The organism is Mediterraneibacter sp. 210702-DFI.3.120 (genome assembly GCF_020561005.1).
Classification (GTDB): Bacteria; Bacillota; Clostridia; order Lachnospirales; family Lachnospiraceae; genus Mediterraneibacter; species Mediterraneibacter faecis.
This window is the reverse complement of the sequence record NZ_JAJCNG010000009.1, coordinates 57,672-110,429: the sequence shown is the minus strand read 5'-3', so window position 1 is coordinate 110,429 and position 52,758 is coordinate 57,672. Positions and strand designations below refer to the sequence as shown.

General features: G+C 38.2%; 52 protein-coding genes and 1 other RNA gene (1 of these 53 cut by a window edge). 46 read left to right on the top strand and 7 right to left on the bottom strand.

Annotated features, from left to right (window positions below):
- The first annotated feature begins 72 nt into the window (after positions 1-72).
- The 21 genes from LI162_RS06790 (at position 73) to LI162_RS06690 (ending at position 21,123) form a co-directional block, all read left to right on the top strand.
- The gene (locus tag LI162_RS06790; protein WP_020435675.1) at positions 73-636 is read left to right on the top strand and encodes an aP2 domain; all 564 of its coding nucleotides are present in this window, start codon (positions 73-75) and stop codon (positions 634-636) included.
- Positions 637-664: 28 nt separating this feature from the next.
- Positions 665-1,561, top strand: a complete 897-nt coding sequence (gene rfbA, locus LI162_RS06785) for a glucose-1-phosphate thymidylyltransferase RfbA (RefSeq protein ID WP_020435674.1) — start codon at positions 665-667, stop codon at positions 1,559-1,561.
- An 89-nt stretch (positions 1,562-1,650) separates the two neighbouring features.
- A complete protein-coding gene (gene rfbB, locus LI162_RS06780) occupies positions 1,651-2,670 on the top strand; it encodes a dTDP-glucose 4,6-dehydratase (RefSeq protein ID WP_020435673.1) in 1,020 nt (339 codons plus the stop codon).
- A 32-nt stretch (positions 2,671-2,702) separates the two neighbouring features.
- Positions 2,703-3,617 carry a dTDP-4-dehydrorhamnose reductase gene (gene rfbD / locus LI162_RS06775; protein ID WP_020435672.1) on the top strand — a complete coding sequence of 305 codons (915 nt, stop codon included), beginning with the start codon at positions 2,703-2,705 and terminating at the stop codon, positions 3,615-3,617.
- 23 nt (positions 3,618-3,640) lie between these two features.
- Positions 3,641-4,264, top strand: a complete 624-nt coding sequence (rfbC, locus tag LI162_RS06770; protein WP_020435671.1) for a dTDP-4-dehydrorhamnose 3,5-epimerase — start codon at positions 3,641-3,643, stop codon at positions 4,262-4,264.
- 150 nt (positions 4,265-4,414) lie between these two features.
- Complete coding sequence (locus LI162_RS06765) at positions 4,415-5,533, top strand: glycosyltransferase family 4 protein (RefSeq protein WP_020435670.1); 1,119 nt, start codon at positions 4,415-4,417, stop codon at positions 5,531-5,533.
- A gap of 149 nt (positions 5,534-5,682) precedes the next feature.
- On the top strand, positions 5,683-6,945 hold the full coding sequence (locus LI162_RS06760) for a hypothetical protein (RefSeq protein ID WP_020435669.1): 1,263 nt from the start codon (positions 5,683-5,685) through the stop codon (positions 6,943-6,945).
- Complete coding sequence (locus LI162_RS06755) at positions 6,935-7,534, top strand: serine O-acetyltransferase (RefSeq protein WP_227156123.1); 600 nt, start codon at positions 6,935-6,937, stop codon at positions 7,532-7,534. The genes LI162_RS06760 and LI162_RS06755 overlap by 11 nt, the downstream gene beginning before the upstream one ends.
- Positions 7,527-8,531, top strand: coding sequence for a glycosyltransferase (locus LI162_RS06750; RefSeq protein ID WP_020435667.1), 1,005 nt, complete (start codon positions 7,527-7,529; stop codon positions 8,529-8,531). Before LI162_RS06755 ends, LI162_RS06750 begins: the two co-directional genes overlap by 8 nt.
- On the top strand, positions 8,512-9,531 hold the full coding sequence (locus tag LI162_RS06745) for a glycosyltransferase family 2 protein (protein ID WP_020435666.1): 1,020 nt from the start codon (positions 8,512-8,514) through the stop codon (positions 9,529-9,531). The genes LI162_RS06750 and LI162_RS06745 overlap by 20 nt, the downstream gene beginning before the upstream one ends.
- Entirely contained in the window at positions 9,524-10,546 is a 1,023-nt protein-coding gene (locus tag LI162_RS06740) for a glycosyltransferase family 2 protein (RefSeq protein WP_020435665.1), read from the top strand. Before LI162_RS06745 ends, LI162_RS06740 begins: the two co-directional genes overlap by 8 nt.
- A gap of 3 nt (positions 10,547-10,549) precedes the next feature.
- Complete coding sequence (locus LI162_RS06735; RefSeq protein ID WP_020435664.1) at positions 10,550-11,611, top strand: polysaccharide pyruvyl transferase family protein; 1,062 nt, start codon at positions 10,550-10,552, stop codon at positions 11,609-11,611.
- Positions 11,612-13,129, top strand: coding sequence for a lipopolysaccharide biosynthesis protein (locus LI162_RS06730; RefSeq protein ID WP_020435663.1), 1,518 nt, complete (start codon positions 11,612-11,614; stop codon positions 13,127-13,129). It abuts the gene before it with no gap.
- On the top strand, positions 13,080-14,261 hold the full coding sequence (locus LI162_RS06725) for a Coenzyme F420 hydrogenase/dehydrogenase, beta subunit C-terminal domain (RefSeq protein ID WP_319017783.1): 1,182 nt from the start codon (positions 13,080-13,082) through the stop codon (positions 14,259-14,261). The genes LI162_RS06730 and LI162_RS06725 overlap by 50 nt, the downstream gene beginning before the upstream one ends.
- Positions 14,240-15,286: an acyltransferase family protein gene (locus LI162_RS06720; protein ID WP_020435661.1), complete on the top strand. Its 1,047-nt coding sequence runs from the start codon at positions 14,240-14,242 to the stop codon at positions 15,284-15,286. The genes LI162_RS06725 and LI162_RS06720 overlap by 22 nt, the downstream gene beginning before the upstream one ends.
- Positions 15,283-16,254 (top strand): hypothetical protein, encoded by a 972-nt coding sequence (locus LI162_RS06715; RefSeq protein WP_020435660.1) that lies wholly within the window; start codon positions 15,283-15,285, stop codon positions 16,252-16,254. Before LI162_RS06720 ends, LI162_RS06715 begins: the two co-directional genes overlap by 4 nt.
- Positions 16,255-16,263: 9 nt before the next feature.
- Positions 16,264-17,343: an acyltransferase gene (locus tag LI162_RS06710; RefSeq protein ID WP_020435659.1), complete on the top strand. Its 1,080-nt coding sequence runs from the start codon at positions 16,264-16,266 to the stop codon at positions 17,341-17,343.
- Between the two features lie 66 nt (positions 17,344-17,409).
- Positions 17,410-18,504, top strand: a complete 1,095-nt coding sequence (locus tag LI162_RS06705; RefSeq protein WP_020435658.1) for a glycosyltransferase family 1 protein — start codon at positions 17,410-17,412, stop codon at positions 18,502-18,504.
- Positions 18,504-19,544, top strand: coding sequence for a glycosyltransferase (locus LI162_RS06700; protein ID WP_020435657.1), 1,041 nt, complete (start codon positions 18,504-18,506; stop codon positions 19,542-19,544). The genes LI162_RS06705 and LI162_RS06700 overlap by 1 nt, the downstream gene beginning before the upstream one ends.
- Before the next feature lie 30 nt (positions 19,545-19,574).
- Positions 19,575-20,600 carry a glycosyltransferase family 2 protein gene (locus LI162_RS06695; RefSeq protein WP_020435656.1) on the top strand — a complete coding sequence of 342 codons (1,026 nt, stop codon included), beginning with the start codon at positions 19,575-19,577 and terminating at the stop codon, positions 20,598-20,600.
- Positions 20,601-20,871: 271 nt separating this feature from the next.
- Entirely contained in the window at positions 20,872-21,123 is a 252-nt protein-coding gene (locus LI162_RS06690; protein ID WP_226875704.1) for a hypothetical protein, read from the top strand.
- A 193-nt stretch (positions 21,124-21,316) separates the two neighbouring features.
- Here LI162_RS06690 and LI162_RS06685 read toward each other — a convergent pair whose 3' ends face one another.
- From LI162_RS06685 to LI162_RS06675, 3 genes are all read right to left on the bottom strand, one after another.
- On the bottom strand, positions 21,317-22,111 hold the full coding sequence (locus LI162_RS06685; protein WP_181982381.1) for an ABC transporter ATP-binding protein: 795 nt from the start codon (positions 22,109-22,111) through the stop codon (positions 21,317-21,319).
- Between the two features lie 8 nt (positions 22,112-22,119).
- Positions 22,120-23,058 carry an ABC transporter permease gene (locus LI162_RS06680; protein WP_015529762.1) on the bottom strand — a complete coding sequence of 313 codons (939 nt, stop codon included), beginning with the start codon at positions 23,056-23,058 and terminating at the stop codon, positions 22,120-22,122.
- 217 nt (positions 23,059-23,275) lie between these two features.
- Positions 23,276-24,277: an ABC transporter substrate-binding protein gene (locus tag LI162_RS06675; protein WP_015529763.1), complete on the bottom strand. Its 1,002-nt coding sequence runs from the start codon at positions 24,275-24,277 to the stop codon at positions 23,276-23,278.
- 321 nt (positions 24,278-24,598) lie between these two features.
- On the opposite strand from LI162_RS06675, the gene LI162_RS06670 reads away from it, so the two are divergent.
- The 12 genes from LI162_RS06670 to LI162_RS06615 all read left to right on the top strand — a co-directional run bounded on the left by LI162_RS06670 (position 24,599) and on the right by LI162_RS06615 (position 36,213).
- Complete coding sequence (locus LI162_RS06670) at positions 24,599-25,978, top strand: DUF512 domain-containing protein (protein ID WP_196020401.1); 1,380 nt, start codon at positions 24,599-24,601, stop codon at positions 25,976-25,978.
- A gap of 49 nt (positions 25,979-26,027) precedes the next feature.
- Positions 26,028-27,356: a ribosome biogenesis GTPase Der gene (gene der, locus LI162_RS06665; RefSeq protein WP_055148103.1), complete on the top strand. Its 1,329-nt coding sequence runs from the start codon at positions 26,028-26,030 to the stop codon at positions 27,354-27,356.
- A 1-nt stretch (position 27,357) separates the two neighbouring features.
- Positions 27,358-28,008 carry a glycerol-3-phosphate 1-O-acyltransferase PlsY gene (plsY, locus tag LI162_RS06660; RefSeq protein ID WP_015529766.1) on the top strand — a complete coding sequence of 217 codons (651 nt, stop codon included), beginning with the start codon at positions 27,358-27,360 and terminating at the stop codon, positions 28,006-28,008.
- 26 nt (positions 28,009-28,034) lie between these two features.
- Complete coding sequence (locus LI162_RS06655; RefSeq protein ID WP_020435649.1) at positions 28,035-29,048, top strand: NAD(P)H-dependent glycerol-3-phosphate dehydrogenase; 1,014 nt, start codon at positions 28,035-28,037, stop codon at positions 29,046-29,048.
- 85 nt (positions 29,049-29,133) lie between these two features.
- A complete protein-coding gene (gene spoIVA, locus LI162_RS06650; RefSeq protein ID WP_227156121.1) occupies positions 29,134-30,606 on the top strand; it encodes a stage IV sporulation protein A in 1,473 nt (490 codons plus the stop codon).
- 56 nt (positions 30,607-30,662) lie between these two features.
- Positions 30,663-32,585 (top strand): BglG family transcription antiterminator, encoded by a 1,923-nt coding sequence (locus LI162_RS06645; RefSeq protein ID WP_227156119.1) that lies wholly within the window; start codon positions 30,663-30,665, stop codon positions 32,583-32,585.
- A gap of 138 nt (positions 32,586-32,723) precedes the next feature.
- Positions 32,724-33,053: a PTS sugar transporter subunit IIB gene (locus LI162_RS06640; protein WP_227156118.1), complete on the top strand. Its 330-nt coding sequence runs from the start codon at positions 32,724-32,726 to the stop codon at positions 33,051-33,053.
- A 27-nt stretch (positions 33,054-33,080) separates the two neighbouring features.
- Positions 33,081-33,341 (top strand): HPr family phosphocarrier protein, encoded by a 261-nt coding sequence (locus LI162_RS06635; protein ID WP_015529770.1) that lies wholly within the window; start codon positions 33,081-33,083, stop codon positions 33,339-33,341.
- Positions 33,342-33,641: 300 nt separating this feature from the next.
- Positions 33,642-34,109, top strand: a complete 468-nt coding sequence (locus LI162_RS06630) for a molybdopterin-binding protein (protein WP_020435645.1) — start codon at positions 33,642-33,644, stop codon at positions 34,107-34,109.
- A 34-nt stretch (positions 34,110-34,143) separates the two neighbouring features.
- A complete protein-coding gene (rnhA, locus tag LI162_RS06625) occupies positions 34,144-34,617 on the top strand; it encodes a ribonuclease HI (RefSeq protein WP_227156116.1) in 474 nt (157 codons plus the stop codon).
- Positions 34,618-34,713: 96 nt separating this feature from the next.
- Positions 34,714-35,067: RNase P RNA component class A (gene rnpB / locus LI162_RS06620), an RNA gene on the top strand.
- Between the two features lie 114 nt (positions 35,068-35,181).
- Positions 35,182-36,213 (top strand): 3-deoxy-7-phosphoheptulonate synthase, encoded by a 1,032-nt coding sequence (locus tag LI162_RS06615; protein WP_015529773.1) that lies wholly within the window; start codon positions 35,182-35,184, stop codon positions 36,211-36,213.
- A gap of 99 nt (positions 36,214-36,312) precedes the next feature.
- Here LI162_RS06615 and LI162_RS06610 read toward each other — a convergent pair whose 3' ends face one another.
- From LI162_RS06610 to LI162_RS06600, 3 genes are read right to left on the bottom strand one after another with little or no spacing between them, the layout of a single operon-like run.
- Positions 36,313-36,753 carry an aspartate carbamoyltransferase regulatory subunit gene (locus tag LI162_RS06610; protein ID WP_020435642.1) on the bottom strand — a complete coding sequence of 147 codons (441 nt, stop codon included), beginning with the start codon at positions 36,751-36,753 and terminating at the stop codon, positions 36,313-36,315.
- Positions 36,754-36,789: 36 nt separating this feature from the next.
- Positions 36,790-37,710, bottom strand: coding sequence for an aspartate carbamoyltransferase (gene pyrB, locus LI162_RS06605; protein ID WP_117497193.1), 921 nt, complete (start codon positions 37,708-37,710; stop codon positions 36,790-36,792).
- A 29-nt stretch (positions 37,711-37,739) separates the two neighbouring features.
- On the bottom strand, positions 37,740-38,276 hold the full coding sequence (locus LI162_RS06600) for a nitroreductase family protein (RefSeq protein WP_227156114.1): 537 nt from the start codon (positions 38,274-38,276) through the stop codon (positions 37,740-37,742).
- Between the two features lie 257 nt (positions 38,277-38,533).
- On the opposite strand from LI162_RS06600, the gene pheA reads away from it, so the two are divergent.
- From pheA to LI162_RS06585, 3 genes are all read left to right on the top strand, one after another.
- Positions 38,534-39,676, top strand: a complete 1,143-nt coding sequence (pheA, locus tag LI162_RS06595) for a prephenate dehydratase (RefSeq protein WP_015529777.1) — start codon at positions 38,534-38,536, stop codon at positions 39,674-39,676.
- Between the two features lie 84 nt (positions 39,677-39,760).
- Positions 39,761-41,053 (top strand): ATP-binding protein, encoded by a 1,293-nt coding sequence (locus LI162_RS06590; RefSeq protein WP_015529778.1) that lies wholly within the window; start codon positions 39,761-39,763, stop codon positions 41,051-41,053.
- 6 nt (positions 41,054-41,059) lie between these two features.
- Positions 41,060-41,944, top strand: coding sequence for a DUF6612 family protein (locus LI162_RS06585; protein WP_155203168.1), 885 nt, complete (start codon positions 41,060-41,062; stop codon positions 41,942-41,944).
- A gap of 113 nt (positions 41,945-42,057) precedes the next feature.
- On the opposite strand, the gene LI162_RS06580 is transcribed toward LI162_RS06585, so the two are convergent.
- Positions 42,058-43,794, bottom strand: coding sequence for an Rqc2 family fibronectin-binding protein (locus LI162_RS06580; RefSeq protein ID WP_227156108.1), 1,737 nt, complete (start codon positions 43,792-43,794; stop codon positions 42,058-42,060).
- 140 nt (positions 43,795-43,934) lie between these two features.
- Between LI162_RS06580 and LI162_RS06575 the strand changes: the two genes are divergently transcribed.
- From LI162_RS06575 to LI162_RS06530, 10 genes are all read left to right on the top strand, one after another.
- A complete protein-coding gene (locus tag LI162_RS06575; protein ID WP_015529780.1) occupies positions 43,935-44,813 on the top strand; it encodes a YicC/YloC family endoribonuclease in 879 nt (292 codons plus the stop codon).
- Between the two features lie 19 nt (positions 44,814-44,832).
- Positions 44,833-45,468: a guanylate kinase gene (gene gmk, locus LI162_RS06570; protein ID WP_015529781.1), complete on the top strand. Its 636-nt coding sequence runs from the start codon at positions 44,833-44,835 to the stop codon at positions 45,466-45,468.
- 1 nt (position 45,469) lies between these two features.
- Positions 45,470-45,715 carry a DNA-directed RNA polymerase subunit omega gene (gene rpoZ, locus LI162_RS06565; protein ID WP_020435635.1) on the top strand — a complete coding sequence of 82 codons (246 nt, stop codon included), beginning with the start codon at positions 45,470-45,472 and terminating at the stop codon, positions 45,713-45,715.
- Between the two features lie 159 nt (positions 45,716-45,874).
- A complete protein-coding gene (gene rimO / locus LI162_RS06560; protein ID WP_227156106.1) occupies positions 45,875-47,197 on the top strand; it encodes a 30S ribosomal protein S12 methylthiotransferase RimO in 1,323 nt (440 codons plus the stop codon).
- 1 nt (position 47,198) lies between these two features.
- Complete coding sequence (pgsA, locus tag LI162_RS06555) at positions 47,199-47,741, top strand: CDP-diacylglycerol--glycerol-3-phosphate 3-phosphatidyltransferase (RefSeq protein ID WP_015529784.1); 543 nt, start codon at positions 47,199-47,201, stop codon at positions 47,739-47,741.
- Positions 47,742-47,744: 3 nt separating this feature from the next.
- Complete coding sequence (locus LI162_RS06550; RefSeq protein WP_020435633.1) at positions 47,745-48,269, top strand: CinA family protein; 525 nt, start codon at positions 47,745-47,747, stop codon at positions 48,267-48,269.
- Between the two features lie 330 nt (positions 48,270-48,599).
- Positions 48,600-49,292: an iron-sulfur cluster assembly scaffold protein gene (locus tag LI162_RS06545; protein WP_015529786.1), complete on the top strand. Its 693-nt coding sequence runs from the start codon at positions 48,600-48,602 to the stop codon at positions 49,290-49,292.
- A 14-nt stretch (positions 49,293-49,306) separates the two neighbouring features.
- Positions 49,307-50,317, top strand: coding sequence for a GGGtGRT protein (locus tag LI162_RS06540; RefSeq protein ID WP_020435632.1), 1,011 nt, complete (start codon positions 49,307-49,309; stop codon positions 50,315-50,317).
- A 348-nt stretch (positions 50,318-50,665) separates the two neighbouring features.
- Positions 50,666-51,688 (top strand): LacI family DNA-binding transcriptional regulator, encoded by a 1,023-nt coding sequence (locus LI162_RS06535; protein WP_055148071.1) that lies wholly within the window; start codon positions 50,666-50,668, stop codon positions 51,686-51,688.
- 257 nt (positions 51,689-51,945) lie between these two features.
- Positions 51,946-52,758 carry the start of an NAD(P)/FAD-dependent oxidoreductase gene (locus tag LI162_RS06530; RefSeq protein ID WP_227156104.1) on the top strand. Its footprint extends 1,113 nt past the window's final position, so the window shows 813 of its 1,926 coding nt (coding positions 1-813); its start codon is at positions 51,946-51,948; the stop codon falls past the right edge of the window.

Genomic DNA, 52,758 nt, shown 5'->3' with positions numbered 1-52,758 from the left:
TTTTAAACCGTAAATTAACTATAAAGGAATTCGTAGAGTTGTATACTCTACGAAAAAATATAGGGGAGAATAATGGGAAGAAAGCCTCAAGATCTTACAGGAAGGCAGTTCGGCCTTCTTACAGCAATGTATCCAACTGAACAAAGAGATAAACGAGGATCTGTTTATTGGCATTGTGTCTGCAAATGTGGAAATACAATTGACGTGCCGGCAGCAGGGTTGATCCATGCACACAATCGAAGCTGTGGCTGTTTAAAAGACCAGAATCAGAAAGCAATTGCGGATCGCAGACATCTGGTAGATGGAACTTGCGTTGAAGTATTAGAGAAGAGAAAAAAACGCAGAGATAACGAGAGTGGTTTTCGAGGTGTGTTCCGATTAAAAAACAGCAATCGATACCGTGTTGATATCGGTTTCAAGGGAAAGCGTTATTATGTTGGTCTCTTTGATGATTACGACGAAGCAGTCCAGGCCAGACTTAAAGCGGAGAACCTGATACATAATGGTTTTGTTAAAGTATGGAAAGAATGGAACCAAAAGGAACAGGAAGATCCAGAGTGGGGGAAAGAACATCCGCTGGTATTCAATGTCAGCAAAGTAGACGGAGAGTTACAGGTAGAAGCAGGATGCAGATAAGTCAATCTACAAGAAAAGGGAGAAAAGTATGAAAGGTATTATCTTAGCAGGTGGATCAGGCACTCGTCTGTATCCGTTGACCATGGTGACAAGTAAACAGCTTTTGCCGATTTATGACAAACCTATGATCTATTATCCAATGTCAGTTCTTATGAATGCAGGCATTCGAGACATTTTAATTATTTCGACACCACAGGACACCCCAAGATTCAAAAGTTTATTAGGAGGTGGGCATCAGTTCGGAGTCAACTTGACATATGAGGTTCAGCCATCACCGGACGGACTGGCACAGGCATTTATTATCGGAGCGGATTTTATAGGAGATGATTCTGTGGCGATGGTTCTTGGTGATAACATCTTTGCAGGACACGGACTCAAGAAACGTCTGAAAGCAGCAGTGGATAATGCGGAAAATGGAAAAGGTGCGACTGTCTTTGGATATTACGTAGACGATCCGGAACGTTTTGGAATCGTGGAGTTTGATAACGAAGGAAAAGCGATTTCAATCGAAGAAAAACCAGAATACCCAAAGAGTAATTACTGTGTAACAGGATTGTATTTCTATGATAACCGTGTGGTTGAGTATGCAAAGAATTTAAAGCCATCCGCACGTGGAGAACTGGAGATCACAGACCTGAACCGTATTTATTTGGAAGAAGGCAGCCTGAATGTAGAACTTCTCGGACAGGGATTTACCTGGCTGGATACAGGAACACATGAGAGTCTTGTAGATGCTACTAATTTCGTAAAAACAGTTGAGCAGCATCAGCATCGTAAGATTGCATGTCTGGAAGAAATCGCATATCTGAATGGATGGATCAGTAAAGATGAGTTGACGGAAGTTTATGAAGTAATGAGGAAGAATCAGTATGGACAATATCTGAAAGATGTTATGGATGGGAAATATAGAGAGCATCTCTACTGATTTGAACGAATACTGAAAGTGAGATAAAGAAAAGATCGAGGTCATTTCCATAGGAATTGAAAACGAGAGAGACGAGGAGAACCAAGAACATGAACATTATTGTTACCGGAGGAGCTGGATTTATTGGAAGTAACTTTGTATTCCATATGTTAAACAAATATCCAGATTACAGAATCATCTGTCTGGATAAGCTGACTTATGCTGGAAATCTTTCCACACTGGAACCAGTGATGGACAACCCGAATTTCCGCTTTGTAAAAGCAGATATCTGTGACAGGGAAGCAGTAAATAAATTGTTTGAAGAAGAGCATCCAGACGTTGTTGTTAACTTTGCAGCAGAGTCTCATGTAGACCGTTCTATCGAAAACCCTGGAATCTTCCTTGAGACCAATATCATGGGAACACAGACACTGATGGATGCATGCCGTAAATACGGAATCAAGAGATATCATCAGGTATCTACAGATGAAGTATATGGAGATCTTCCACTGGATCGTCCGGATTTGTTCTTCACAGAGGAAACACCGATTCATACAAGTTCACCATACAGCAGTTCTAAGGCAGGAGCTGACCTTCTTGTACTGGCATATCACCGTACATATGGACTGCCTGTAACAATCAGCCGCTGCTCTAATAACTACGGACCATATCACTTCCCGGAGAAGCTGATTCCGCTCATGATTGCAAATGCATTAGCAGATAAGCCACTTCCAGTATATGGAGAAGGTCTGAATGTGCGTGATTGGTTATATGTAGAAGATCACTGCAAAGCAATCGATCTGATTATTCACAATGGTCGTGTTGGAGAAGTATATAACGTTGGTGGACACAATGAGAAACAGAATATCGAGATCGTAAAGATTATCTGTAAAGAGCTTGGAAAACCAGAATCACTGATCACTCATGTCGGAGACCGTAAAGGTCATGATATGCGTTACGCGATCGATCCGACAAAGATTCATAACGAGCTTGGATGGCTTCCTGAGACAAAGTTTGAAGATGGAATCAAGAAGACAATCCAGTGGTATCTCGATAATCGTGACTGGTGGGAGACAATCATCAGTGGCGAGTATCAGAACTATTACGACAAGATGTACAGCAACCGCTAAGTAACAATAGATTAACCGGAGGAAGAAACAGAATGAAGTTTTTTGTAACAGGTGTCGGCGGTCAGCTTGGACATGATGTGATGAATGAACTGTTGGGAAGAGGACATGAAGGTGTTGGTTCTGACATTCAGAAAATCTACAGTGGTGTAGCTGATGGTTCTGAAGTAACGAAAGCACCTTATGTATCTTTAGATATCACAGATAAAGAAGCAGTTGAAAAAACAATTACAGAGATTCATCCGGATGCCGTGATCCACTGTGCGGCATGGACAGCTGTGGATCTGGCAGAGGATGAAGAAAAACAGGAGAAAGTCCGTGCCATTAATGCAGGGGGAACACAGAATATAGCAGAAGTCTGCAAGAAATTGGACTGCAAGATGACATATATCAGTACGGATTATGTATTTGATGGTCAGGGAACAGAGCCTTGGGAACCAGACTGTAAAGCGTATGCTCCTTTGAACGTATATGGAAAGACAAAATTAGAGGGAGAGTTAGCTGTTAGCGAAACATTGGAGAAATACTTCATTGTCCGCATTGCTTGGGTGTTCGGTCTGAATGGAAAGAATTTTATCAAGACGATGCTGAATGTAGGTAAGAACCACGACACAGTTCGTGTGGTAAATGACCAGATTGGTACGCCGACTTATACGTATGATTTGGCAAGGCTGCTGGTTGATATGAACGAATCAGAAAAGTATGGATACTATCATGCAACAAATGAGGGCGGCTATATCAGCTGGTATGACTTTACAAAAGAGATTTACCGTCAGGCAGGATATACAACAGAAGTACTCCCGATAACAACAGCGGAGTACGGATTAAGTAAAGCAGCTCGACCATTCAACAGCCGATTAGAGAAAAACAAACTTGTAGAAGCTGGTTTTAAACCTTTGCCAACCTGGCAGGATGCGCTGAGCCGTTATCTCAAAGAAATAGAAGAATAGAAACAAAGTGGGAGTTAAGTGTAATGGGACAAATTACAGTTGAGAAAAATGTAGGAGGAATCGAAGGACTGTGTGTGATCACTCCGGCAGTACATGGAGATGCACGTGGATACTTCATGGAAACTTACAATGAGAATGACATGAAAGAGGCAGGGATTGGTATCAAGTTTGTGCAGGATAATCAGTCCATGTCTACAAAAGGTGTGCTGAGAGGACTGCATTTTCAGAAACAGTATCCACAGACAAAGCTGGTTCGTGCGATTAAAGGATCTGTATTTGATGTTGCAGTGGATTTGCGTGCAGGAAGTGAAACATATGGCAAATGGTATGGAATCGAACTGACAGAAGAGAATAAAAAGCAGTTTTTAATTCCAAGAGGATTTGCACATGGATTTTTAGTGCTAAGCGAGACAGCAGAGTTCTGCTATAAGTGTGATGACTTCTATCATCCGAACGATGAAGGCGGAATAGCATGGAATGATCCGGGGATTGGAATTAAATGGCCACAGGTGAATGGCGAATATCAAGGAAGTGCAAGTGCTGAAGGGTATAATCTGGCAGATGGTACGAAGTTGAACCTGAGCGAGAAGGATCAGAAATGGACAGGAGTGAACGGAATGATACGTTCAAGTTTTAGCTTTGAGTGAAATACACGTACAAAAGAATTTGAAGCCTCTCCTAAGAGTTAATGTCAAGGAGTAACAAAGGCTTATAGATCTGGAACAAACCATCTGTTAGGTGGGGGATGATTCTCATATTGGATATACAAGAATTTATAGAAGAAGTGGATGCAAAATATGAAAATAGCAATGTTTGGGCATAAAAGGATTCCTTCAAGAGAAGGAGGTGTGGAAATAGTAGTAGAAGAACTAGCATTAAGGTTAGTAGAACTAGGAAATCAAGTTGTATGTTATAATAGAAGAAAGCAATATGATAGGGAATATGATTTCAATGGAATTAAGATAAAAAGTGTTCCAACACTTGATAGAAAAGGGCTTGCAGCAGTTTCATCCTCTTTTTTTGCAGCAATTTTATCAGCTATAGGCGACTATGATATAGTACATATTCATGCAGAAGGACCAGCTTTTTTTGCATGGATTCCTAAATTATTTAATAAAAAAATTATTGTTACAATTCATGGATTGGATTGGCAGCGAGAAAAATGGAGAGGTAGATTTTGTTCATGGTTTATACAAAAAGGTGAAGTTAATGCAGTAAAATATGCGGATGAAATAATTGTATTGAGTGAAAATATGAAAGAATATTTCAAAAAGAAATATAATAGAAATACACATTTTATACCTAATGGAGTGAATTTACCTGAAGTAAGAAAAGCGGATCAGATAGAACAACTATATAGTATAAAAAAAGATGGTTATATTTTGTTTTTAGGGAGACTTGTACCAGAAAAAGGAATTTCATATTTAATAGATAGTTTTTTAGAAGTAAATACAAATATGAAGCTTGTAATAGCTGGGGGAAGCAGTGATACTCCTGAATATGAAAGGGAAATAAAAAACAAAGCAAAAAAAGATTCTAGAATTTTATTTACAGGATTTGTTCAAGGTAGTTTACTGGAAGAATTATATAGCAATGCTTATTTATATGTATTACCTTCCGATTTGGAAGGAATGCCGTTAAGTTTATTAGAAGCAATGAGTTATGGAAATTGTTGTCTTGTTTCGGACATCAAGGAGTTAACAGAAGTAGTTGAAGATAAAGGAGTAATATTTTCAAAAGGAGATATTGCTATGCTTACTAATAAATTACAGAATTTGTGCGACCATCCTGAAGTGGTTAAAAAGTATAAAAAAGATGTTGAAAATTTTATTTGCGAAAAATATAATTGGAATTCTATTACGAATAAAACATTGGAATTATATGAACAGACAAGGAAACCAGCTTTGAAAAATTAAATTGGAATTAAGGAAATAAGGTTTTCGCTGATCAGAAAACGACAATACACGATAGTGAATAGTCATTATCATATAAAATATTTAAAGGTACTAACCTAGAAAAAATGAAAGGAAATATGATGTTGTTTCTAACAACATTATAGAAGTAAATGAAAACTAGATTAATAATACAAATTCCATCTAAAAAACGCATGGTTGTTTTTATGCAAATATTATATATACATTTTATGTTATGGATAAGAGATATATTAGGTTTACCATTTGCAATAACTTATCTTACAGATATTCTTACAATATATATGATTGTATTTCATTTTTTTAGTATAAAAAAGGGATTTTTAAAACGTGATTTAAGACCGCAAAGAAATATTGCTATATCTATTCTTATATGCATGATATTAGGCACGATGATTAATTTAGTAAATCCGCTACTCGTCTTGTGGGGGTTGCGAAACAGTTTCCGCTTTTTCATTTTCTTTTTTATATGTGTGGGTATATTGACAAAAAAAGATATAATAAAATTTGTCGAATTTTTCAAGATATTTTTTTTGATGAATACTTTGATGATTACATATCAATTTTTTATACAAGGATACAGGGATGATTTGCTTGGTGGATTTTTTGGCGTATCAGCAGGATGTAATGCATATGTGTGTGTTATGTTATGCGTGATTACGACAATTGTTTTTGCAGAATTTAATTATTCTAAAATGTCACCAATTAAGTTAGTAGGATATTGTATTATATGTATGTATATTGCAACTTTGTGTGAATTGAAAATTTATTTTGTGGAATTTATAATCATAGCATTTATTCAGAGTATATACACACGTCCTTCAAAGAAAACGATTGGAATTTATATAGCAGCATTTGTTGGTTTGATAATAGGATTTAATCTAATTAGCCGATATAATCCTGAAATTTTGAAAATATTTTTGTACAAGGATGCGATGGATTATTATTTGTCTGGAAACGGATATACGAATTCAGGAGATTTAAATCGTCTAACTGCGATTCAGGAACTTTATAGCAAATTCTTCAAAGGAGATATTATACATACATTATTTGGATTTGGACTAGGAAATTGCGAACAATCCAGCTTTTCGTTTTTACAGAGTGCATTTTATAATCAATATTCATATTTACATTATAGATGGTTTTCACACGCATGGATATTTTTAGAGCAAGGCGCAATTGGGTTGGTATTGACAGGAGCGTTTTTCCTTTCTATTGCACTGTCAATCTTAAAAAACAGAAAGAAAATAAAGGAAGTATATGATTTGGCAGTATTTTCTTTCATACCAACGTGTTTAATTGGATTGATTTATAATTGTGCACTTGAGTTAGAAGTTTCTTATCTTATTGCATTAATTTGTGCATTTCCGTTTATTGCAAGAAAGAATGACAAGTAAAAAGACAGGAAAAATCATGTTAGATACAAAAAATAAATTAAAAGAGTGTCTGAAAAGAGAAAAAAAATATTATATCACAGGGAAAAAAAGACACGATCAGCTAGTAGAATGGTTAGTGAATGATCCGAGTGTAAGAATCTGGAAATATCAGAAAGCTTTGCGCTATACAGAATATTATTTTTGTCAGAAGGGAATTAAAAGACTGCCTTATTTGTGGTACAGAAGCAAACGAAATCGTTTAGGATTAAAAATAGGATTTGAAATGGTAGAAGGAGTATTTGAACCAGGATTGGTAATATATCATTCTGGCAACATTGTTGTGAATGGCTTTGCACGTGTTGGTGAGGATTGTCAGCTTCATGGAGATAATTGTATTGGAAATAATGGCACGACATTGGAGGCACCACGTGTAGGAAATAGAGTAGATATTGGCGTAGGAGCTAAAATTATCGGTAATGTAGAGATTGCTGATGATATTAAAATTGGCGCAGGTGCAGTGGTGACAAAATCGTTTTTAACGCCAGGAGTTACGCTTGTAGGGATTCCGGCAAGAATACTAAAAAAGGGAGAAAGTCAAATAGGTGAATGAGGAAAAGAATCGTGAAGAGGTACTTTTATCAATCATTGTACCAGTATATAATGTTGAAAAATATTTAAAGGAATGTGTGGACAGCTTATTGCATCAAACATTAAGCCAGTATGAAGTAATCTTAGTAGATGATGGGTCGACAGACTCCAGTGGGAAAATATGTGATAGGTATGCGTCAAAGGACACACGCATAAAAGTTGTACATAAAAAAAATGGAGGGCTTTCGTCAGCAAGGAATGCTGGTTTGGATGTTGCAAAAGGACGATATATAGGTTTTGTTGACGGTGATGACTATATTTTGCCGGATATGTATGAAAGGTTGATTACAGAACTAGAATTAAATCATGCAGAAATTGCGGTATGCAGATATTTTACCTTTAGAGAATACAAAGATTTAAAAAAATGTATACGTAGAAAAAAGAAATATAAAAAAAGAGTATATACAACAGAAGAAACATTGAAACACTTTTTTTTACGTAATATTTCGGAAAGTGTATGTGATAAAGTTTATGTCACAGAAGTATGGAAAAAGTGCAGATTTGTTGAAGGTGAAATAAATGAAGACACGAATGTAGTGTATGGGATGTTAAAATGTTCTTCAAAAACAGTGTGTTTAGATTCAAAAATGTATGGATACAGACAAAGAAAAGGAAGTATTACAAAATCAGGTTACTCTGCTAAATTTAAAGTTGTGGAAAAGCATTTGGAAGAGTTGGAGAACTCAGCTACTAGCGAGTATCCGCAACTAGCAAAATATGTTAAACAATTTTTGAGTATACATTATTATTGTCTGCTAAATGCTATAAGGCACAGCGAAGAACCATGGAAATATGAAAAGGAATATTATCAGTATAGGATGAGGTTTCAGGAGAATTTTTCATATTTTCTAAAGCGAAAACAATTCAGTTTAAAGGACTGTATCATTGCAATGATGCTGGTTAGTCCTTTTGATATAATAGGGAAAAGGATTAGCAAAAATGAAAGAAAAAGTAGATGATTTTTTGATTTCAGTTATTATTCCAGCATACAATGCAGAAAAATATATAAATAGATGTATAAGCAGTGTTTTAAAACAAACGTATAAATTTTATGAAATTATTATTGTAAATGACGGATCGACAGATCGCACAAAAGAAATATGTGAGAAATTTGTAGGTGCTTATAAAGGATTCACACTTATTAATTCAGAAAACAGAGGTGTAAGTGGAGCTAGAAATCTTGGATTGCAGAAGGCATCCGGAAGATATGTGTTTTTTTTGGATGCAGATGACATGATTTTCCCAGATGCTTTAGAAACATTGGCTACAAATGTGGCGAATACTGATTGGGTTATCGGAAATTTTGTTTCATATAATCAAAAGATGAGAACTCAAAAGTGTAACTTACAATATTTTCAGGAAAAGATTCATAAAGGTATACCGGATGAACTTCCAGAACTGGTGAAGAGCAGAAATTTTCATTTTGTGTGGGGAAAATTGTATGATAAAAATATTATAAAAGAGAAGGGCTTATTGTTTGATAGATCATATAATTATGGCGAGGATTTATTGTTTAATCTGAATTATTTCATACATATTAATAATTTTGTTGTTACTCAAAAAGTGGTGTATAAGTATTATTACCATTTGGATTCAGGGTTAAGTCATAGCGTGGAAATGGATGAATGGAAAATTCAAAAATGTTTATGCGAAAATGTAGAAGAAACATTAAATATGTGTAGTCATTTGAAAGATGATACAAAAGAAAAAATGAATCATTTTTATTATTCACAATGTATTGCTTCTGTAGAAAGGGCAATTTTGTTGAAAGATAATAAGAAAATATATGAGATTTTATCGTCGCAATATTTTCAGAAGGTTCTGAAACAGGAAAAAAATGCCGGAAGAATAAAAAAAATAGATTATATCTTATTAAAAAATCATTTTGGTAAAGTATATTATACGTTGCATAAGATTTATGTGTTTTTAAAGGAAACGGGGAGTAAGTGTATTGGATAAGATAAGTATTATTGTACCTGTTTACAATAGTGAAAAATATATTAAAAGATGTATCATGTCAGTACTTGATCAAAATCCAGTCCGTTGTCAGTTGGTATTAGTTGATGATGGATCGTCAGATAATTCATTGAAAATAATGCAGCAGTTTGCAGCGCAATATGAGTTTGTCAAACTAATTCATCAAGAAAATCAGGGGGTAAGTGCTGCAAGGAATACTGGAATAAAGGCAGCTACGGGAGAATGGGTATACTTTTTAGATTCTGATGATGAGATGGTTCCAGGTTCTTTGAATAAAATAATCGAATTTACGGAACAAGATGTTCAATGGATTTTGTTTAATTATTATAAGAAAATAGAAGGTAAAGATAAAAAAATCAAAAATAGTATTTCTGCAAATAATATGGAGTATCATCTTGGAAAAGAAGAGTTTCCAAGATTATTAAATGAACAAATATTTATGCTTCAATGCGGAAAGGTTTTCCGCAGAGACATTATAGAAAATAATAACATACATTTTCAGGATAAAGTAGTGTATGGGGAAGATATAAGATTTAATTTAGCATATTTTCAGTATGTAAAGAAGTATATTTTGTCTGACATTCCTGTATTCATATATCATATACGTCTAGGAATGGGTGCAGGAAGTGCTTATTATAAAGACTCTTTCCAAATGCAGATGGATATTGATAAAGAGATTATGTACATGGTAGAGAACCACTATAAGTTAAGTACTTCAGCGAAAAAAGAATTAAACAGGTATTTTTACTATCAGGGAATTAATACGGCAGCGGCATACTGGACTGTATGGAAAGATATTTCCATGAAAGAACGTTTTCATGAAATTAACAAAATAATGAGAGATGATAGATTTGTTGATTTTCTCGAGAAACAAAAGGAATATAATGATATTAATAAATTGGATTATTTTATTTTAAAAAACAGAAAGTTTGTTCTTTACTATTGTATTCACTATATATACACCAAGTTGAAGCAGTTAAAACGAAAAGGAAATTGATATATGAAGGCGGGTATTGTTACCATTACAAATGGATATAATTATGGAAATCGTCTGCAAAATTATGCTGTTCAGGAATCACTGAAAAGTATTGGGATAGAGGCAGAAACAATTTGGAAAAATACGAATGTATTTGATATAGAAAATACGAAATATCTTTTTAAATTATATTTAAAAAAAATTCTACATTATCATTTGACAAAAGAAGAGAACAGAGTACTTAATTTTCATAGATTTAATAGAAAGTATATTTGTAAAAGTAAATTTATAATAGATGAAACAATTCCAGAAGGACTGGATGGGGCGTATGATTATTTTATTGCCGGCAGTGACCAGGTTTGGAATCCGTATTTAGCATACTGTACAGAAGCTAATTTTTTAACCTTTACACAAACTAAAAAGAAAGTGGCAATCTCTCCAAGTATTGCATGTGATGCAATACCAAAGGAAAAAATAGATGAGTTTACAGAATGGATAAAGGATTTTCAATTTCTGTCTGTGCGAGAAGAAAAAGGTGCAGAGATTATAGAACAGTTATGCAAGCGAAAAGCGGAGGTTTTATGTGATCCAACTATGTTTATTTCAGCAGAAAACTGGAGACGAATAGCAAAACGTCCGAAAAAAATAGCATCGAAATATCTTTTGATGTATTTTTTGGGAGAATGTAACAGTGTTTCCCGAGAATGGATTAGAGTGCTGGCAGAAAGAAATCATTTACAAGTTATTGAATTACAAAATGAAAAAAATTTTGGAATTGCACCAGATGAATTTATATATTTAATAGATCATGCTGCATGCGTATGTACAGATTCATTTCATGGAAGCGTATTTTCTTTGATTTTGCATACTCCATTTGTTGTATTTGAGCGAGAAGAAAATTTTGAAAAGATGAATTCCAGACTAGATACATTGTTATCGAAAATGCAATGTTCAGAACGTAAAAAAATGAATATTGATATGAGCAATGCGTTATTTATGAGATTCGATAAGAGCGATGCGGCAATCTACAAGGAACAGAAAAAATATAAGAATTTTTTGAGAAAAATTCTAGAGGAGAATAAATAAATGAATAAAAAAGTAAATCAGCTGAAAATGGGAACGTTGCTCAGTTATGTTACAATTATTATTCAAAATTTGTGCGCAATTATATATACTCCGACTATGTTACGATTATTGGGGCAAAATGAATATGGACTTTACCAGTTGGGGAGTTCTACAGTATCATATCTGGGACTGCTAAGTTTTGGATTTGGAAGTTCTTATATGAAGTTTTATTTTGGATATAAGGTAAAGAATCAGGAAGAAGAAATACGAAAATTAAACAGTATTTTTTTACTTGTATTCTTAGGATTGGCAGCTTTATCATGTGTAGCAGGTAGTGGGATGATAGCCTCTGCAGATAAGATTTTTGGTAGCAGTCTTTCGGCAGCAGACGTGAAACAAGTCCAAAAGTTGATGTTGATTTTAGTGATTTCAATGGCAGTTACATTTCCTAATATTATTTTTGAATGTTATATGACCGCTCACGAGAGATATATATTTCAAAGAATTATGCTAATAGCAGTTACTGTTTTAAATCCATTTATCACATTACCATTACTTTTAATGGGATATCGTTCTACTGTATTAGTTGCAGCAAATTTGATATTAACGTTGTTTAGAACTGGAATGAATATATACTACTGTATGTTTAAATTGCATATGAAGTTTCAATTTCATGGAATGCAATTAAACGTATTAAAAAACGTGGGAACATTTTCACTGTATATATTTTTAAATGAAATTGCCACACAGATTAATTTGAATGTTGATAAGGTGATACTGGGAGCTGTTCAGGGAGCCAGTGTTGTGGCTATATATTCGGTAGGAAGTCAGTTTAATCAATATTTTATTAGTATGTCAACAGCAGTTTCAAATGTTTTTATTCCGCGGGTAAATAAGATGATTGCAGAAAAACAAGGAGATGAGATACTTAATAAATTATTTGTAAGAATTGGGAGAATTCAGTATATTATTTTATCAGCTGTCTTAACCGGATATTTGTTATATGGAAAATTTTTTATACGTAAATGGGCTGGAGAAGGATATGATGCTGCTTATTACGTAGGAGCAATGGTTATGATTCCATACATAGTTCCATTAATTCAAAATATTGGAATTGAAATACAAAGGGCCAAAAATATGCATAAGTTCAGATCAATCATATATTTCATTATAGCTTTTGCAAATCTTGGAATCAGCATTCCGCTTGGAAAGTATTATGGTGCAGTTGGAACTACTTTTGGAACAACACTTTCTACAATTATTGGAAATATTATATTAATGAATTGGTATTATCATAAAAAAGTAGGACTGAATATAATCGAATTTATAAAAAGTATGATTCAACCATCGATTTCGCTTATCATAGCTGTAATAATAGGAGTAAGTGTACGGAGGGTATTCCCAGTGGATTCGTGGGCAGCCTTTTTAAGTCAGGCAGGGCTGTTTCTCGGAATTTATGCAATATTACTTTATTTGATTGGATTGAATAATGATGAGAAAACAATTGTTAAACAAATGTTCAGACAAAAAAATATATAAAATAACAGATAAAAGACACTGTACGGGATGTGGCGCATGTGCCAATGCGTGTCCGATTGGATGTATTGTTATGACAAGAGATGAAGAAGGATTTTTATATCCTTCGATTGATGAAAAATTGTGTATATCTTGCGGTGTATGTAAGAAAATATGTCACTCAAGCGTCAGTGAGCCAACAGAAGAATATGAGGTTTATGCTTTGTACAATAAAGATGAAGAGGCGAGAAAAAAAGCTTCTTCAGGAGGAATCTTTGAGGTAATTGCCAAAGAAATTCTGAAAAATAATGGTATTGTATTTGGTGTGAAAATGGATGGTTTGAAAGCTATTCATACTTATATTGAGAAAGAAGAAGATCTGGATTTATTGATAGGCTCTAAATATATACAGAGTAATGTTGGTAATACATACAAGTTGGTGAAAAGATTTCTTGAACAGGGCAAAACAGTATTATACAGTGGGACACCTTGTCAGATACAAGCACTTTATAAAATATTAGGGAAGGAATATGAGAATTTATATACAGTAGATTTTGTTTGTCATGGTGTGAGTTCTCCAAAAATATTTGAAAAATATATTCAAGAAGTGCTAAAAATAGAGGACACAATAAAGAGTATTCGATTTCGAGATAAGACAGAAGGCTGGTCTGATTTTTCTATGTATATAGAAAGTACAGGGGGAGTGGAATACCGAAAAACTATGCATGACGATGTTTATTTACAGTCATTTTTAAAAAATCTTAATTTGCGTAGATCTTGTTTTTCTTGTACTTGCAGGACCATACACAGAGTCAGCAATATAACATTGGGAGATCTTTGGGGGTGCAGTGAAATTTATTCGGATTGGAGTGAAGAGAAAGGATATTCGATGGCTATCATTCAGGATCTGAAAGGGAAACAGCTTTTTCAAGAAATGAAGGAGCAAGTGATATATAGGATGCTGGAAATCGATAAAGTAATTTCTTATAATCAGAGTATGATTTCTTCTCCATGGGATGAAGTTTCTAGAGACTTGTTCTTTCGATATGTGAAGAAAGAATCATTGGAAAAAAGTATAGAGAAAGCGAAAGAAGAAGGATTAAAGAAAAAAGTATTGAGGAAATGGTGGAAGATATGCAGAAAGATGAAAGTATAGTGAGAAATAATGCAATTGACATAATGAAAATTATTGCTTCATTTTTGGTTGTAGGCGTTCATGCGGGACTTTTAGAAGAAATTTCACCGCAGACAGCATATTTGATAAATAGTGTGTTTGGTAGGATGGCGGTCCCTTTTTTTGCGTGTGTGACAGGATATTTTTTGTCAAATCATGAAAGAAAGAATAACAATGCATGGAAAAGAAATATCAAATCACTATTAAAATATTATGTGATATTTAGTGTTATTTATCTTGCATGGGATTTTATCAATCATAATTTTCAAGGCATGTCGTTTGTAGATTTTTCTATCACAATAATAAAAAGATTTTTTATATATGGCACGTATTATCATCTCTGGTTTTTTCCATGTATGATAGCGGCAGTTACTGTACTTCATTTTTGTATAAAGTGGAAAAAAGAAAAATTATTATGGTTCTTTTCTGCTATCCTATATGTATTCGGGGTGTTTACCTATACCTGGTATGGCGTGATCCAAGGAAGAAGTTGGATTATAGACAGATTGATGGAATCATTTGATTTTATTTATATCAGACGTTTTATTACAGCTATACTGCCTTTTGTATTACTTGGAAATTATATTTCTGAGAGAGAAATAAAAAAGAAAAGGACAACTAGTTTTGCAGAGAAAAGCCCGTGTATTGCTTTATTCTTAGCAATTATATTGAACGGTGTTGAAATAGAAGTTGCAACATGTTTGGGAATGATAAATGGAATGACAGGAAGCTTCGGTTTGATATTCGTCATTTATTTTTTGTTTCTTACACTATTAAACCATCCACTGGACAAAACTGGTGCGTATAAAATCGGAAAATATTGTCGAAATGCTTCCGTTATGATATATGGATTGCATCCAATTATATTAGAAGCAATAAAGAAAAGAACAGCATTTTCAGGAACTGTATTATGGATAATTACCATTATTTTAATCTGTGTTATCACATATATTTTAGATAAAGGATTAAGAAATCAAAGTAAAATCAGAGGAAATAACAAATTATGAAATTAAAAGAACTTTATAAAAATAAAATATATCCTAATTTCTATTTTGCAAAGCAGTATTTTGGAAGAATACCATACTATCATTTTGCAAAGAAAAGCTGTGATAAGAAGAGAGTTGAGTTATCAGATTTAAAAAAAATAGAGGTAATGGAGATACAGGAAGGCGAGTTCGAGTATGAATATTTTAATTTCTGCTATTTACATAATATGCTATCATTGATTATTTATTCATTGTATCATAATAAGTATCCGGAAATATGTGTAAATAGGGGAAAAGAAAATGTTATTCAATGGGAGTGGTACTTTGAACCATTGATAGACAGAAAGAAATCGGTTACTAAAGTGAAAAAAACACTTTGTAATAAAAAAACAAATTCATTTTTACCAGGATTTAAAGACATATATAATCCCAAAGATGTTCACATTTGGTGTCAGTGGTATAAAAAATATATTTGTTTAAATGCCAAAACTCGAGAATATGTTGAAAAAGAATATCAAGAATTGTTTGCAAATAAGAAAAGAGTATTGGGAATTATATGTCGTGGGACAGATTATTTAGCATTGAAGCCTGCCGGTCATCCAGTTCAGCCATCAATACAAGAGATAATCGAATTTTGTAAGAAACATATGAAACATAATAAATATGATGCGATTTATCTTGCGACTGAAGAACGTCAGATAAGAGATCTCTTTGTGAAAGAATTTCCAGGGAAAATTTTGGAAAACAAACGTAAGTATTACGATGATATATATTATAAGGACTCGTCTATATCATATATAAAAGATGTGCATTTTGATCGGGAAAATGACAATTACCTGTCAGGTCTGGAATATTTATCTTCTATAATATTGTTATCACGATGCACATCATTGATTGGTGGAAATTGTGGAGGAACTTTAGGAGCAATATTTTTTAACAATGAAAAATATGAGTTTACACATGTATTTGATTTGGGATTATATTCATAAGAGGAAAAAATGGAACAACAGTATAAAAGGATATATTATCTTGATTTAATGAAGAGCATAGCAATTATAAGTGTTGTATTTTATCATGGTGTATTGCCGCAGATAACAATGACAGGAACAATGAAGTTCTATAGTTATTATTTTTTACAGGCTTTTGCAGCAGTTGCAACACCTTTGTTTTTTTTCGTAAATGGTTTTTTATTATTTAATAAAGAACTTGATTTGCATAAACATATAAGCAAAATAATACGGATGATGGTTTTTACTGTTATATGGGGCAGTATAACAATTATTAGTCTCATGCTTATTCGGAAAGAGATTTTAAGTGTTGGAGAATTTCTAAAAACATTATGGCAATTCAAAGAAAATTGGATTAGTCATCTGTGGTATATGGGAGAGTTGATATGTATTTATCTGTTTTTCCCAGTATTCTATTATGCGTATCAGAAAAAAGCATCGATATTAGTATATTTTGTATGTATTGGCGCTATTATTATTTTTGGAAATACGTTTGTGAATGAAATCATGACAGTGTTGTCTATTTTAGTAAAACATCCGGTTGCGATAGCTAATAAAAATATGTTTAATATGTTTAATCCATTTAAAGATGTAAATAGTTATGCATTAATATATTTCTGTTGTGGAGGAATTGTATATCGTTATCAGGAAAAAATTAAAAATTTTATGAAGAATAAAAAGTGGATATTTGTCACCATAATTATATTGGATACATGTTTTTTATTTATGTGCGGCATAATGTATACGAAATTAAATCATAATCTTTGGGAGATCGGATGGTACGGAAAAGAAACAATATTTACGTTTATAAATGTATTGGCTATTTTTATTTTATGTATGAATTATAATAAATCAAACAAAGTGATTGAATTAATTTCAAAAAACACATTAGGAATTTATTTGATACATATACCAGTTTTAAGATTTATTGAGCAAATAATTGATGTCAAAATAATTACAACAAATATATGTATATCATTCTTATACACAGGAATAGTAGTAATAATTACATTGCTAGTGTCTTTAGGTATAAAAAAACTCCCAATTGTGAATGGGCTTTTGCGTTTTTAGATAGAAGATTTTTAAAAATATTCATAAGATTATTATGAGGGGAAATAAGAAAAGCAGGAAATTGAAATGAGAATATTACAAGTTGTAAATGATATGCATCGTGCAGGCTTAGAAACGATGTTGATGAATTATTATAGAAATATAGATAGAAATGAGATACAGTTTGATTTTCTGACACATAGACCATATAAAAGCGATTATGATGATGAAATAATTTCTATGGGCGGAAAAATGTATTATGCACCACGTTTATATCCTCAAAATTATCTTAAGTATTTTAAATGGATGAAAGATTTTTTTGAAGCACATACAGAGTATCAGATTATTCATTCCCATATTGATTCGATGAGTTATCTGCCATTGCTTGCAGCGAAAAAGGCAAAAATACCGGTAAGGATAGCACATAGTCATAATACGTCTATAGATAAAGATCTAAAGTATCCATTAAAGCAACTTTTTCGCACGAAGATTACAAATGTTGCAAACGAATATTGTGCTTGTGGAAAAGAAGCGGGTAGATTTTTATTCGGAAATTCCAATTTTATGATTATCCCAAATGCAATAGAAACAGAAAAATTTGTTTATCAAGGAGAAATTCGCAATACAATAAGAGAGCGTTTAAATCTTTCTGATAATTTTGTGGTAGGACATGTTGGAAGATTGTCATATCAAAAAAATCATGATTTTTTAATAGAAATATTTGCAGAATTATATAAAATAAATCCGAATGTGAGACTGCTTTTAGTAGGTACCGGTGAAAAAGAAAAAGAATTGCGTCTTAAAGTAGAAAAAAAAGGTCTGCATGAAGTTGTATTATTTTTAGGAAACCGAAACGATGTAAATGAAATCTATCAGGCTATGGATGTATTTGTTATGCCATCTTTTTTTGAGGGTATTCCGGTGACAGGGATTGAAGCACAGTTTTCAGGATTAACGTGTTTATTTTCTGATCAAGTTCCGAAGGAAGTAGACTTTTCTGGAAATTGTAAATTTATACCATTAAGTGAAGGTGCAAAAAAATGGGCAGAGCAGGTGATGAAGGAAGGCAATCTTGAAGAACGATTACAAAAAAGTCAAATGGTAAATGGAAGCAATTATAATATCCAGAATGCGCATACGATTCTTGAAGAGTATTATAGAAAGTTAAAAGAGAAAATATAATGAAAAAGTCTATGAAAACTGAGAATATTTTAATTATTGACAGTGATTATGAAGAAGCAAGCGGATTTATAAAAGGTTTAGAAGAAGTAACTTGTGAATGTTGGAAAGTTGTATTACATGAAAATAATAAAATATATGGAATAAAGCGATATATAAAATTTTTTACAGTGGCATTAGGTACTGTTTTTTCATCATCTCATTATGAAGGAAAGATGGTATTGTGCTGGCAACAGTTTTATGGTATAGCGATTGCCTTTTTTAGTAGACTGTTTCATGTAAAAAAAAGATATAAGCTGATTATTATGACGTTTATTTATAAACCCAAAAAAGGAATAATAGGAAAATTATTTTATAAATTTGTAAAATATGCAATTACATCCAAATATGTGGATAAAATTATATTGACTACGCAAAGTGAGAAAAATATGTACAAAGATATATTTGGTGTAGAAGATCAAATATTTGGCTTTGCGAAATGCGGAGCAATAGAATATATTCCGGAAAAGTTCGATGATTTTTCTTTGAAGAAAAGGAATTATTTATTTTCAACCGGAAGAAGTAATAGGGATTACAATTTTTTGATAAATGCTGTTGAAAATACAGAATATCCTTTGATAATTGCGTGTGATGTTTTAGATGCTGAATCAAAAGGTAATATTGAAGTGAAAAAAGATATATTTGGAAATGATATGTTGCGTTATATGAGAAATGCCAGAGGAGTTGTGATTGCTCTTGATGATGATAAAATTGCTTCTGGGCAACTTGTTTTTTTACATGCAATGAATATGGGGGTACCGGTTATTATTACAAAATCTCATGGAATAACAGACGATTATGTAAAAAATAACTATAATGGGTTAATTATTGAAAAAACAGAAAGTGATTTATTAGAGGCATTAGATAAAATTTATAAAGATGATGAACTATACTACAACTTGTGTGAAAACGAAAAAAGAGAATTTTATGACAATTATACATATTATGCAATGGGGAAAAATATCGGAAAAATTTTAAATTCTATCAAAACGGATAGTATTTAATACTATCTTATTATATGAAGAGGTATAGATATGAAAGAGGAATTAATAAGTATTATTGTGCCAATATATAATGTAGCTAAATATTTGGATAGATGTATGAAGTCATTGTTAGATCAATCATATCAAAATATTGAGATTATTTTGATAGATGATGGATCAACAGATGATAGTGGTGAAAAATGTGAATTTTATTCTTCAAAAGATAATAGAATAAAAGTTATTCATAAAAAAAATGAAGGACTTGGTATGGCAAGGAATTCTGGATTAAAAATTGCACAAGGAAAATATGTATTGTTTGTTGATTCAGATGATTATATTGAATCCCAAATGATTGAAAGATTATATGACAAATTAAAGAAAAATAATGCAGATACTTGTTTTTGCCGATATTATAATACTTCTGTAGATGGAAGAGATACTATAGCCAGAGAATTATATAAGAAAAATAACTATTTAGGGGAAGAAGTAAAAGAAGTATTATTGGGAATGATAGGATCACAGCAGAGTCAACCTGGAGATGTTGAAATCGGAATGTCGGTTTGGAAAGGATTATATTCTTTGGATATTATTAGAAATAATCACATAATTTTTCCTTCTGAAAGAGAATATATATCTGAAGATATCATTTTTCATATACACTATATACCTTTAACAAAGCATATTGCTATTGAAAATACAGCTAACTATCATTATTGTGATAATGGTTCTTCATTGACTAAAAAATACAATCCGAATCGTTTTATAATGGAAAAACGGTTAATGAAAAAAGAAATTAGCGAGTTAGAGAAAATTTTTGAAAAAGATGAATTTATTCAAAGATTGTATAAAGCCTTTTTAGGAAGAGTGCGCTATTGTATAAAGCAAGAAGTATTGTTAAATTCAAAAAAAATCAAAATTAGAAAAAATATTAAAGCTATTTGCAGTGATGAAACTGTTCAAGATATTATATTGAATTTTGATGACAAAAAAATTCAAATTACTAAACGTATAGTGAATTTTTTCATAAAGAAGAAATTAGTTTTTGCACTTATGATAGTATTCCGTATAAAAAAGTAGGAACAAGGAAACATTTAGTGAAGAAAATATTTGTATTATTAAACTTACCACGGACGGGAATAATATATTTCTTTATTTTGCATTGCAAAAATAAAAGAGACATATTGGAAGATTTGCATATGATAATAAAAAACACGCAAATAGATACTTGACATTTTCAGAGGTGATTTTATTTGATAAATGTTTCAGGAACGTTTTAGATTTTCGATTAAAGAAGAATTGTATTTTATATTCAATAATTTTAAGATTTCTTTTTCCGCTAAAAAAAGATATGGAAATCGGAAGATGTGAAATAAAAGGTGGGTTAGTTTGTTATCATGGACATGGTATTGTAATTAATGCAGAGAAAATAGGAAAAAATTTGTCTATATGGCAAGGTGTAACGATTGGAAAAAATATAAATAGTGAACAATTACCTATAATTGGTGATAATGTGAAAATAGGAGCAGGCGCAGTTGTTATGAAAGATGTTCCAAGTGATAGTGTTGTTATTGGTAATCCTTGTGTTATCAAAAAGCGATGAGTCTGAGAATTAAGTTTCGAGGGTACACCAGACTAACAGAGTCCCTTTTTTGCTTATTAAGTTACGAGCATAGGTGTGTATTTATACAGAGTATAAAGAAAATATATGTAATAGAGACCGGGACTCAGAAAGACCCGGTCTCTATTACATATAAAAGTTTATTATGAAGATGGCATAATTATAACGCAGACGATTAACTTAACATCATACGGTCATTTGCGAATTCTCCGCCGCTGACTTCTTCGAATTTTGCAAGAAGGTCAGATACCTTAAGGTTTTTCTTTTCTTCACCGGATATATCGTAGATGACTCTTCCTTCGTGCATCATGATCAGGCGGTTGCCGTGTGCAATGGCGTCTTTCATGTTATGTGTTACCATCATGGCTGTCAGGTTATTTTCACTGATGATCTTGTCGGAGAGTGCAAGTACTTTTGCAGCAGTCTTTGGATCAAGAGCGGCCGTATGCTCATCAAGGAGCAGAAGTTTCGGCTTTTTAAGGGAAGCCATCAGAAGTGTGATCGCCTGACGCTGTCCGCCGGAGAGGAGACCAACCTTACTGCTTAAGCGGTCTTCAAGTCCAAGATCAAGTTCTTTTAACGCTTCTCTATAGTGTTCACGTTCTTTCTTTGTAACGCCCCAGCCAAGGCCTCTTTTCTGACCGCGGCGTGCAGCAATGGCCATATTTTCTTCAATAGACATTGTTGCTGCAGTTCCTGTCATAGGATCCTGGAACACACGGCCAAGGAAGAGTGCACGTTTATGTTCAGAAAGTTTTGTGATGTCAGTACCGTCGATGATGATATTTCCTTTATCGATTCCCCATACACCTGCAATCGCATTCAGTGTTGTTGATTTTCCAGCACCATTTCCACCGATGATCGTAACGAAATCTCCGGGATTTAAGTTGAGGTTAACTCCGTTGAGGGCACGTTTTTCATTGATCGTACCGGCGTTAAATGTTTTATAAATATCTTTGATTTCTAACATGTATCCCATTATTTTGCCCGTCCTTTCTTGAAGTAAGTATCTTTCATATAAGGAACTGCAAGGAAGCATGCAACAACTACAGCTGAGAACAGTTTCATATAATCAGATGGCATCTTCAGCCAGAGTACTAATGCGATTACAAGGTAGTAAAGGATTGCTCCGATGAAGACTGCACCGAGTGTGAAGGCAAAAGCTGCTTTTCTGTGTGCACAGAATTTTCCGAAGATCACTTCGCTGATGATGACGGCTGCAAGTCCGATAACGATCGCGCCACGTCCCATATTGACATCAGCTGCGCCCTGGTACTGTGCGTAGATTCCACCGCAAAGTCCTACAAGACCGTTGGAGATCATAAGTGCAAGAACTTTGTTGAATCCTGTGTTGATGCCCTGAGCACGAGCCATCTGTTCGTTACATCCTGTCGCACGGATGGATGCACCGAGTTCTGTTCCGAAGAACCAGTAGCAGAGTGCGATCAGGATCAGTGCTGCAAGGATTAATTTCAGGAAGAAGATCCAGTTGCCTTCTCCGGTTACATAACGAAGAGAAGCAACCAGTTTGTACTGCATGACATTGACCGCCTGGTTGGATTTTCCCATAATGCCAAGGTTTACAGAGTAAAGTCCGATCTGTGTCAGAATACTTGCCAGAATTCCCGGAATTCCGAAAAATGTATGTAAAACTCCTGTTACAAATCCTGCTGCCATACCTGCAAGAAATGCAAAGACAAGTGCAAGTGCAGGATTCACACCTGCGCGGATGAGCATAACTGCGACTGCACCGCCGGTTGCAAGTGAACCGTCTACGGTCAGATCCGCAAAGTCAAGTATACGAAATGTAATGTAAACACCGAGTGCCATAATTCCCCAGATAATGCCCTGGGCCACGTTGCCCGGGAGAGCACGTACCAGAGTCATTGGATCAAGGGCTGCGAAATATGCTGCCATGATTTATCCCTCTAATCTTTCTTTTTATTGTTTCATATAAATAGATAATTCCATCACCGAAGGTGATTTGGAATGAATTTTGACCAAGTTGCTGTGAACGGAGTGAACAGTAACTAGAATCAAGAGCGACCATTCATTTGGATGAAGCCCGCTCTTGAGAAAAATATGTTCTGTTTAATATCTTCTGATTAATATGTTCCGGCTGAATGGAAGAATCTTATTCTTCGATTGCCTCATATCCGTCTGGAATAGTAATTCCAAGTTCCTCACAGATGGTAGGATTGTACATCTTTGTTACATTCGGGGCACTTTCAATCTTCATTGTAGTAATGTCAGCACCGTTTACAAGGATGTCGTAAGCCATCTCACCGGCTTTGTATCCGATATCGTAGTAGCTGATAGAAAGTGTTGCAATACCGCATCCTTTACAGATTCCCTGCTCACCGGCGATTACAGGAACCTTAGCCGGCAGACAGATGTTATTGATGATTTCTGTGTTTGAAGCCATTGTGTTATCTGTAGGAATGTAAAGTGCATCACATTCGGAAACTGCATTTGTTACAACAGACTGAATCTCATTAGAATCAGCAGCTGTGTACTCTTTGTATGCGATTCCATCTTTCTCTAATGCTTCAGCGAAAAGCTTTGCCTGATATGCTGAGTTCGGTTCAGCGGAGCAGTAGAGAAGTCCGACTGTTTTAGCATCAGGAATGAGTTCTTTGAGCATTGCCTCCTGCTCATCAATCGGTGCAAGATCGCTTGTTCCGGAAATATTCATTCCTGTTGTTCCTGTCCAGTCAGAGATATCAAGTGCTGTAGCATAGTCTGTAACAGATGTTCCGAGAATCGGGATATCACTTGTTGCTGCGCTTGCACACTGGAGTGCTGTTGTTGCATTTGCAAGAATCAGATCCACATTATCCGCTACGAAGTTATTTGCGATTGTAGCACAGTTAGCCTGCTCGCCCTGGCCGTTCTGAAGGTCGAATTTGACATTGCCTTCTCCGAACTTTTCTGTACAGGCATCTTCAAATCCTTTTGTTGCTTCGTCAAGAGCAGCATGCTCTAACTGCTGTAAGATACCGATCTTATAAGTCTTTCCTGAATCGGATCCGTTGTCTGCGCTCTTATCTGTAGAGTCGGATGAACTTCCGCATGCTGCAAGTGAAAGTGTCATTCCGGCAGCCATAAGTACTGCTAAAATTTTCTTAGATTTCATGATTGTGTCCTCCCTTTTTCGATTCATACAATCTACGCTTTAAACCGTTACGCTTTAAAGCACTAAACTGTAAGATGTCATGTGTTAAATTATAGCACGATTATTTGATACGTCAAGTGAAAATGGAACAAAAATGCAAGATTGTTGAAAAAATGTTGCAAAAAAACAATGCTTTATTCGTCTGGAAAATTGTGATATTATAAGATATGGTATAAAATTAAGAATCATGAAAGTCTTTCTTCTATAATATGGGGATTTTTGCTGCAAAGAAATTAACAGAAGGATTTTTATGGAATTGAATAAAGGAGTTTATTTTTATAGATGAAGAAAAAGCACGAACACATCATAGAAAGTGTGAGGCCAGGAAGCATTGCGGAAGAGCTGGGGATTGAACCGGGAGATGTTCTGCTGGAGATTGACGGTCAGGTGATCGAGGATATTTTTGACTATCAGTTTTATGTGGAATCTGAGGAGCTGCTTGTTGTGATCCGAAAAGCGAACGGGGAAGAATGGGAGCTTGAAATTGAGAAAGATGTTGATGAGGATCTGGGAATTGATTTCGGTAAGGGACTGATGGATGAGTATCATTCCTGCCATAATAAATGTATTTTCTGCTTTATCGATCAGATGCCGCCGGGGATGCGTGATACGCTGTATTTTAAGGATGATGATTCCAGACTGTCATTCCTTCAGGGAAACTATGTCACACTGACAAATATGAGTGAGAAGGATATGAATCGTATTGTCCGCTATAGACTGGAACCGATCAATATTTCGTTCCAGACGACGAATCCGGAGCTTCGTTGTAAGATGCTTCATAACCGTTTTGCAGGGGAGGCTTTGAAGAAAGTTGATATTCTGTATCAGGGCGGCATTGAGATGAACGGACAGATTGTTCTTTGCCGTGGAGTGAATGACGGGGAAGAGTTGGAACGTAGTATCCGTGACCTGACGCAGTATCTGCCGCTTTTACGCAGTGTGTCGGTTGTGCCGGTTGGACTTTCCAAGTATCGAGATGGATTGTATCCATTAGAGCCATTTACAAAGGAAGAGGCAAAGAAAGTCATTCGCACGATTGAGAAGTGGCAGAAGAAAGTCTACGCAGAATACGGGATCCATTTTATTCATGCAGGAGATGAGTGGTATCTGCTGGCAGAGGAAGAAGTTCCGGAAGAGGAACGTTATGACGGATATCTTCAGCTGGAGAATGGAGTTGGAATGCTTCGTCTTTTATTTAATGAGTTTGAAGAAGGTTATGCGAAGCTGGAAAGCGGAGAACATCAGGAAGAGATTTCTCTTGCAACAGCAAAGCTTGCATATCCGTATCTTGAGCGTATGGCGAAGAAGATGGAGGAGAAGTATGAGGGACTTAAGGTTCACACATATTGTATCCGGAATGATTTCTTCGGAGAGCGTATCACAGTCTCTGGTCTGATCACAGGACAGGATCTGATGAAGCAGTTAAAAGATCAGCCACTTGGAAGCAGGCTTCTGATCCCATGCAATATGCTGAAGATGGACGAGGACATTTTCCTTGATGACTTTACATTGAAAGAAGTATCAGATACTTTACAAGTTCCTATAGATATTGTAAAATCAAGCGGACAGGATCTGATCGATGCTATTTTAGGTGTCGCAGGTCCGAATCCCACAGATATAGATGAGAATCAGATGAAAGACCGTAGGATCACTACGGCTTAAGAGAAACTATTTAAGAGAAAATAAGAGAAAACAGGAAGGTAAGAATAGAATGAGTAAACCAGTAGTTGCCATTGTAGGGCGCCCGAATGTGGGTAAATCAACACTTTTCAATGTCCTGGCAGGAGAGATGATCTCCATCGTTAAGGATACACCGGGTGTTACAAGAGACAGAATTTATGCAGATGTTGACTGGCTTGACAGAGAGTTCACACTGATCGACACAGGTGGTATTGAGCCGGACAGCAGTGATATCATTCTCTCCCAGATGAGAGAGCAGGCTCAGATCGCCATTGACACAGCAGATGTTATTATCTTTATCACAGATGTAAAGCAGGGACTTGTGGATTCAGATTCTAAGGTTGCGGATATGCTTCGCCGCTCCGGTAAGCCGGTTGTCCTTGTTGTGAATAAGGTTGACAATTTTGATAAATATATGGCTGATGTCTATGAATTCTACAATCTCGGAATCGGAGATCCGGTGCCGATCTCAGCAGCATCCAGACTTGGTCTTGGAGATATGCTTGATGCGGTTGCAGCACATTTCCCGGAGTGGGATCCATCAGAAGAGGATGACGACCGTCCGCGTATCGCAATCGTAGGTAAACCAAATGTTGGTAAATCCTCTATCGTAAACCGTCTGCTTGGTGAGAACCGCGTAATTGTATCCAATATCGCAGGTACAACAAGAGATGCGATTGATACAGAGATCGTGCATGACGGAAAGGAATACATTTTTATCGACACAGCAGGTCTTCGTAGAAAGAATAAGATCAAGGAAGAACTGGAGCGTTATAGTATCATCCGTACTGTAAGTGCAGTAGAGCGTGCCGATGTTGTACTTATGGTGATCGATGCGACAGAAGGTGTCACAGAACAGGATGCGAAGATTGCCGGAATCGCTCATGAAAGAGGAAAGGGAGTTATCATTGTCGTTAATAAATGGGATGCCATTGAGAAGAATGATAAGACAATGAAAGAATACGAAGGAAAGATCCGTCAGGTACTTTCTTATATGCCATATGCAGAGATCATGTATGTATCTGCACTGACAGGACAGAGACTTCCGAAACTGTATGATATGATCGATATGGTCATTGAGAACCAGACACTTCGTATTGCGACAGGAGTTCTCAATGAGATCATGACAGAGGCAGTTGCTATGCAGCAGCCACCGTCAGATAAAGGTAAGAGATTAAAACTCTATTATATTACACAGGTTGCTGTTAAGCCACCGACATTTGTTATCTTTGTAAATGACAAGGAGCTGATGCATTTCTCCTATACAAGATATCTTGAGAATAAGATCCGAGAGGCATTTGGCTTCAGAGGAACTTCACTGAAGTTCTTCATCCGTGAGAGAAAGGAAAAGGATCAGTAGAATGGAACGTATTATCTGTCTGGTGATCGGATATGCCTGCGGACTTCTGCAGAGCGGTTATCTGGTCGGAAAGATGCATCATATTGATATAAGAAAAGCAGGAAGCGGAAATTCTGGTTCGACGAATGCACTGCGTGTTATGGGATTAAAAGCAGGACTTATGACATTCGCAGGAGATGTGTTGAAGTGTTTTGCAGCAGTGCTCATTGTCCGTGCAATATACCATGGAAGTAATATTCTTCCGCTTCTGATGATGTATGCAGGAGCAGGAGTTACTTTGGGACATAACTTCCCATTTTATATGAATTTTAAAGGTGGGAAGGGAATCGCTGTTATGGCAGCACTTGTGGTAAGCAACTGTTTCTGGCATCTGCCGTACAGTTCCATCCTGTTTTTTGTCACACTGGCATTCTTTCTTGTGCCGGTGCTTGTGACAAGATATGTTTCCCTTGGTTCATTGCTTGCTTATGCAGTGTTTTTTATCCAGATGGTGATCTTCGGACAGCTTGGATGGTTTGATATGGCGAAGGGTGCGGTATATGAGTTATATGTGATCACGTTCTTACTTACAGCACTTGCATGGTACAGACACCGCGCCAATATTAAACGTCTGTTGAATGGAACAGAGAATAAATTCGGTTCAAAGAAATAAAAGAAGCGAAGAAAAGGAGAGATGATATGGCAAAAGTAGGAGTTCTTGGGGCAGGAAGCTGGGGAACAGCCCTGGCAATCCTTCTTCATGATAATGGACATGATGTAACTGTCTGGTCGATCGATCCGAAAGAAGTGGAGATGTTGAGCGAGAAGCGGGAGCATGTATCAAAACTTCCGGGTGTCCATATTTCAGAAGAGATTATGATCACAAATGAGATGGAAGAGGCTATTAAAGGAAAAGATTTTTTAGTTCTTGCAGTTCCTTCTATCTTTACAAGGAGTACAGCGGCAAAGATGAAGCCGTATGTTGTTGATGGGCAGATGATCGTTGATGTAGCGAAGGGAATCGAGGAAGATACACTGATGACGCTGTCTCAGCAGATCAGCCAGGAGATTCCGCAGGCAGATGTAGCAGTGCTCAGTGGACCGACACATGCAGAAGAAGTAGGAAGAAAGCTTCCAACATCCTGCGTGATCGGTGCAAAGACAAAAAAGACAGCAGAGTACTTGCAGTCTGCATTTAACAGTAAAGTATTCCGTGTGTATACAAGTCCTGACATGCTTGGAATCGAGCTTGGAGGTTCTCTTAAGAATGTCATCGCACTTGCGGCAGGAATTGCAGATGGTCTCGGCTATGGAGATAATACGAAGGCTGCTCTGATTACACGTGGTATTGTTGAAATCGGAAGACTTGGCGTGAAGATGGGCGGCAAGTTCGAGAGCTTTTGTGGACTTACCGGAATCGGTGATCTGATCGTTACTTGTGCCAGTGTTCATAGCCGTAATCGTAAAGCTGGTTACTTAATGGGACAGGGTAAGTCTATGGAAGAGGCTATGAAGGAAGTAAACATGGTTGTTGAAGGTGTCTATTCTGCGAAAGCAGCTGCAAAGCTTGCACAGAAATATGAAGTTCCAATGCCGATCGTAGATGAGATCAACAAGGTTCTTTTTGAAGGAAAGGATCCAAAACAGGCAGTAGATGATCTGATGCTTCGCGAGTCTAAGATTGAGAACTCTTCTCTTCTTTGGGAAGAATAAGAGAACGAAACGAATATAAAATTAAAAGTCATACCCCTTTGTCTGGCTGCATACATTGGTATCAGCAGAACAAGGGGGTATTTTTATGGATTCATTTCAGGTATACAAGGATATGAAAGCACGGACAAACGGAGAAATCTACATCGGAGTTGTGGGACCGGTTCGGACAGGCAAGTCAACGTTCATCAGGCGTTTTGCGGAGCTTTTGATTTTGCCGAATCTTAAGGAAGAGCATGTAAAGCAGCGTACACAAGATGAACTTCCTCAGGCAGCATCGGGAACTACGATCATGACAACAGAACCCAAGTTTGTTCCAAAAGAAGCAGCGGATGTAAAGCTTTCAGATGACATAGAGGTGAAGATCCGGCTGGCAGACTGTGTTGGGTTCATGGTGGATGGGGCGAATGGCCATACCGAGAATGGGCAGGAGCGTCAGGTGAAGACGCCATGGTATGACTATGAGATACCATTTACAAAGGCAGCCGAGATCGGAACACAAAAGGTGATACACGATCATGCGACGATTGGATTTGTTGTGACTACAGATGGAAGTGTGACAGATCTGCCAAGAGAAAACTATGTGGCAGCAGAAGAGCGGACAGTGAAAGAACTTCGACAGATCGGGAAGCCATTTCTTATTTTATTAAATTGCCAGAAACCATATTCGAAAGAGACAGAACGTCTGAAATCAGCTCTTGAGGAGAAATATGCAGCACCTGTTTATCCGGTGAATTGTGAACAGCTCAAGGAAGACGACATTTATGAAATGATGCGCCAGGTACTGTATGAATTTCCTGTCACGGAAATAGAATTTTATATTCCGAAATGGGTGGAAATGTTGTCATGCGATCACAGAATCAAGAAAGATCTGATTGAGAATGTGAAGAAAATTATGGCTCAGATGTCGGATCTGCGAAGTGTCTCCGGAAAAGACTGGAGGACAGAAAGTCCATACATAGACCAGATCCTGTTGGATCAGGTAGAGATGGACACAGGCAAGGTTATATTGCGGATTTCTTTCTGCCAGAAGTATTATTATGAAGTGTTGAGTGAGTTGACAGGAACTCAGATCCGCAGTGAGTATGAATTGATTTCTCTGATGAAAGAGCTTTCTTCTATCAAAGAAGAATTCAGTCAGATCAAGGATGCATTTGCGGATGTGAAGATGAAAGGCTACGGAGTAGTCAGCCCGAAGAAAGAAGAGATTCACCTGGATGAGCCGGTAATCATCAAGCAGGGAAGCAGATATGGAGTAAAGATCCGTTCCGAGGCACCATCGATCCATATGATTCGTGCGAATATAGAAACGGAGATCGCACCGATCGTGGGAAGTGAGAAACAGGCAGAAGACCTTGTTGCATATATTAAAAAAGAGAGCGAAGGTCCACAAGGCGTCTGGGGAACAAATATTTTCGGCAAATCAATTGAAGATCTTGTGATGGATGGTATGCGTAATAAGATTACGCTGATCAACGAAGAAAGTCAGGTAAAACTGCAGGATTCTATGCAGAAGATCGTAAACGATAGCAATGGTGGTCTGGTCTGCATTATTATATAGTGATCGTGAGCTTTTTTTTTACAGGAAAATATGATAAGATAAACAGTAAGTAAAATATGCAAAAGAAAGCGAGGAATTCAGTGTTGCTGAATCACCAACAGAGAAAGATTCTTGAATTATTGTGTAAAACAGAACATGTGACTGCGAGTGAACTGGCCGGTCAGCTTGGAATTGGCGTGAAGACGGTAAGAGTCAGGATCAAGGAACTGAATCCGGAGCTTGAGAAGAAAGGAATCCAGATTTTATCAAAGTCCAGGTACGGATATTATTTGGATCCAAGACAGCCGGAAGGTATCGAAGGACTGCTGAATCCGAAGGAGAATGAAGATCCGGTGATTCCGTCGAATAATCAGGAGAGAGTACATTTTCTCCTTGCATATCTTCTGAACAGAACGGAATATATCAAGTCAGAGGAGTTGTGTGATTTCCTTTATATTTCTAAGGGGACGCTGACGCATACACTCCGGCAGGTTGAGGAAACTTATCAGAAGTATGGTATTACAGTTCATAAGAAGCCGGGATATGGTATCCGTGTGGAAGGCAGTGAATTTAATCTTCGTCAGTGTATGGTGGATGTCTTTGTAAAGCAGGACAGTCTGGAAGGAATCGGAAGACGGCATCAGACGGATGAGATCGAGACGCTGGGGAAAATGGTCTATCAGTGTCTGAAAAAATATGAAATCGAACTTTCTGAGATTGCTTACAATGACTTTGTGGAACATATTTATGTGGCGATGCGAAGGATACGTCAGGAGAAATATGTTGAACCGCAGGCAGCGGATATGCTTGGAAGAAAAGAGAAGCAGTTTGTGGAAGAACTGACAGAGCTGGTGGGCACGCATTATCAGATTCATTTTTCTCAGGATGAGAAGAATTATCTGACACTGCAGCTTGTGGGGAAGGTTTATATCGACAGTGAGACAGAACAGGAAAATTTCGTGATGCAAAGCGAGATCGACCGTCTTATTACTGAGATGCTGGAGATGATCTACAGGGAATTCCATGTTGATTTCAGGAATGATTTTCATCTGCGTATGGAGCTGAACCGACATATGGTTCCGTTTGTCCTTCGTATGAAATATCATATGATCCTGCGAAACCCGATGCTGGAAGAGATCCGTAAGAATTATGTGCTTTCTTATACGATGGCGTCCCAGGCGGCAATTGCACTGGGGGAATATTTTCAGCAGTCGATTTCAGAAGATGAGATTGCCGGACTCGCAGAGGTTCTTGAACTGGCTCTGGAGCAGCAGGAGAATGAACAGAAGAAGTTTTCAATTCTGATCGTATGTGCATCTGGGAAGACGAGTTCAGAAATTCTCAGATATAAGTACAGCAGAGAATTTAAAGAGTATATTGAAAAGATTTATGTATGTAATCTTTATGAACTGGAGAACTTTCCGTTTGAAAAAGTGGATTATGTATTTACAACGGTACATATCTCTTCTTATGTACCGGTACCGATTTTGGAGATTGGTTCCTTTCTGCAGGACAATGACATTGACAGGGTGAGAAAGCTTTTTGCAAGAGAGAGTAAGGACTTTCTGCAGAAATATTTTAAGAAGGAATTATTTTTTACGGATGTGGAAGGAAAGACGAAGGATGAGGTTCTGAAGAACCTGTGCCGGAAGGTTGAGCAGGAGAAGGGACTTCCGGAGACATTCACTGCATCTGTTTTGAAGAGAGAGGAACTTACACCAACAGATTATGGTAATCTGGTGGCACTTCCACACCCGGAGCGTGCCTTCCAGGAACGTGCTTTTGTTGCAGTGGCAGTTCTGAAAGAACCGATATTCTGGTTCCGGCAGAAGGTGCAGGTCGTATTTTTGACGGCGATCGGAAGGGAAGAGGATGAGAATCTGCAGCAGTTCTATGAGGCAACGACAGATCTGATCCTTCGTCCGGCAGATGTGCAGAATCTGATTCGTCATCCGGATTATGACAGGTTGATCCAGTTATTGCGCAGAGCAGAAGAATAAAATGTATTTAATCTCCTTGATGAATGTGATTATATGTTCAGTGATTCAAAAGTGACCACATTGATTGTGGTCATTTTTTGAGTGGAGCTTTTTAAAAATATATGTTAAATTAAGGTCAGTCGAGGGACAGGAAAGGAAATGACGATGCGACATCTAACATTGATCTGTATGGCAGGTATTTCAACGAGCCTCTTAGTGAATAAGATGAAACGGCTGATTCGGAATGAGAATCTTGAAATCGCAGTCATAGCGATGTCGGAACGTGCATTTCAGGGTTACACAGGTCAGACAGATGTTCTGCTGCTTGGTCCGCAGCTGGGACATCGGTTCGAAAGCCTGAAAGAACAGTATGAGTCCAAAGGCATCCGCATAGACAGGATTGATCCGGAGCGTTTCGGAGCAATGGATGCGAAGGCTGTACTGGAGCAGGCATTTCCAGACCTGTCTGGACAAATAGGTGATAAATAAAATAAATTAAAGATAGGAGAATGTATCATGGCAAAATTTACTTATGTAGTACAGGACAACGAAGGAATCCACGCAAGACCGGCAGGAATGCTTGCAAAAGAAGCAAAAGCTCTTGAGGGAGTTAAGGTTACAATCGCCGGAAACGGAAAAACAGCTGACGCTACAAGACTGATGGCTATCATGGCTATGGGTATCAAAAAAGGTATGGAAGTTGAAGTAACAGTTGAAGGTGAGAACGAAGAAGCTGCAGCAGCTAAGATGGAAGAGTTCTTCAAAGCAAATCTGTAAGAGAAAGTCATACATATACTCATTTAATTTCTAGTTAAGAAAAGATGTTTTAATAGATCGATAATAAGGATTAGCCCTCCGGAAGAAAGATCTGTCAGGACATCTTTTTGTTTTTATTGAAAACGCTCCGCTTAGGATGCGCACTGCGGCGTATAATGTAGGCGTTGCAAGCGACCGCCGCAGGCGCAAGAATGTGCCGAGGCACATTCTTTGTTCTAGTTGCACAAAAGTTTATTGTTCTGTATAATGAGAAAGTACGAGTGGAGATCATAGTAGAATTAAGAAAGGGGCAGACAGAAGATGAGAGCGGTTATTTTATCATTAGATACAGGGGCATATAAAGCAAAAGCGGATGTGGCAGCGGCAGCATCACTCAAAAGAATGCTGGAGCAGGTTGGGATTGAAGTCCGGGCAGCAAAAGCATTTCCAGAGGATAAAGAAATGCTGAAAACAGTGCTCTGTAAGCTGGCAGATGCGGGAATGGTTGAACTGGTTCTGACAACCGGAGCAGTTGGATTCCTGGAGAAGCATTGTGCGCCGGATGCTGTGAGGGAGACAGCAGACCGTCTGCTTCCAGGTATTCCGGAAGCACTCAGGGCTTATAATCTTCGTCATACAAAGAAAGTGATTCTGGATCGTTCAGAGGCTGGAATCAGAAAGAAGACATTGATGATCAATTTGCCGGAGAGTGCCAAGATGGCAAAGGAAGATCTGGAATATATACTTCCAGAAGTGGTACAGGTGGTAGATACTTTTTCATTAAGATAAAAACAGAAGGATGGAATAACAGGAGAGATTGAAAATGCTGGTAAAAATATATACAGATGGTGCAGCGCGCGGAAACCCGGACGGACCGGGCGGATATGGAACAGTGCTTGAGTATGTCGACACGAAGGGACAGCTTCATAAGAAGGATTTGTCCCAGGGATATGAGAAGACAACGAATAACAGAATGGAGCTGATGGCTGTAATTGCAGGTCTGGAGGCTTTAAACCGTTCCTGTGAAGTAGAAGTCTATTCGGATTCACAATATGTTGTGAATGCGTTTAACCAGCACTGGGTAGACGGCTGGATCAAGAAGGGATGGAAACGCGGGAAGAATGAACCGGTGAAGAATGTAGACCTTTGGAAACGTCTGTTAGAAGCAAAGCAGAAACACAGCGTGACATTTCACTGGGTAAAGGGGCATGATGGACATCCACAGAATGAAAGATGTGATGAACTTGCAACAACTGCTGCAGATGGAACGAATCTTATCGTAGACGAAGGGCTGTAAGAATTCGAAAACAATGATTGATTAATAAAAATCAAGAAGAAAATCTTGAAAACAGTGGACAACAGAGGGATTTCTTAGTATAATTGAAAACTGTGTTGAGTAAGACAGACAATCGCGGCTGCAAGTGCCGAAAGGCCGCAGGTGAGGAAAGTCCGGGCTTCATAGGGCAGGATGCCGGATAACGTCCGGTGGAGGTAACTCCCAGGCCAGTGCAACAGAAATAAACCGCCTGTGCATTTTGTGCAGGTAAGGGTGGAAAGGCAGTGTAAGAGACTACCGCCTTGCTGGTAACAGGAAGGGCACATGTAAACCCCATCCGAAGCAAGACCGAATATAAGCAATGTGGCTGCCCGTCACGCTTAAGGTGGGTCGCTTGAGCGCAGCGGTAACGCGGCGCCTAGATAGATGATTGTTCAACGACATAACCCGGCTTATCGTTTTGCTCAATCAATGGAGGGAGTTTCTATTTAGAAACTCCTTTTGTATTTTAGTTATTAATAATGCGGAAGAAGTTATTTGAGATAGATTCTTTTGCAAGAGACAGACAACGGAGGAATTAAGACCATGGGAATGAAAATTAATGCAGAATTACCATTACCTGCAAACCTGAAGGCGGAATACCCGCTTCCGAAAGAACTGGCAGAGATCAAGAAGAAACGTGATGCGGAGATTCGGGAGATTTTTGAAGGAAAATCCGATAAATTTGTTGTTATCGTGGGACCATGTTCCGCAGACAATGAAGATTCTGTGTGCGACTATGTGAATCGTCTTGCAAAAGTCAACGAGAAGGTATCAGACCGTCTGATGATCATTCCTCGTATTTATACAAACAAACCACGTACAACAGGAGAAGGATATAAGGGAATGCTTCATCAGCCGGATCCGGATCAGGCTCCAAACCTTCTTGAGGGTATCATTGCAATCCGCAGAATGCATATCCGCGCGATCAAAGAGACAGGACTGACATCCGCAGACGAGATGCTTTATCCGGAGAACAGAAGCTATCTTGACGATATCCTTTCTTATGAGGCAATCGGTGCCCGTTCGGTAGAGAACCAGCAGCACCGTCTGACAGCCAGTGGAATGGACATTCCGGTTGGTATGAAGAATCCGACCAGTGGAGACTTTTCAGTTATGATGAACTCCGTAATTGCTGCTCAGAACTCTCATAACTTCATTTACAGAGGAATGGATGTTACAACAGAAGGAAATGATCTTGCACATGTAATTCTTCGTGGTGGTGTTGACAAATATGGAACCTGTATTCCGAACTACCATTATGAGGATCTTGTCCGTCTGGTAGATGTTTATGCGAAGAAAGACCTGAAAAACCCGGCAGCGATCATTGATGCGAACCATTCCAACTCCAATAAGCAGTTCAAAGAACAAATTCGTATTGTCAGCGAAATTCTTCACAGCAGAAGATACAATGATGATGTGAAGAAGATGGTCAAGGGAGTTATGATCGAAAGTTATATCGAAGAAGGAAATCAGAAGATCTGCGATCATATGACTTACGGAAAATCTATTACAGATCCATGTCTGGGATGGGAAGATACAGAGAAGCTGATTTACAAAATTGCAGAAGAGTGTTAAATTTATAAGAGCCAGGACAGTTACCACACACGGTAACTGTTCTGGCTCTTATATTAGATGTGGGAGTCAATCCCACATCTGATATAGATAAACGATGGATTATCTGCGGCTATATTTCTCCTCGCAGTACTGGCATCTGTATACCTGATTCTCTTCATCAGTCAGTACAAATACATGATCAAGTCCCTGCTCGATAGATGTGATACATCTTGGGTTCTTGCAGCGGATCACATTTTTGATCTTCTTAGGAAGAGTCAGAGGTTTCTTGGAGATGATCTCTCCGTTTTCAATAATATTTACAGTAATGTTGTGATCGATGAATCCGAGAATATCAAGATCCATGAAATCGATCGGGCATTCAATCTTCATGATATCTTTTTTGCCCATTTTATTACTTTTTGCATTTTTGATGATGGCAACACAGCAGTCTAATTTATCCAGGTGAAGGTATTTATAAATCTCCATGCTTTTGCCGGCTTCAATGTGGTCAAGAACGAATCCTTCAGCGATACGTCCTACAGTTAATGTATTTTCTAACATTTTGTTACCCCTTTCGTACTATGAAATATGATTATATTAGTCAACGTGAATATCCAAAAGTGTAAGGATCAGAGCCATACGTACATATACTCCGTACTGAACCTGACGGAAATAAGCAGCACGTGGATCGTCATCAACATCAACAGAGATTTCATTTACACGCGGAAGCGGATGAAGAATATACATATCTTCCGGAGCGAGTTTCATTTTCTCTTTGTCGAGAATGTAGAAGTCTTTCATACGTACGTAGTCTTCTTCATTGAAGAAACGTTCTTTCTGAACACGTGTCATGTACAGAATATCAAGTTTTGGCATTGCTTCTTCCAGACGTACAACTTCTTCGTAAGGAACGTTCATCTTATCAAGTACATCATGACGGATGTATTCCGGAAGTCTTAATTCTTCTGGAGAAATCAGTACAAAACGGATGCCTGTGTATCTTACGAGTGCTGTGATCAGTGAGTGAACAGTACGACCGAATTTTAAGTCTCCGCACAGACCGATTGTCATGTTGTCAAGTCTTCCTTTTACGTTAAGGATTGTGAGAAGGTCTGTCAGTGTCTGTGTCGGGTGCTGGTGTCCACCGTCTCCTGCGTTGATCACCGGAATTTTGGAATGCTGGCAGGCAACCATCGGAGCACCTTCTTTTGGGTGTCTCATTGCACAGATATCTGCGTAGCAGGAGATTGTACGGATTGTATCAGATACACTTTCTCCTTTTGAAGCAGAACTGGAGCTTGCGGAAGAGAATCCCATAACGCTTCCTCCAAGGTTCAGCATTGCGGCTTCATGGCTTAAACGTGTACGAGTACTTGGTTCATAGAATAAAGTCGCAAGTTTCTTTCCGTCGCAGGCATGTGCGTATTTGTCAGGATGTGCCTCAATATCCTGTGCAAGTTTCAACAGTTCGTCCAGTTCTTCCACTGAGAAGTCCAGTGGGCTCATTAAATGTCTCATAAGTAACCTCCTTGTGTGATTGAATCACATTATTTATATTCTAGTAGATCAGTAACGGCTTTTCTCTTAGGTGCTTGTGGATCATCATCCGGCCAGCCGACTGCAATCAGAGCTGCCAGTTCCCTCTCTGGCGGAATCTCTAAAAGTTCTGTAATTTTTTCTTCATCAAAGATGCCCATGATCACAGTACCAAGTTCCTGTTCTTTTGCAGCAAGACAGAAAGACTGGCAGGCAACACCAACGTCAAACATTTGCCATCTGTCTCCCTTTTTTGTGCTGTAGGATCCGTCACGTTCAAAACCGGATCTGCCTTTGATAAAAGTAACAGCAACCAGCATAGGAATTTGACGGATAATATTAGAATTGTAAACAGGGGTATAATCATCAGCGATCTTTTTGAGAATAGAGGGGTCTTCAATTGCGATATAACGAGTGATCTGTGTGTTTTTCCAAGATGGAGAATAGGAAGCAATAGAAATAATAGAATCAATAATAGAATGATCAATATGATCAGGTTTATATTTCCTTATGCTTCTGCGCATCTTGATACAATCAGAAACGTTCATTTGTATACCTCCCAATGTTTTATTCGAGACGCTTGAATCAGATAAAAACCGATTGTTCTCGTATTCCATACCATGATATACTAAAACGAGAAGATTTTCAACAGGAAAATAAACTTTTTTCAAAGGATAGATTTTGTGGAAAAAATGTATTATACTTGGTACTGTTCATGCAGTGTTTTTACTATAATTAATTGTGTTACAAATCAGTATAAAAGAGATGCAGTATGGATGGAGTTTTTTAGTAAGGAGAAGTTAGGATGGCAACACTTGAAGAACTGAGAGTAGAGCTCGACAAGATAGATAACCAGATGGTGGAACTTTATCAGAAGAGAATGAATGTCTGCCGTGAGGTTGGAGATTATAAGGTGAAAGCCGGACGTAAAGTGTATGACCGGCAGAGGGAGCAGGAGAAACTTGCAGATGTGGCATCAAAGGTTGACAATGATTTTGATAAGAACGGAGTTCGTGAATTATATACGCAGCTGATGTCTATGAGCAGAAAACTGCAGTATCAGAAGCTGGTAGAAGCAGGCGCACTTGGAAGGCTTCCTTTTATTCAGATTGATTCTCTTGAGAAGGATACTGCCAGAGTTGTGTTCCAGGGAACAGAAGGTGCTTACGGAGAAGCGGCAATGCATCAGTTCTTTGGAGAAGATGTGAATTGCTTTCATGTAAGAACATTCCGTGATGCGATGACTGCGATTGAAGAAGGTGCTGCGGATTATGCGGTTCTTCCGATTGAAAATTCATCTGCAGGTCCGGTGAACGAGATGTATGATCTTCTGGATGAATTTGAGAATTATATTGTTGCTGAGACGATCCTTCCGGTAGTGCATACTTTGTCAGGACTTCCGGGAACAACACTTACAGATATCAAACGTGTTTATTCGAAAGCAGAAGCCCTTATGCAAACGACAGGGTTTTTGAATGACCATGCAGACTGGCAGCAGATCAGTGTAGTGAATACGGCAATCGCTGCGCAGAAAGTAGTAAAAGATGGAGATAAGGCACAGGCAGCTGTATGTAGTGCCTATGCGGCGAAGATTCATGGGTTGGAAGTTCTCGCAGATAATATAAATGACGAGCCGGATAACTGTACACGCTTTATCGTGGTGACGAATCAGAAGGTTTATCTGAAGCATGCGTCAAAGATCAGTATTGAATTCGAACTTCCGCATCAGAGTGGGGCTCAGAGTGGGTCTCTTTATGATCTTCTGTCACATTTTGTATACAATAATATAAATATGACAAAGATTGAATCAAGACCTGTGAAAGGAAAACAGTGGGAATATCGTTTCTTTGTAGATTTTGATGGAAGTCTGGAAGATGCAGCAGTGAAGAATGCATTGCGTGGACTGAGAGAAGAAGCAACGAATTTGAGAATTCTTGGAAATTACTAGATATTAGAATAGATAGAAAAGCAGAATACAGAGCAGGTGGAGCGAAAGCTCCAGAGGGATTTACTGGAAAAGAGGTTATTTAGAATGCGTACAAACGAACTGATGCTGTATAAAAATATGGAATATGGAGAGATTCTAAAGGATATCACATTCCTGATTGATAATTATGAGAGTGAATTTTATAACAAAGAAGATTTAAGAGGACTCCTTTTTGATTGTATCAATGAACTTTTGGAATTATCAGTAAGCCACGGTTTTGAAGGGAATCTGTGGCATACTTATCTGACATTTCTTCTTGCGAGTGATGAGAATGCATACAGCACTTCCTGTGAGATCGTAGGAGAGATTGAAGGTAGTCTGAATGAGATTGCACTTCATGATTTTGCTATTTTTAAGGAAATGTTTGACTATGATTTCGAGGAACTGGAAAAGAGTCTGGACGCTGACTGCCTGAAGATCATCATGGATTATAAGAGCGGTAACAGTGGCGGTAAAGTGTTCAACCGTCGTGTCAGGGACAGAATCTGTGATCTCAGCCGTGCCCTTGCTGCAACGCAGAACGTAGATCATTTCAAGCGTACACTGACGCAGTTTTATAAGGAATTTGGAGTTGGTAAACTTGGACTTCACAAGGCATTTCGTGTGGAGCATCCGGAGAATTCTGATGTGGAGATCATACCGATCACAAACATTGCCCATGTACATCTTGATGATCTTGTAGGTTATGAAGATGCAAAGAAAAAGCTGGTTGATAACACGAAAGCATTTGTAGAAGGAAAGAAAGCAAATAACTGTCTGATGTTCGGAGATGCCGGAACAGGAAAATCTTCCTCGATCAAGGCTATTTTAAATCAGTATTATGACCAGGGACTTCGTATGATCGAGGTGTATAAACACCAGTTCCAGGATCTGAATGATGTAATCGCTCAGATTAAGAATAGAAATTATAAATTCATTATTTATATGGATGATCTTTCTTTTGAAGAATTTGAAATTGAATACAAATATTTGAAGGCAGTAATCGAAGGTGGTCTGGAGAAGAAACCGAAGAATGTGTTGATCTATGCGACATCAAACCGCCGTCATCTGATCCGTGAGACATTCCGTGATAAGCAGGACAGAGATGAAGATATGCATACAAATGATACAGTACAGGAGAAGCTGTCATTGGTTGCAAGATTTGGCGTTACGATTTATTTCGGTTCACCGGATAAGAAGGCATTCCAGGAGATCGTGCGTGTACTTGCGAAAAAGAATGGAATCAATATGCCGGAAGAGCAGCTGCTTCTTGAGGCGAATGCATGGGAACTGTCTCATGGCGGTTTGTCTGGAAGAACAGCACAGCAGTTTATTGATTATCTGGCAGGACGGGAGTAATGCATTGTGTGGAAGGCTTTTAGAGTCAAACAGAGCTTGGAAAATGGAATAACAGAAGAGAAAAACAAGAGTGGATTTCGCAAAAAGATGATATCTGTACAGTTACTGATCGTACTTGTTGCGGTTATGCTGTTTTGTTCTGGATGTGCCGGGAAGATGAATGCAAAGAAGATTTTTCGTCAGTCTTCGGAAAATATGCAGAAAGTAACTTCTTCAGCAAACCATGTGGAGCTGGCAATTCAGATGTCTGATATTTTAAATCTGATGGAAGTAAACATGGAGATGGATCTGGAGAACACGACAGAGCCTCCGGCCGGTCATGCGAAAGGAACTGCCAGGGTGACGATCAAAGATTCTGAGGTATCTGCAGATCTGGAACTTTATCAGGTGGAGGAAGACGGAAAACAAGTGACATATAGTGGCACGAATGGATCCTGGAAGAAAGAGAGTGCAGAAGGAAGCAGCGAGAATCACCTTGGTATTGACGGAAATATTTTCGCACAGGAGGGGAAAGCGCTTGAGTCTTTCCACCTGTCCGAGCAGGAGACAACAGTAAATGGCAAGGCATGTTATCAGTTGTATGGCGATGTAACAGGAACGGAGCTTATGGGTCTTCTTGGCAAAGAGATGGTAGAAGCATATCATCTGGTGAATCTCCCGGAGGAGGATGCAATCCGTAATTTGAAAATCCCTGTTATTTTTGACATTTACAAAGAAGAACTGCTTCCGGCGAAGATCGTTGTAGACATGAGTGATGTAATGGGAGATTTATATAAGTCTTACGGAGAGACTACGAAAGTAAATCTTTACTCGATCGTGCTTCAGTTTACGGACTATAACAAGGTGGATGAAATCCATGTTCCGGATGAAATAAAGAATTCTGCGAAATAAAAGAAACGTTGCCAGAAATCCTATGGTTGATGCTATATAAAAAGAAGGAAGCTTCAGACCGGGCACATGCCGCTGAAGTCTTCCTTCTTTTTGTTATTACCACTTATTTCATATTACTCAAGTTCTTCTATGTTGCTGATATTGCTGTCAATCACCATGGAGTAATTTGTATAATAGACGACAAATCCAGGTTTCCCACCATTTGGTTTTTTGACCTGTTTTTTCTCCACGTAGTCAATCTCAACTTTATCGGAACCTCGCATGCTGGAATAATAAGCTGCAAGTCTGGCTGCTTCTTCGAATGTACGGTCCGGAAGTTCATCCCCATGTGTTTTGACAATGACATGGGATCCCGGAGCTTGTTTTGCATGGAACCACCAGTCATTTCCGACTGCAAAGTGGAACGTCAGTTCTTCATTCTGAAGATTGTTCTTTCCGACATACATATGATAACCGTCACTGGAAATGTAATGGAGTGGTTTGTTTTTTATCTTGACTTTTTTCTTTGTATATTTTCTGCGGATATAGCCGGAGTTTGTGAGCTCTTCTTTGATTTCAGCAAGATCATCTTCTGTCAGTGCAATATCAAGTGCCGTCTGAATGGATTCCAGATAAGTGATCTCGTCCAATGTCTCTTTGCAAAGAACAGAAAGTGCTTCAAAAGTACGTTTTTGCTTGTTATATTTTGCAAAATAACGCTGGGAATTTTCCTGCGGTGTCTTTAATGGATCCATCGAAATGGATACCATTTCATTGGTGTAATAGTTCAGGCATTCAAGAGTCTTTGCGCCTTCCTCCAGATTGTATCCATAAGTGTTGATCAATTCGCCGTACACTTTATATTTTTCACGATTTTCTGTGTCTCTCAACTGACGCAGCTGCAAGTCGTATTTTTTCCGGTTTCGTTCTAATGCAGTCTGAACTACGTGACGCAGATCAACCGATTTCTGTCGGATGCGGGTAATGAGACTGCGTGTCGAATAATAAGTCTCAAGTACTTCGGAAATAGAATCATATTCTACCCTTGTATAGTTGACAAAATGACTCAGTGGAAGAGCAGAGAATTCTTTTGGCTCTTTTCCATCGAAATAAATACCAGGTGAAAAGCTATCTTCTTTGATCGCGGATAAATAAATCTCAAACTGTGTATATAGATGAAGTAAAATATCAGCAGAATACTCCTGGGCCGGGACAGAAGAATCCATTCCTGCAAGGGAGCAGATCTCCTCCGCGGTTACAGGACTGATTCCGGTAAAACTTGTATAAATTGCTTTGGCAAGTGGCATTGGTTTACCTGTCAGATGCGCTGCAAATTCTTCAGAAGTTACCGTGAGCGGATCTACTTTCTGCATGGTGTCCGGGATGAAATACTCTCTTCCCGGAAGAACTTCCCGGACAGAACTCATCTGTGCAGATACATGTTTGATACTGTCAATGATCTTACCCTGATCGTTACAGAAAATGATATTGCTGTGTTTTCCCATGATCTCGACGATCAGATCTTTCCGGCAGAGGTCACCAAGTTCATCGAGATGTTCAATTGTAAAATGAATAATACGCTCAAGTCCCGGCTGCCAGATATCAACAATGCGGCCGCCGCTGATATGTTTACGAAGAAGCATACAGAAGTTTGGGGCAGTCATCGGACTTGGCTTATTCTTCGAGGTCAGATAGACTAGCGGAAGAGAAGCATCCGCCGAAATCGACAGACGATACTGACCTTTCGTTGATTTGACTGTCAGAAGAAGCTCATCCGCTTCCGGTTGTGCAATCTTTGAAATTCTTCCGTTTAATAATTTATGTTTTAATTCGCTGGTGAGACTCGCCACAACGATTCCATCAAAAGCCATATTGTTTCCTCCTGAATAAAAGGTTTGTTTTCACATTTTTTAATTGTAACATAAATCGAATCTTTATAAAAGACTTGTTGACCATTTACAAACATTTGATGTATAATAGATTAGATTATAGTAAACAGAGGATGAAGACAATGATCAAAAGTATGACAGGCTTTGGCAGATGTGAGATTCAGCAGGATTCCAAGAAGTTTACCGTTGAGTTAAAGAGTGTAAACCACCGTTATCTTGATGTGAACATCAGAATGCCGAAGAAACTTAATTTTTTTGAAACATCCATCCGGACACTTCTGAAGTCTTATGCGAACCGCGGGAAAGTTGATATCTTTATTACATATGAAGATCTGTCACAGGCGCAGAGCTCTGTGAAATATAATCCATTGATCGCGGCAGAATATATGAAGTATTTTAAGCAGATGGAAGAAGAATTCGGGCTGGAAAATGACATCAGCGTATCTGCACTTGCAAGATTTCCGGAAGTTCTTACGATGGAAGAGCAAGTGGAAGATGAAGAGGAGCTTTGGAATGGACTGAAGAAAGCACTGGAAGGGGCTTTTACACAGTTTGTTGAGACGAGAATAACAGAGGGTGAGAACCTGAAGAAAGATATTCTTGCGAAGCTTACATTTCTGGAGCAGGAGGTCTCTGCGGTAGAAGAACGTTCTCCACAGATTGTGGCAGAATACCGACAGAAACTGGAAGAGAAAGTGGCTGAGTTACTGGCAGATACACAGATGGAAGAAAACCGCCTGGCAGCAGAAGTGATTCTGTATGCAGATAAGATCTGTACAGATGAGGAAGTTGTGCGGTTGAAGAGCCATATTCAGCATATGAGAGCAACATTGGAGGAGAAAGAAGGAATCGGGCGTAAGCTGGATTTCATTGCGCAGGAGATGAATCGCGAAGCAAATACGATTTTGTCTAAAGCGAATGATATTGAGGTTTCCAATCATGCAATCAGTCTGAAGACAGAGATTGAGAAGATCAGAGAGCAGATACAGAATATAGAATAGAGTAAAAGAGGGCAGGATCATGAATAAAAAAGGTATTTTGATTGTCGTATCCGGATTCTCAGGAGCCGGAAAAGGTACATTGATGAAAGAATTAATGAGAAAATATCCGGAGAATTATGCTTTATCCATCTCTGCGACAACAAGAGGTCCACGTGACGGGGAAGTAGATGGCAGAGAATATTTCTTCCTTTCCAGGGAGAAATTTGAAAAAATGATTGCTAATAATGAATTGATAGAGTATGCTAAATACGTGGAAAACTATTATGGCACACCGCGTGCATATGTTGAGAAGATGTTGGATGAAGGGAAAGATGTGATTCTTGAGATCGAGATTCAGGGAGCACTGAAAGTGAAAGAAAAGTTCCCGGATACGCTTCTGATGTTTGTGACACCGCCGAATGCCAGAGAACTGAAGTCCCGTCTGGTAGGAAGAGGGACAGAGACGATGGAGGTTATTGAGTCCAGAATGAACCGTGCCTGTGAAGAGGCAGAGGGAATGAGTGCTTATGACTATCTTGTCGTGAATGATGAACTGGATGATTGTGTTGAAGAGATGCATTCTATTATCCAGGGAGAACACCACAGAAGTTCACGCAATGTGAATTTTATGAATGACATAAAAGAAGAATTGGAAGAGTTGAAAGGAGAAAATTAATATGCTGCATCCATCTTATACTGACTTGATGAAAGTAGTTAACAAAGACGTTGAAGAGGGAGATTCTAAGGTTGTAAACAGCCGTTATTCTATCGTAATGGCTACATCTAAGCGTGCAAGACAGCTGATCGCCGGAGAACTTCCGCTTGTACCTGTGAAAGACGGACAGAAGCCGCTTTCCATTGCAATCGAAGAACTGAATGAAGGTGAGCTTAAGATCTTACCTGAGGACACTGACGAAGAGTAGAATCAGAACAGTAACGGAGCAGATGCAGAAAAGTGCAATCTGCTCTTTTGACGTTGTTGTTGAACGTTTTGTACATGCATGGAATGTATGAAATGATGCACAGAAGGTGAGATTTATTTATATTTTTTAGAGAGGATGACCAGGAGGTTTTACTAATATATGAAGATACTTTTTATATCCTTAGGATGTGATAAAAATCTGGTGGATACAGAAGTAATGCTTGGAATGCTTGCTTCAAGAGGTTACGAGATGACGAATGATGAACAGGAGGCTGATATTATTGTGATCAACACCTGTTGTTTTATCCATGATGCGAAAGAGGAAAGCATCCAGAATATTCTTGAGATGGCAGAATATAAGAAGAATGGCAGTGCAAAGGCATTGATCGTTACAGGATGTATGGCAGAGCGCTATCGTCAGGAGATTCTTGATGAGATTCCGGAGGTAGATGAAGTTCTTGGAACAACTGCATATGATCGCATTCTGGATGCGGTAGATGCGGCACTTGCAGGACAACATGAAGTTATGACAGCTGACCTTGATGCTCTTCCATTACCGGAGACGAAGCGTCTTGTAACAACAGGAGGACATTTTGCATATCTGAAGATCGCAGAAGGATGTGACAAACATTGTACGTACTGCATCATTCCGAAAATCCGTGGAAACTTTAGAAGTGTACCGATGGAACGCCTTCTGAAAGAAGCACAGGATCTGGCAGAGCAGGGCGTAAAAGAATTGATTCTTGTTGCTCAGGAGACAACGCTTTATGGAAAAGATCTTTATGGAGAGAAATCTCTTCCAAAGCTGCTCCGTGAACTTTGCAAGATCAGTGGAATCCGTTGGATCCGTATTTTATATTGTTATCCGGAGGAAATCACAGATGAACTGATCCAGGTAATGAAAGAAGAACCGAAGATCTGTCATTATCTTGATCTCCCAATCCAGCATGCGAATGATACCATCTTGAAGAGAATGGGACGCAGAACTTCAAAACAGGAGCTGATCAACATTGTGCAGAAGCTTCGTAAGGAAATCCCGGATATCTGTCTTAGAACAACACTGATCACAGGCTTTCCGGGAGAGACGCAGGAGCAGCATGAAGAGGTGATGGAATTCATTGACACACTTGAGTTTGATCGTCTTGGAGCATTTACGTATTCTCCGGAGGAAGATACACCGGCAGCCACATTCGAAGATCAGATTGATGAAGAAGTGAAAGAGGATCGTCAGGCAGATATCATGGAACTTCAGCAGGAAATTGCATTCGATAAAGCGGAAGACATGATTGGAAGAGAAGTTCTTGTCATGATCGAAGGTAAAGTCGCAGATGAGAATGCCTACGTTGGAAGAACTTATCGTGATGCACCGAATGTAGACGGCCTGATCTTTATCAATACTGACGTAGAATTGATTTCCGGAGATTTTGCAAAGGTTAAAGTGACCGGAGCATTAGATTATGATTTGATAGGAGAGTTGATGTAGTATGAATTTACCAAACAAATTAACAGTATTACGTGTGATTATGGTTCCGTTTTTTGTTTTCTTTATGTTGACAGATGTAGGCGGAGCTGCGAATAAATGGATCGCGCTTGTACTTTTTATTGTTGCAAGTCTGACAGATATGCTGGATGGTAAGATTGCAAGAAAATACAATCTTGTAACAAATTTTGGAAAGTTTATGGATCCGCTGGCAGATAAACTTCTTGTCTGCTCAGCAATGATCTGTCTGATTCCTTCAGGAAAACTTCCGACAGCAGTTGTTATTGTTATTATTGCAAGAGAGTTTATTATCAGTGGTTTCCGTCTGGTAGCATCTGATAATGGCGTTGTTATCGCAGCAAATTACTGGGGAAAATTCAAGACAGTATCCCAGATGGCAATGATCATTGTTCTGATTGCTGATTTTGGCGGTGTATTCGACATGGTTGGAACAGTACTGATCTGGATTGCCACAGCACTTACTGTGATTTCTCTGGTAGACTATGTGTGGGCAAACAGAGAGGTTCTTACAAAGGGAGGCATGTAAGAGATGTATCTGGAGTGGTTTTTTAAAGAGAAAGCTGCAGGTGAGAAAAGTCTGGAAGAAGTTGTAGTAGATCTTCTTGCAGAGCGTAAACTTCATGTGACAACAGCAGAATCCTGTACAGGTGGATTGATTGCAGGAACGTTAGTCAATGTGGCAGGAGCATCAGATGTGCTGAACGAGGGATATGTTACGTATTCGAATGAGGCAAAGGAACGTCTAATTCACGTTTCTCATGAGACACTTGAAACTTACGGTGCCGTGAGTGAACAGACAGCGCATGAGATGGCTGAGGGTGCTGCAAAGGCTGCGAATGCGGATGCGGCACTAAGTGCAACAGGAATTGCAGGGCCTGGAGGTGGAACAGAAGAAAAGCCGGTTGGTCTTGTATATATTGGATGTTATCTGAATGGGAAGACGACAGTGAAAGAGTGTCGTTGGAATGGAAGCCGGATGGAGAACAGACTGGATACTGTGAAAGCAGCATTGGAGATGCTGAAGGAACGTCTGGTGGAAGAGATGCCGGTGTAATAAGAAAAGATTAAGTTGAAGCAGTAACTGTTTCCAAAAGGATACAGAAGCTGCTTTTTTTATACATAAATTTGTCAAGTGTCATATTTATATAATTCTTTCCCTCAGATGGTGAAAATCTTGTCAAAGTTGTGATTGACGAATGCGACAAATTGTGCGAAAATAAATACATATGGTGCAGGGAGAAAGAGTTTGTGGCAGGTGACAAATCAACTTCTCACCGCGCAGACAGTTCAGTGTTAAAAAATAATGCAGAGCTGTCAGTTTTTGTGCGAAAAAAATAGTGTACCGTATACGAAGAAAATCATACATATTGAAAGGAGTATTAACATGATTTATTCACACGAAGTAGAAATGATGTGTCCGGTAGCCCAGGGCGTAAACCATGGCGCAGCTCCAATTCCAGAAGAAGCTAAATGGGTAAAGGCAAAAGAAATCAAAGATATCTCCGGACTTACACACGGTGTAGGCTGGTGTGCTCCACAGCAGGGTACTTGTAAGCTCACACTGAACGTAAAAGACGGAATCATCCAGGAGGCACTTGTTGAGACAATCGGATGTTCAGGAATGACACATTCTGCAGCTATGGCTTCTGAGATCCTTCCGGGAAGAACACTTCTTGAAGCTCTGAATACAGACCTTGTATGTGATGCTATCAACACAGCTATGAGAGAACTGTTCCTTCAGATTGTTTACGGAAGAACTCAGAGTGCATTCTCAGAGGACGGACTTCCGGTAGGAGCAGGACTTGAGGACCTTGGAAAAGGACTTCGTTCACAGGTTGGTACAATGTACGGAACACTGAAAAAAGGACCTCGTTATCTTGAGATGACAGATGGTTATGTAACAGGAATCGCACTGAACGAAGATGACGAGATCATCGGATATCAGTTTGTAAACTTCGGTAAGATGATGGACTTCATCAAAGCTGGAGACGAGCCGGCTGTAGCGCTTGAGAAAGCTAAAGGACAGTACGGACGTGTTGACGATGCTGTTAAGATCATTGACCCAAGAAAAGAGTAAGGAGGACTATTTCAATGGCATTATTTGAATCATATGAAAGAAGAGAAAAACAGATTCTTGCAAAACTCGCTGAGTATGGAATCAACTCCATCGAAGAAGCTGCAGAAGTAACTAAAGCAGCTGGTCTTGACGTTTACAAGATGGTTGAAGGAATTCAGCCAATTTGTTTCGAGAACGCTAAGTGGGCTTACACAGTAGGTGCTGCTATCGCAATCAAAAAGGGATGTACAAAGGCAGCTGATGCAGCAGCAGCAATCGGAGAAGGACTTCAGTCTTTCTGTATTCCGGGATCTGTTGCAGATCAGAGAAAAGTTGGTCTTGGACATGGTAACCTTGGAAAAATGCTTCTTGAAGAAGATACAGAGTGCTTCGCATTCCTGGCTGGACACGAGTCATTCGCAGCAGCTGAGGGTGCTATCGGTATCGCTGAGAAAGCAAACAAAGTTCGTAAAAAACCTCTGCGTGTTATCCTGAACGGTCTTGGAAAGGACGCTGCTCAGATCATCGCACGTATCAACGGATTTACATACGTTGAGACAGAACTTGACTATCACACAGGAGAACTGAAAGAAGTATTCCGTAAAGCATACTCTGAAGGACTTCGTGCGAAAGTTAACTGCTACGGAGCTAACGACGTAGTAGAAGGTGTTAAGATCATGTGGAAAGAGAATGTAGACGTATCTATCACAGGTAACTCTACAAACCCTACAAGATTCCAGCACCCAGTAGCAGGAACATATAAGAAAGAGCGTATCGAAGCTGGAAAGAAATACTTCTCAGTTGCTTCAGGTGGTGGTACAGGACGTACACTTCACCCAGACAACATGGCAGCTGGACCGGCTTCTTACGGAATGACAGATACAATGGGACGTATGCACTCTGATGCACAGTTCGCTGGATCTTCATCTGTACCGGCTCACGTTGAGATGATGGGACTTATCGGAGCAGGAAACAACCCGATGGTTGGTATGACTGTTGCTGTAGCAGTTGCTGTAGAGGAAGCTGCAAAGGCTGGTAAATTCTAAGAATCCCAGTAAAACCAAAGGTTGAAAATAGACAATGTTCGCGATTCAAAGTGTTCATTGTCTATTTTTTATTTTTCCTAAAAATGTGTTCATAGCTACATGTATGAAATGAAGAGCAACAAAAATATAATCCATAAATATTTTAATCCATAAATATTACCCACAAAAAACTGTCTTATTTCAAGATAGTTTGTTATAATAATAAAACAATGAGTTATATAGGATAATAAAGGAATATAAGAATTAATGATTACGAACGGTATTCATTTTCAGAAATAGTTAAAGTTTGAATATATAACGATTTTGAAATTAATTTTACTACAATCTAGAAAAAACGAGGCATCACACATGAAGATAAAGATGGTAGACATTGCAAGGCATCTCGGAGTTTCCAAAGCGACAGTTTCGCTTGCAGTAAACGGAAAGCCGGGAGTCAATGAAGAAACCAGAAGAATGGTTTTGGAATGTCTGGAAGAAATGAAGAAGAATAACGGAGTGATTCCGGTAAAAGAGAATATCGTTACAGTGTCTGGCCATCCGGTGAATCAGATGATCAAAATAGTGATCGTTAATCACAGCAAAGGTGCTGCGTGTAATTCAGAAACAGATCTCTGGTCAGATGTACTTGCTACATTTGATTCTGAAGCAAGAAGACTTGGATACCTTTATGGAGTGACGTATTTAAATGATGACATTGCGCAAACAGAAGCAGTAATTACGGAATGTAATATGGATTTTGTGGCAGGCGTTCTTCTTTTTGGAACCGAATTAAAAGAAGAAGATCAAAACCTGCTTGAAAGAATCAAAAAACCATTGGTTCTTTATGACTGTGAACTTCCAGATAGTCGGTATAGCAGCGTATGTGCAGACAATAGACAAATGCTAAAAAGTGCTGTGGATTATCTGTACAAGGAAGGTGCATCAGATATTTATTATTTCTGCACAGGGAAAGATAATTATAATTATCGAGTTCGTAAAGAAGCATTTTTAAATACAAAGTCTAACGAAGATACTGCATCTGCAAAATATATTCTTGATCTTGGAGATGAAATTCCAAAGATAACGGAGACTTTGTTAGAGTGGTTGAGAAAAAATCCGCTTCCGCAAGGAATTTTATTTGAAAATCAACAGATTTCAATCGGTGCGTTGACGGCGCTTCGAAAGTATGGAGTGAACATCCCACAGGAAGTGAAAGTTGTCGGATTTGGTATGATTCCTGACTATATATACCAGGATCTAAAGTTGGTACAAATGAGAATATCTGAAATAGAAGGTGTTCTTCTTACAATGGATTTACTGGATAAAAAGATTCGTCAGTATTCAATGTCTAAAGTTAAGATATACACAGAAGCAGAAATGATTATAAGTTAAAATAATCGTAAGACAAAAGAACAAGATGAACAAAAAGAGTTTTTGGATTGTGTGAAAATTCACAAGATTCAGAAACTCTTTTTGATTATTTGCATAATTATATTGAATTGCAAGAGAATGAGTTGTAAAAATCATACAAATACAACACCACAATTATAAAAAAACTGGTATAATATAATAGTGAAAAATTTATCAATTTCAATCTGCAGCGAGATGATAAAAGAACGGGAAAAGAAAACAAATTGGAGGAACAGAAGATGAATGAATATTTTCCACATTTATTTGAACCAATTAAGATTGGAAAGACAACGGTAAAGAACAGAATCTTTATGCCGCCGATTTCCACAAACATGGCAGATAAAGGCTATGTGACAGATGCGCTGGTTGAGCATTATTCTGCCAGAGCGAAGGGGGGAGTTGGACTGATCGTTACAGAAGTTACAACGGTAGAGCCGGTATACACATATTTACCGGGAGATATGTCAATCTATGATGATTCTTATATTCCGGGATGGAAGAAACTGGTAGATGCAGTGCATCAGTATGATACGAAGATCTTAGCACAGCTATTTCATCCGGCTTATATGGCATTTCCAATTCCGGGAACGCCTCAGCTGATCGCACCGTCCAATGTCGGTCCTTATTATGCGAAGTCAGCACCGAGAGCAGTAACAGTAGAAGAACTGCATGTACTTGTTCAGCAGTTTGGAGAGGCTGCACGCCGTTTCCAGATCGCAGGCGGAGACGGAGTCGAGATCCAGTGTGCACATGCGCATGGACTGCTCGGTGGATTCCTTACACCACTTTATAATAAGAGAACAGATGAGTACGGCGGAGACATTAACGGACGTCTCAGACTGACACTTGAAGTAATTGCAAAGATCCGTGAACTTTGTGGTGATGATTTCATTATTGATGTTCGTATTTCAGGAGATGAGTACAGTGAAGGTGGTCTGACACTGAACGACATGATCTATGTATCCAAACAGCTTGAGAAAACAGGTGTTGATTTCATCCATGTTTCCGGAGGAAATACAATCAAGAGAGGAAGCTCCATGCCTGCACCTGGT

What these genes read in the sequence shown, in the direction of transcription:
- LI162_RS06790 (WP_020435675.1), top strand. Translation starts at nt 73, where the DNA reads ATGGGAAGAAAGCCTCAAGATCTTACAGGAAGGCAGTTCGGCCTTCTT.
- rfbA (WP_020435674.1), top strand. Translation starts at nt 665, where the DNA reads ATGAAAGGTATTATCTTAGCAGGTGGATCAGGCACTCGTCTGTATCCG.
- rfbB (WP_020435673.1), top strand. Translation starts at nt 1,651, where the DNA reads ATGAACATTATTGTTACCGGAGGAGCTGGATTTATTGGAAGTAACTTT.
- rfbD (WP_020435672.1), top strand. Translation starts at nt 2,703, where the DNA reads ATGAAGTTTTTTGTAACAGGTGTCGGCGGTCAGCTTGGACATGATGTG.
- rfbC (WP_020435671.1), top strand. Translation starts at nt 3,641, where the DNA reads ATGGGACAAATTACAGTTGAGAAAAATGTAGGAGGAATCGAAGGACTG.
- LI162_RS06765 (WP_020435670.1), top strand. Translation starts at nt 4,415, where the DNA reads ATGAAAATAGCAATGTTTGGGCATAAAAGGATTCCTTCAAGAGAAGGA.
- LI162_RS06760 (WP_020435669.1), top strand. Translation starts at nt 5,683, where the DNA reads ATGAAAACTAGATTAATAATACAAATTCCATCTAAAAAACGCATGGTT.
- LI162_RS06755 (WP_227156123.1), top strand. Translation starts at nt 6,935, where the DNA reads ATGACAAGTAAAAAGACAGGAAAAATCATGTTAGATACAAAAAATAAA.
- LI162_RS06745 (WP_020435666.1), top strand. Translation starts at nt 8,512, where the DNA reads ATGAAAGAAAAAGTAGATGATTTTTTGATTTCAGTTATTATTCCAGCA.
- LI162_RS06735 (WP_020435664.1), top strand. Translation starts at nt 10,550, where the DNA reads ATGAAGGCGGGTATTGTTACCATTACAAATGGATATAATTATGGAAAT.
- LI162_RS06730 (WP_020435663.1), top strand. Translation starts at nt 11,612, where the DNA reads ATGAATAAAAAAGTAAATCAGCTGAAAATGGGAACGTTGCTCAGTTAT.
- LI162_RS06725 (WP_319017783.1), top strand. Translation starts at nt 13,080, where the DNA reads ATGATGAGAAAACAATTGTTAAACAAATGTTCAGACAAAAAAATATAT.
- LI162_RS06720 (WP_020435661.1), top strand. Translation starts at nt 14,240, where the DNA reads ATGCAGAAAGATGAAAGTATAGTGAGAAATAATGCAATTGACATAATG.
- LI162_RS06715 (WP_020435660.1), top strand. Translation starts at nt 15,283, where the DNA reads ATGAAATTAAAAGAACTTTATAAAAATAAAATATATCCTAATTTCTAT.
- LI162_RS06710 (WP_020435659.1), top strand. Translation starts at nt 16,264, where the DNA reads ATGGAACAACAGTATAAAAGGATATATTATCTTGATTTAATGAAGAGC.
- LI162_RS06705 (WP_020435658.1), top strand. Translation starts at nt 17,410, where the DNA reads ATGAGAATATTACAAGTTGTAAATGATATGCATCGTGCAGGCTTAGAA.
- LI162_RS06700 (WP_020435657.1), top strand. Translation starts at nt 18,504, where the DNA reads ATGAAAAAGTCTATGAAAACTGAGAATATTTTAATTATTGACAGTGAT.
- LI162_RS06695 (WP_020435656.1), top strand. Translation starts at nt 19,575, where the DNA reads ATGAAAGAGGAATTAATAAGTATTATTGTGCCAATATATAATGTAGCT.
- LI162_RS06690 (WP_226875704.1), top strand. Translation starts at nt 20,872, where the DNA reads ATGGAAATCGGAAGATGTGAAATAAAAGGTGGGTTAGTTTGTTATCAT.
- LI162_RS06685 (WP_181982381.1), bottom strand. Translation starts at nt 22,111, where the DNA reads ATGTTAGAAATCAAAGATATTTATAAAACATTTAACGCCGGTACGATC.
- LI162_RS06680 (WP_015529762.1), bottom strand. Translation starts at nt 23,058, where the DNA reads ATGGCAGCATATTTCGCAGCCCTTGATCCAATGACTCTGGTACGTGCT.
- LI162_RS06675 (WP_015529763.1), bottom strand. Translation starts at nt 24,277, where the DNA reads ATGAAATCTAAGAAAATTTTAGCAGTACTTATGGCTGCCGGAATGACA.
- LI162_RS06670 (WP_196020401.1), top strand. Translation starts at nt 24,599, where the DNA reads ATGAAGAAAAAGCACGAACACATCATAGAAAGTGTGAGGCCAGGAAGC.
- der (WP_055148103.1), top strand. Translation starts at nt 26,028, where the DNA reads ATGAGTAAACCAGTAGTTGCCATTGTAGGGCGCCCGAATGTGGGTAAA.
- plsY (WP_015529766.1), top strand. Translation starts at nt 27,358, where the DNA reads ATGGAACGTATTATCTGTCTGGTGATCGGATATGCCTGCGGACTTCTG.
- LI162_RS06655 (WP_020435649.1), top strand. Translation starts at nt 28,035, where the DNA reads ATGGCAAAAGTAGGAGTTCTTGGGGCAGGAAGCTGGGGAACAGCCCTG.
- spoIVA (WP_227156121.1), top strand. Translation starts at nt 29,134, where the DNA reads ATGGATTCATTTCAGGTATACAAGGATATGAAAGCACGGACAAACGGA.
- LI162_RS06645 (WP_227156119.1), top strand. Translation starts at nt 30,663, where the DNA reads ATGCAAAAGAAAGCGAGGAATTCAGTGTTGCTGAATCACCAACAGAGA.
- LI162_RS06640 (WP_227156118.1), top strand. Translation starts at nt 32,724, where the DNA reads ATGACGATGCGACATCTAACATTGATCTGTATGGCAGGTATTTCAACG.
- LI162_RS06635 (WP_015529770.1), top strand. Translation starts at nt 33,081, where the DNA reads ATGGCAAAATTTACTTATGTAGTACAGGACAACGAAGGAATCCACGCA.
- LI162_RS06630 (WP_020435645.1), top strand. Translation starts at nt 33,642, where the DNA reads ATGAGAGCGGTTATTTTATCATTAGATACAGGGGCATATAAAGCAAAA.
- rnhA (WP_227156116.1), top strand. Translation starts at nt 34,144, where the DNA reads ATGCTGGTAAAAATATATACAGATGGTGCAGCGCGCGGAAACCCGGAC.
- LI162_RS06615 (WP_015529773.1), top strand. Translation starts at nt 35,182, where the DNA reads ATGGGAATGAAAATTAATGCAGAATTACCATTACCTGCAAACCTGAAG.
- LI162_RS06610 (WP_020435642.1), bottom strand. Translation starts at nt 36,753, where the DNA reads ATGTTAGAAAATACATTAACTGTAGGACGTATCGCTGAAGGATTCGTT.
- pyrB (WP_117497193.1), bottom strand. Translation starts at nt 37,710, where the DNA reads ATGAGACATTTAATGAGCCCACTGGACTTCTCAGTGGAAGAACTGGAC.
- LI162_RS06600 (WP_227156114.1), bottom strand. Translation starts at nt 38,276, where the DNA reads ATGAACGTTTCTGATTGTATCAAGATGCGCAGAAGCATAAGGAAATAT.
- pheA (WP_015529777.1), top strand. Translation starts at nt 38,534, where the DNA reads ATGGCAACACTTGAAGAACTGAGAGTAGAGCTCGACAAGATAGATAAC.
- LI162_RS06590 (WP_015529778.1), top strand. Translation starts at nt 39,761, where the DNA reads ATGCGTACAAACGAACTGATGCTGTATAAAAATATGGAATATGGAGAG.
- LI162_RS06580 (WP_227156108.1), bottom strand. Translation starts at nt 43,794, where the DNA reads ATGGCTTTTGATGGAATCGTTGTGGCGAGTCTCACCAGCGAATTAAAA.
- LI162_RS06575 (WP_015529780.1), top strand. Translation starts at nt 43,935, where the DNA reads ATGATCAAAAGTATGACAGGCTTTGGCAGATGTGAGATTCAGCAGGAT.
- gmk (WP_015529781.1), top strand. Translation starts at nt 44,833, where the DNA reads ATGAATAAAAAAGGTATTTTGATTGTCGTATCCGGATTCTCAGGAGCC.
- rpoZ (WP_020435635.1), top strand. Translation starts at nt 45,470, where the DNA reads ATGCTGCATCCATCTTATACTGACTTGATGAAAGTAGTTAACAAAGAC.
- rimO (WP_227156106.1), top strand. Translation starts at nt 45,875, where the DNA reads ATGAAGATACTTTTTATATCCTTAGGATGTGATAAAAATCTGGTGGAT.
- pgsA (WP_015529784.1), top strand. Translation starts at nt 47,199, where the DNA reads ATGAATTTACCAAACAAATTAACAGTATTACGTGTGATTATGGTTCCG.
- LI162_RS06550 (WP_020435633.1), top strand. Translation starts at nt 47,745, where the DNA reads ATGTATCTGGAGTGGTTTTTTAAAGAGAAAGCTGCAGGTGAGAAAAGT.
- LI162_RS06545 (WP_015529786.1), top strand. Translation starts at nt 48,600, where the DNA reads ATGATTTATTCACACGAAGTAGAAATGATGTGTCCGGTAGCCCAGGGC.
- LI162_RS06540 (WP_020435632.1), top strand. Translation starts at nt 49,307, where the DNA reads ATGGCATTATTTGAATCATATGAAAGAAGAGAAAAACAGATTCTTGCA.
- LI162_RS06535 (WP_055148071.1), top strand. Translation starts at nt 50,666, where the DNA reads ATGAAGATAAAGATGGTAGACATTGCAAGGCATCTCGGAGTTTCCAAA.